This window comes from Isoptericola sp. F-RaC21 (assembly GCF_038593535.1).
Taxonomy (GTDB): Bacteria; Actinomycetota; Actinomycetes; order Actinomycetales; family Cellulomonadaceae; genus Isoptericola.
Genome location: NZ_JBCFYX010000002.1, coordinates 512694 through 569310 on the forward strand (window position 1 = coordinate 512694; position 56617 = coordinate 569310).

The window sequence follows — 56617 nt, forward strand, 5'->3', positions numbered from 1 at the left end:
GACCCGGTTCTCGTGGAGCCGTCGTTCGAGCTCACGGTGGGGCGGGCCCGCCTGCGCGGCAAGATCGACCGGGTCGAGGACGCGGGCGACGAGGGCGTGACCGTGGCCGACCTCAAGACCGGGCGCAGCGCGCCCGCCCGCGCGAAGGCCACCGAGCACCCGCAGCTCGGGGCGTACCAGCTCGCCGTGTCCGAGGGCGCGCTGGACCTGCCGCCGGGCACGCCGAGCGCGGGCGCGCGGCTGGTCTACGTCGGCACGCCGACCGTCGCGCCCACGCTGCGCGACCAGCCCGCGCTGCAGGTCGGGGAGGACGGGTCCAGCTGGGCGCGGGCGCTGGTCGAGAGCGCCGCCGACACGATGGCGGCGAGCCGCTTCACCGCGCACGAGAACGACCTGTGCCCGATGTGCCCCGTGCGCCGGTCGTGCCCCGTGCAGCCCGAGGGAAGGAACGTGATCGAGTGACCGGGGACGGCACCACGGGACCCGCCGTGCCCGAGCCGGGCCGCGACGGCCCCGACGGCCGGGGCGACCGTGAGGATCTCGCCGGGGCGTTCGCGGAGGAGACGTGGGCCGTGCTCGGCGACCCCGACCGCGAGGCCGAGCTCGGGTTTCCGGAGCTCGCCGGGTTCGCCGCGGCACCCGGCGTCGCGCCGGCGTCCCCGGACGCGGTGCTGTTCGACGACGCGGCCCTGTTCGACGACGCCGGGCTGCACGGCGACGGCGCCACGGCGAGGTCCGCCCCGCCGGAGCCGCGCCTGTCGGCGCGGGACATCGCCGAGCTGCTCGGCCGGCCGTCACCCACGGACGAGCAGGTGGCCGTCATCGAGGCGCCGCTGGAGCCCGTGCTCGTCGTGGCGGGCGCCGGGTCGGGCAAGACGGAGACGATGGCGGCGCGCGTGGTGTGGCTGATCGCCAACGAGCTCGTGGCGCCGGAGGAGGTGCTCGGGCTGACGTTCACGCGCAAGGCGGCGGCCGAGCTCACCCAGCGCGTGCAGTCCCGCCTCGCGCAGCTCGCCCGCGCCCAGGGGCGCGCGACGTCCGGCCTGGACCTGCTCGCGCGGCCCACGGTGGCGACGTACAACGCGTACGCCGCGTCGCTGGTGGCCGACCACGGGCTCCGGCTCGGCATCGAGCCCGGCTCCCGGCTGCTGGGCGAGGCGAACCAGTGGCAGCTCGCGGCGCAGGTCGTGGAGTCGTGGGCCGACGACCTCGGCACCGACCGCGCGGTGAGCACCGTCGTTGGCGCGGTCCTCGCGCTGTCGGGCGAGCTCGGTGAGCACCTGCTGCCCGTGGACGAGGCGCGCGACGCGCTGTCCGACGTCGTCGCGCGGCTGGAGGCGCTGCCGCTCGGCCCGCGGCAGAAGAAGCGGACCAAGGAGGTCCAGGGGCTGATCGACTCCGTGGCGGAGCGGGCCCGGCTGCTCGACCTCGTCGCGGAGTACCGCCGCCGCAAGCGTGTCGCGGACGCGCTCGACTTCGGGGACCAGATCGCGTTCGCGGCCGAGCTGGCGCGCTCGGTGCCGGCCGTCGGGGCCACCGAGCGCTCCCGCTTCCCGGTGGTGCTGCTCGACGAGTACCAGGACACCTCCTACGCGCAGGTCGAGCTGCTGGCCGGGCTGTTCGGCGGCGGGCACGCCGTGACGGCGGTGGGCGACCCGCACCAGTCGATCTACGGCTGGCGCGGCGCGTCGGCGTCGGGGCTCGCCCGGTTCGGCGAGCGGTTCCGTACGCGCGGCGGCGCCCCGGCGGCGGTGCGCTACCTGAGCACGTCGTGGCGCAACGACGCCGCCGTGCTGGCGGCGGCGAACGTCGCGGCCGCACCGCTGCGGGACCGCGCGCGGCAGACGGGCACGGGCGTCGACGTGCCGCCGCTGGACCTGCGCCCCGGCGCGGGCACGGGCGTCGTGCGCGCCCACGTCGCCGCCACGAGCGAGGAGGAGGCCGAGGCCGCCGCCGAGTTCGTCGCGGCGCGCTGGCGGCGCGCCACCCGGCGGGACGGCGCCGACCGCGTGACGGCCGCCGTGCTGTGCCGGGCGCGCTCGCAGTTCGCGGCGGTCGAGGTGGCGCTGCGGCGCCGGGGCCTGCCCGTGGAGGTCGTCGGCCTCGGCGGCCTGCTGTCCACGCCCGAGGTGGTGGACGTCGTCGCGCTCCTCGAGGCCGTGCACGACCCGTCGCGGGGCGACTCGCTGCTGCGGCTGCTGACCGGTCCGCGCGTCAACCTCGGCGCGTCCGACCTGCACGCGCTCGGGTCGTGGGCGTCCGACCTGGCGCGCGCCGACGGCGTGCGGCCGGGCAGCCACCCCGGCGAGCCGGAGGACGACGGCGACGCGGTCGTCGTCGAGGGCGACGTCGTCGACCACCGCTCGATCGTGGACGCGCTCGACGACCTGCCCGCGCCGGGCCGCCCGGCCCGGGACGGGCGCGTGCTGTCCCCGGCGGGCCACGGCCGCCTGTCGGCGCTGGCCCGGCTGCTGCGCGAGCTGCGCGGCCTGACGTACCTGTCCCTGCCGGAGCTGGTGGTGGCGGCCGAGCGCGCGCTGGGCCTCGACGTCGAGGTCGCCACGGCGCAGGTGCTCGCGGACACGCTCACGCCGGTGACCGGGGCCGGCGGCGGGGCGGCCGCGGGGGTGAGCCTGCGCGGGCGTGAGCACCTCGACGCGTTCCGCGACGTGGCGGCGAGCTTCGCGCAGTCGGCCGACGTCGCGACGCTGGGCGCGTTCCTCGCCTGGCTCGGCGTGGCGGGCGACCAGGAGCGCGGGCTCGACATGCCCGTCCGTGAGCCGGACCCCGACGCGGTACAGGTCATCACCGCGCACGCGGCCAAGGGGCTGGAGTGGGACGTCGTCGCGGTGCCCGGCCTGGTGGACGGGGTGTTCCCCAGCCAGGCCGAGTCGTCCCAGGGACGCCTGGACGGCGGCTGGCTCACCGACGTCTCCGCCCTGCCGTACCACCTGCGCGGCGACGCGCCCGACCTGCCGGAGTTCACCTGGGCGGAGGCCGCGGACACCAAGGACCTCGCCGCCCGGCGCGACCAGTTCCGCGCCGACAGCGGCGCCCACCGGCTCGCCGAGGAGCGCCGCCTCGCCTACGTCGCGTTCACCCGTGCCCGGCGCGAGCTGTTCCTCACGGCGCACTGGTGGGGCACGGGCAGCACGCCCCGGCGCGTCTCGCCGTTCCTCGCGGAGCTCGTCGAGGCGGGGGTCGTGGACGCGGGCGGCTGGGCCGACCAGCCCGACCCCGCGGCGGGCAACCCCCGCGACGCCGTGGAGAACGCCGCGCCGTGGCCCCCGCCCGAGCGGCCCACCGGGCCGGGGCCGGCGGACGACGCCGAGACCACCGGGGCAAGGCCCGGCGACGACGAGGGGCCGGCGCCGCGCGACGTCCTGCGGGCCGCGGCGTCCCTCGTCGAGGCCGCGCGCGTCGATCCGCGCGTCGGTCCGGCAGAGCCGGAGGGCGGGCGCGCGACGACCGGAGTCCTGCGCGACGCGTCGGGCCGCGACCTGGTCCTGCTCGCGCGCACGCTGCTCACCGAGCGCGGGGAGCGCGGCTCCCGCGAGGTGGAGATGCCGGCGCACGTGTCGGCGTCGGGGCTGGTGCGGCTGGCGGGGGACCGCGACGCCTTCGCCCTCCAGCTGCGCCGGCCGGTCCCGCAGGAGCCCACCGTGCACGCCCGCCGCGGCACGCACTTCCACGAGTGGGTGGAGCGGTTCTTCACGTCGTCGTCGCTTGTCGACGTGGACGACCTGCCGGGCGCGGAGGACGGGGAGATGGCCCCCGACGTCGACCTGGAGACCCTGCGCCAGCGGTTCGCGGAGTCGGAGTGGGCGTCCCGCACGCCGCTCGCGGTCGAGGTGGACGTCGAGACCCCGGTGGGCGGCGTGATGCTGCGCAGCCGGATCGACGCCGTCTTTCCCGACCCGGACGCGCCGACGGACGACGACGGCCCGCAGGCCGTCGTCGTCGTGGACTGGAAGACGGGGCGCGAGCCGCGCGACGCGGCCGCGCGGTCCGCCCGCGAGGTCCAGCTCGCCGTCTACCGGCTCGCGTGGTCGCGCTACACCGGGCTGCCGATCGAGAAGGTGTCCGCCGCGTTCGTGTACGTGGCGAGCGGCACGACCGTGCGCCCGCGGCGCCTGCTCGACGAGGCCGAGCTGGAGGCGCTGGTGAGCGGCACGCCCGAGGGGTAGCCGCCGGCCGGCTCACCAGCGGTAGTCGAGGAACTTCCCGTCGAAGGTCACCACGACGCGGTCGCCGTCCGGGTTGGGGCGGCGGGCGACGTCGACCTGGAAGTTGATCGCCGACATGATGCCGTCGCCGAACTCCTCGTGGATGAGCTCCTTGAGCGCCGGGCCGTAGACACTGAGGGCTTCGTGGAAGCGGTAGATCGTGGGGTCGGTCGCCACGGCCTCGTCGCGCACGCGGTACGGCTGCAGGCGCAGCGCCTCGGCGACGTCGTCGCCCAGGCCCAGCACCTCGCACGCGGCGGAGGCCTGGTCGGCCGTCATCGGGTGGTTGCCGAGCAGGGCGGCCGTCGTCCACACGACGGGGGCGCCGAGCCTGTCGGCGATCTCCTGCCACGTCAGGCCGGACCGCAGGCGGGCGGTGACGACCTGCTCGGCCGCGGCCGCCTTGGTCATGAGGGGGTCCACGGGTGTCCTTCGTTCGGGTGTTGCTCGGGCAGGGAACGTCCGGTCAGCCGACCGGCGCGGCGACGCGGTCGTCGGCGGCGGGCTCGACCGGCGCGGGACGGCGTCGCTCGGGCCGCGTGCGGTAGTGCGTGAGGTACAGCGGCAGGCCGACGAACGTCAGGCCGCCCACGAGGTTGCCGAGCACCGTGGGGAGCTCGTTCCACATCAGGTAGTCCATGACGGTGAAGTCGCCGCCGAGCAGCAGGCCGGAGGGGAACAGGAACATGTTCACCACCGAGTGCTCGAAGCCCATGTAGAAGAACAGGAACACGGGCATCCACATCACGACGGCCTTGCTGATCGTGTCCTTCGACATGAGGAACGCGACGACGCCGGTCGAGACCATCCAGTTGCACAGCACCCCGCGCACGAACAGCGTGAGCATGCCGGCGGCGCCGTGGTCGGCGTACCCGACGGTGCGGCCCTCGCCGATGTGCCCGATGGCCTGGCCCACCTCGTTGGGCGCGACGGAGAACCCGTACGTGAACGTGATCGCCATGAGCACGGCCACGGTGAACGCACCCGCGAAGTTGCCGCAGAACACGAGGCCCCAGTTGCGCCACATGCCGGCCCAGGTGGCGCCGGGGCGGCGGGCGATGACGGCGAACGGCACGAGCGTGAAGACGCCGGTGAGCAGGTCGAAGCCCATCAGGTACAGCATGATGAAGCCGATCGGGAAGAACGCCGCGCCCAGCAGCGGGTTCCCGGTGTTCGTCGAGATGGTGACGGCCATCGCGGCGGCCAGCGCGAGGATGGCCCCGCCCATGAACGAGCGGATGAGGGTGTCCCGGGTGGACATGAACAGCTTCTTCTCGCCCGTGGCGATCATCTGCGAGACGAAGTCCTGCGGCATCACGTACGACATGACGGACCCTTCGGCGAAGTGGTGGCGCTTGTGTGCCGCCGAGTCTCGTCGCCGCAGGTTGTGGCCACGTCGCCGTCGCGTTGAGGTCGTGTTTCGGTCCGGTCCGGGGCGATGAGCCCGCGGTTTCCGCGACCTCGCAGACGGAGGCGCGGACCTGTGAGCAGGGGTCAGGCCGGGGCGTCCTCGCGCGTGGCCTCGTCGAGGTCGGCGAGCATCGCCTCGGCGTCGGCGACGACGTCGTCGAGCCCGCGGCGGACGCCGTGCAGCAGCCACCGGGCGAGGGCCAGCTCGCCCACGAGCAGCGCGCGGTCGACGAGGCGCGCGTCGTGCAGCTCGGTGCGGCGCAGCTGGTACGCCTCCATGATCGAGTCCACCGCGTCCGGCGGGGCGGCGACGAGCAGCCAGGCGAGATCGTCGGCCGGGTCGGCCACCCGGGCGTCGGACCAGCCGCTGATCGAGGTGACCCGCCCGCCGGTGACGAGCATCTGGTCGGTCGCAAGGTCGCCGTGCACGACGACGGGCTGGAACCGCCAGAGGGCCACGTCCTCGAGGGCCGCCTCCCAGCGGCGCAGCAGCGTGGGCGGCACCTTGCCGGTCGCGGCGGCCTCGTCGAGCTCCACCAGCCGGCGCTCGCGGTACTCGGCGGCGGTGTACGACGGCAGCCCGCACGACTCCACGACGGACGCCGGCAGCTCGTGCACCGCGGCGAGGGTGCGGCCGAGGTCGGCGGCCAGGCCGGGGCCGGGGCGCAGCGCCTCGAGGTCGAGGGCCGTGCCCGTCACGTGCCGGTGCACGACGGCGCGCCCGCCCTCGGGGAGCAGCGCGAAGCCGGCCACCTGCGGCACGGTGAACGGCAGCACGCCCGCGTCGACGTACAGGTGCAGCGCCTCGAGCAGCTCGGTCTCCGCCTCGAGCGCGGCGCCGGCCATCGTGGTGCGGGGAGCGCGCACGAGCCACTCGACGCCGTCGTCGGCGGTGACGACGGCGACGTCGTAGTCGCCCGGCAGCTCCTCGGGGCGGACCGAGCGGGCGTCCAGGCCCGGGACGGCGGCCGTCGCGAGGGCGGCGAGGGCGAGCGGACTGCGTGGCACCCGCCCACCGTAGACGGTGCCGGGGCCCGCCCGGGAGCACCGCCGCGCGCGTGTCCGCCGTCGCGCGGCCGGCGCTCCGGCGACGCGGCCGCGGGTACGGTCGAGGAGTGACGGCACCCTTCGCGCTCCCGGACCTCTCCTACACCCGCGCCACCCACGACCGGGCGGCCGAGCGCCGCACCGAGCCCGGCCTGCTGGCGCGGCTCCTGGCCGACCCGACGACCCGCGTCGTGCTGGTGCTGCGCGGCCGCGTCGCCGTCGACCCCGCGGGCGACCTGCTGCTGCTCGACGCCGCGGCCGTCGACGGGCTCCCGGCGGAGCCCGAGCGGGCGGACCGGCCCGACGCGCACGTCCCCGGGCACCGCTGGCTGTTCCTCGGGGAGCGGGACGGCACGGGGCTGCTCGGCCTGGTCCTGCCGGACGAGGCGGACTCCGACGCGGTCGGGATCGAGGGCGTGTCGCCGGCGGCCCCCGCCCCGCGGCTGGCGCGCGAGCACACGTTCGCGGGGCTGCGGGAGGTGGGCGGCCGGCGCGACGACGCGCTCGCCGCGGAGGCCGTGGCCCTGGCCGCCTGGCACGCGTCGCACGAGCGCTGCCCGCGGTGCGGCGAGCCGACCGTCGTCGAGCAGGCGGGCTGGGTGCGGCGGTGCCCCGTGCAGGACGTCGAGATCTACCCGCGCACCGACCCGGCGGTGATCATGGCGGTCGTCGACGACGCCGACCGCCTGCTGCTCGGGCACGCCGCGCACTGGCCGGAGGGCCGGTTCTCCACCCTCGCCGGGTACGTGGAGTCGGGGGAGGGGCTGGAGCAGGCGGTGCGCCGGGAGGTCGCCGAGGAGACGTCGGTCGTGATCGGCGACGGGCCCGGCGACGTCGTATACCGCGGCAGCCAGCCGTGGCCGTTCCCGGCGTCGCTCATGCTCGGCTTTCGGGCGCGCGCCGTCGCCACCGACGTCGAGGTGGACGGCGTGGAGGTCACCGAGGCGCGCTGGTTCACGCGCGACGAGCTGGCGGCGGGGGTGCGCGCCGGGGAGGTCGGGCTGCCCGGGCGACCGTCCATCGCCCGCGCGCTCGTCGAGGAGTGGTACGGGGGAGAGCTGCCCGGCTGATCGACGCTCCGGCGCCTCAGGACGCCAGGCGCGCCTTCACGTCGTTCAGCGACGGGTTGGTCGCGGCGGTCCCGTCGGGGAAGACGACGGTGGGCACGGTCTGGTTGCCGCCGTTGACCTGCTCCACGAACTCGGCCGTCTCCGGCTGCTCCTCGATGTCGACCACCGTGTACCCGATGCCCTCGGAGTCGAGCTGGGTGCGCAGGCGTCGGCAGTACCCGCACCAGGCGGTCGAGTACATGGTGACGGTGCCCGGCTCCGGGAGCTGCGGCGTGACGGTGGTCATCGGTCCTCCTGATCAGGGAAGCCGCGGCGCCTGGGGACGACGGGCGCGGCGTGTCGGCGACGGCTGCGAGAATCGCAGACGATGTCGACCACCACCAACTCCCCGAGCGCCCCGCTTCATCCCGACGCGATCCTCGACGCCCTCGACCCGGAGCAGCGGGACGTGGCGCTGGCCCTCACCGGGCCGGTGTGCGTGCTCGCCGGTGCCGGCACCGGCAAGACGCGGGCGATCACGCACCGCATCGCCTACGGCGTGCGCACCGGCACCTACAAGCCGACGTCGGTGCTCGCCGTGACGTTCACCGCCCGCGCGGCGGGGGAGATGCGCACCCGGCTGCGCGACCTGGGCGTCGTCGGCGTGCAGGCGCGCACGTTCCACGCGGCCGCGCTGCGCCAGCTCGGCTACTTCTGGCCGCGGGTCGTGGGCGGCGCGCCGCCCCGGATCCTCGAGCACAAGGCCCCGGCCGTGGCCGAGGCCGCGCGCCGGGTCGGCGTGAGCGTCGACCGGGTCGCCGTGCGCGACCTGTCGTCCGAGGTGGAGTGGGCCAAGGTCTCGCTCGTCACGGCGGAGGACTACGTCAAGGCGGCGCTCGTCGACGACCGCCCCGCGCCGTCGGGCTACGACCACCAGACGGTGGCGCGGCTCATCACCGCGTACGAGGACGTGAAGACCGAGCGCGGCGTCATCGACTTCGAGGACGTCCTGCTCATGCTCGCGGACATGCTCAACTCGCACCGGCAGGTGGCCGACGAGGTGCGCTCGCAGTACCGCCACTTCGTCGTCGACGAGTACCAGGACGTCTCGCCGCTGCAGCAGTTCCTGCTCGACCAGTGGCTGGGGGACCGCAAGGAGCTGTGCGTCGTCGGCGACCCGTCGCAGACCATCTACTCCTTCACGGGCGCGACGCCGCACTACCTGCTCGACTTCACGCGCACGTACTCAGGCGCCCAGGTGGTGCGCCTGGTGCGCGACTACCGCTCGACGCCGCAGGTCGTGCACCTGGCGAACCAGGTGCTGCGCCGCGGGCGGGTGCCGGGCGCGCTGGAGCTGGTGGCGCAGCGGCCGGCAGGCCCACCCGCGAGCTTCACCACGTACGACGACGACGACGCGGAGGCCACGGGCATCGCCGCCCGCGCGGGTCGGCTGATCGCGTCGGGGGTGCGGCCCAGCGAGATCGCGGTGCTCTACCGCACCAACGCGCAGTCCGCGGCGTTCGAGTCGGCGCTCGCGGACGCGGGAATCAGCTACCTGGTGCGCGGCGGCGAGCGGTTCTTCCAGCGCAAGGAGGTGCGCGACGCGATCGTCCTGCTGCGCGGCGCCGCCCGGTCCGCCGACCCGGAGCAGCCGATGCCGGAGCAGGTGCGCGACGTGCTGACCAGCGCCGGGTGGACGGAGCAGCCGCCCGCCGCCCGTGGCGCCGCGCGGGAGCGGTGGGAGGCGATGCAGGCGCTGGTCGGCCTGGCCGACGACGTCGCGGCTGCCGCGCCCGACGACGCGCCCGCCACGATGGCCACCCTCGTCGCCGAGCTGGAGGAGCGCGCGTCGGCGCAGCACGCTCCCACCGTCGAGGGCGTCACCCTGGCCTCGTTGCACGCCGCGAAGGGCCTCGAGTGGGACGCCGTCTTCCTGGCGGGCGTGAGCGAGGGGCTCATGCCGATCTCGCTGGCGGAGACGGACGAGGCGGTGGCGGAGGAGCGCCGGCTCCTCTACGTGGGGATCACCCGTGCCCGGGAGCACCTGGAGCTGTCGTTCGCGCGGTCCCGCAACCCGGGCGGGCGGGCCACCCGCAAGCGGACCCGGTTCCTCGACGGCCTCTGGCCGGACGACCCGTCCGACCGCCGCGGTCGGGGGCGGGCGGTGCGGGGTCAGGCCCGGCAGCAGCTCACGGGGGAGCACGACGTGGCCCTGTTCGACGCGTTGCGCGAGTGGCGCCTGTCCGTGGCCCGGGAGACGGACAAGCCGGCGTTCACCGTGCTGGGCGACGCCACCCTGGCCGCGATCGCGGAGCTCAAGCCGACGTCGGTGGCGCAGCTCGCCCGCGTGAACGGCGTGGGCCCGGCGAAGATCGACCGGTACGGGCAGACGATCCTGGCCATCGTGGCCGACTCCGTGGGCTGACGCGGCCGCGAGTTCCCGCGCCCCGCGGGTCGTCGGGAGGGCGCTCGGCATTGCCCCGAGAAACTCGTCGAAGAAAAAGTCGAAAAAAGATGTGGCGGTCCCGGTGGGTCCGTCTATGCTCGGAGAGTCCCAGACGGAAGTGGCGTCTGCCGAGAGGCGGAGGTCCGAGAGCAGTGAGGAGGTGGGTGCACAAGATGGACACGATGACTCAGATCGTGATGGCGAACGCGTCTGCCGGCGCGCCCGGGTACATGTCTGCCCGTGGCGAGCTCAGCGCCGTCCGTCCGTTCCGCGCGCGCAAGCACGGAGCAGGCAACGCCGATCTCCACATCGCACCCGACTCCGCCCCCTGGAGCCATCCGGTCTAGAACCGGATCCAGGCCGCGGAGTCCACCCGGGACCCGCGGCCTTCGTCTTTCCGCTCAGGGAAGAAGACCTCACCAGGTTGCACGAGCCGGACCTCTGACTCCAGAGGTCCACCCGCAGGTCCTGAACACCGACGTTCACATCAACACCCAGGACCTGACGGAGGAACTCGTGCGTCTCGCACAGCTGTTGGACGAGCGGCTGCTCGACACGATCCCCCAGGGCGGATCCGGCCCCTGGACCCCGCATCAACCCCTCACCCAGAGCCCGGCCGAGGTGGCCGAGCTCGACCGCCAGTTCGCGGCGCTGCTGCCGTGCCGTACCAACGACCCGGAGCTCTGGTTCGCGGAGCACACCGCCCAGGTCGAGGAGGCCAAGGCGCTGTGCCGCAGCTGTCCGCTGCAGGCCGGCTGCCTCGCCGGCGCCCTCGAGCGGCAGGAGCCCTGGGGCGTGTGGGGCGGTGAGGTCTTCGTCGACGGCAAGGTCGTGGCCCGCAAGCGCGGTCGCGGCCGGCCCCGGAAGTCGGAGACCGCCGCAGCATGACCGCGGGAGCCGCGCGCAGCGGCTTCCGCGGCCCCGCTGAGGGAGTTCGAGACCACGCGAGGTCGTTCGAGCCCGGCCGAGGTAGTGCGCTACCTCGCCCGACGCGAACGACCTCGCGTGGTCTCGAACTACCTCGCGGGACCTTGAACTACCTCGCGGACTCTTGAACTACCTCGGCAGGGTGGTGCACCCGCAGGCCGGGTGCGGCGCGACGTCGCGCACGCGCGGCACCGCCTCGGGCAGCGCGACCTCGAGCCGCCGCCCCACGGTGGCTGGCGTGCCGCCGTCGAGCAGGGCGAGCACCTGGCCGGCGGCCAGCGCGGCGGCGGTGGCGGCGAGCGTGGTCTCGTGGGCGACCTCGTCGACCACGCGGCGCCCGAGGTCCGCCACGACGTACGGCCAGCCGCCGTCCGCGTCGGCGGCGTGCCGGTCGCCGCACCCCACGCAGGCCGACCGCCCCGGCAGCACGAGCGGGCCGATCACGACGTCGGCCTCCCGGACCACCACCGGAAGGTGCGGCACGCCGGTGCCGAGCAGCCGCTCGTAGCGTTCCGGGCGCGCGGCGTGCGACTCCACCACCACGACGACGTCCGGCAGCCGGGGCTCGCCCGACCCCGCGACCTCCAGCTCGCTGCCCACCCGCAGGCGCGGGTGCGCGGAGCCGAGCCGCGCGGCGGCCGCCTCCTCCCGCGGCCGCCCGACGTCGCCGGGAGCGAGGCCGCCGAGCCCGAGGTCGCCGACCTGGACGGGGTCACGGTCGTCGAGCAGCAGAGTGCCGACCCCGGCGCCGGCGAGGAGGCCGGCGAGGGCGGTGCCGATCCGGCCGAGGCCGTGCAGCCCGACGATCCGGGCGGCGCGTAGGGCGAGGGTGACCGTGCCCGCGCCGTCGGGGCGCAGGGCGCCCAGCACGGTGGAGTCCGGCGACCAGCCGGGCTCGTCGCCGCCGGTCCGGGACGCGCGGGCCGCGGGACGGACGAGGAACCCGCCGTCGGTCAGCGCGCGCACGATCTGCTCACGCCGTTCCGGGCTCACGCCCCAGTGCCGGGCGCTGCGGTCGAGGGAACGATGGCGCCGCGCCCCGGCCTCGCGCAGCCAGCGCGCCTCGTGGTCGGCCAGGCCGGACAGCACGAGGCTCCATCGCGGGTCCGTGCCGAGCTGGACCTCGCCGTCGCCGTGGTCGAGGACGGGGGTCGCCGGGCGCAGCACGAGGAGGGGGCCCGCCGCGGCGGACGGGCTGTCGGCGTCTGCCATGCGGCCACCCTGGCACGCGCGGCCAGGATACGTCGTCGGTCGTCCACAGGCCCTCGGGCGCGACGCCACGGCGCCGGTTTCGTGTGTTCTGACACACAAAGTTCACGATTCCCCGGTACGGTCGGTGTCGTGGCCCACGACACGATGACGTCGGTGGAGGTCCGGCGCAGCCGTCGGCGGACCGCCACGGTGAGCGCGTACCGCGACGGTGAGCGCACCGTCGTGGCCATCCCCGCGCGCTTCTCCCGCGCGCAGGAGCGCGAGTGGGTGGCGAAGATGCTGGCCCGGCTCGAGGACAAGGAGCGGCGCCGGCGTCCGTCCGACGCGGAGCTCGTGGAGCGCGCCAAGGAGCTGTCCGACCGGTACCTGGACGGCCGCGCGCACCCGACGAGCGTCTCGTGGTCGCCCCACCAGGGCCGGCGCTGGGGGTCGTGCACGCTCGTGGACGGCTCGATCCGGATCTCCACGCGCGTGCAGGGGATGCCCGAGTGGGTGCTCGACTACGTGCTGCTGCACGAGCTGGCGCACCTGCTGCACGCCGGGCACGGCCCCGCCTTCTGGCAGCTCCTGGAGACCTACCCCCGCACCGAGCGCGCGCGGGGGTTCCTCGAGGGCGTCTCGTTCGTCCAGGATGACGGCGGCGCGTCGCCCGCGCCCGACGGCGCCGCCGGCTGAGCCTGGAGCGACGCGTACCGGGTCTCGACAGGCTCGAGGGCCGGCGACACCCGGCCCGTGGACGGGCTCGACCGACGCAGGTCAGGAGGAGGGCGAGTCCCCGTTCTCGGTGCCCTCTGACGTGTCGGTGCCGGACCGGTCCGCGGCGTCGAGGATCTGCGCGAGCGCCGCGTCGACGTCGGACTGCTCGTCCGCCTGCTCCTGGCGGCGGGTGAAGTAGCCGGCCGGGTCGTCCAGGTCGGCCGTGCCGGGCAGCAGGTCCGGGTGGTCCCAGACCGCGTCGCGGGCCTGGGGGCCGCCCTCGGCCAGGACGTGCGCGAAGAGCGCGGTGGCGTCGCGCGAGCGGCGGGGGCGCAGCTCGAGCCCGACGAGCGTGGCGAACGTGTGCTCGGCGGGACCGCCCGCCGCGCGCCGGCGGCGGATCATCTCGCGCAACGGGTACGTGTGCGGCAGGTGGGGGAGCGCGGCGGTGGCCGCGACCTCCGTGACCCAGCCCTCGACGAGCGCCAGGGCGGTCTCGAGGCGCAGCAGGGTGGCCTCCTGCTCGGGCGTGTGCTGCAGCCCGAAGACGCCGCCGGTCAGCGCCCCGCGCAGCGCCTCGGGGTCGCTGGGGTCGATGTCGCGCACCTGCTGCTCGAGCACGTCGAGGTCGATGGTGATGCCGCGCGCGTACTGCTCGACCAGGCCGTGCAGGTGGGCGGCGAGCCAGGGGACGTGCGTGAACAGCCGGGCGTGCGCGGCCTCGCGCAGTGCGAGGAAGTGGCGCACCTCCTCCAGCGGCGCGTCCAGCCCGTCGGCGAACGCGGCGACGTTGCTCGGCAGCAGCACCGTGGCGGGCTCGGTCAGCAACGGGACCCCGACGTCGGTGGCCCCGAAGACCTCCCGCGACAGCGTGCCCGCGGCCTGCCCGATCTGCATGCCGAACACGGCCGACCCCAGGCGTCGCATCATCTGGGCGGGGTCGAGCATGCCGCCGCCCAGGGCGCCGGCGGGCAGGCCGGGGAGCCCGGGCATGCCCAGCGCCTCGCCGTCGCCGAGGTCCTCGGGGAGCTGGTCGCGCAGCACGGTGGCGAGGGCGTCGGCGACGGACGTCGCGACCGGGGCCACCAGCCGGTTCCAGGCGGGAAGGGTGGCCTCGACCCACTCCGAGCGGCTCCAGGCGTGCGCGGGGCCGCCGGCGGGCGGGAGGTCCGTCACGGCGTCGAGCCACAGCTCCGCGACCCCGAGCGCGTCGGTCGCGGCCTTGGCCTGGCCGCCGGTGAGCGACGGGTCGCCCTCGGCGACGGCCACCTGACGGGCGATGTCGTGCGCGACGTCGGTGTTCACCGGGCCGTCGCCCGACGCCGAGAGCAGCCGCTGCACCTGGGCGAGGACGTGCTGCATCGTCGCCGGGTCGGGGGTCCCGGCGCCCGGCATGCCCGCGAGCGCGGCGGGGTCGATGCCCTGGGCGCGCATCTGCGCGAGGACCTCGTCGGTGCGGTCGCCGAAGAAGCCCTCCAGCATCGAGCGCAGCATGCGCTCGCGCTCCTCGGCACCCTCGGGGTCGTCGGGAAGGTTGCTCATGCGCGGGGCTCCTCGGCTGTGCGGTGGAGGGACGTCTCAGGACGGCGGCCCGTCGGTCGACTGGTTCACCGTAACCACCGACGACGTCCGGTCGGGCCGTGCGGTTCCGGCAGTTCGCTCTGGGCGCAGATCCCCCGGAGACCCTGAGCGGCCCCTGAGCGGACGGCCCGCGACCGGGCGCACCGTCCAGGAACGTCGGCGATGATGTGGCGGTGACCTTCGACCGCGACATCCTCGCGCCCGACGACCCGTCGTCGCCCGACGAGGAGACGCTCCCCGCTGCGCGCGCGTCGCGACGCAGCGTGACCCTGGGCGTCTCGCTGCTGGTGACGGCGCTCCTCGCCGCCGTGCTCCTGGTGCTTCCCACGCCGTACGCGATCCGCGCCCCGGGGCCCACGGAGGACACGCTCGGCCTGCAGGGTGCCGACGTGCAGGGCGGCGCGGGCGAGACGTCGAGCGGGGGCAAGAGCGCCACGGCGCAGCCGGTGGTCGAGATCGAGGGCGCGAAGACCTACGACGTCACCGGCGAGCTGCGCCTGACCACCGTGTCGGTCTACGGCGGGCCCGGCGGCGACGTCCTGCTGGGCGACGTGCTGTGGGGCTGGGGCTCGCGGGAACGCTCGGTGCAGCCGGTCGAGGCGATCTTCCCGGAGCAGACGACGCAGGAGCAGCAGCAGGAGGTCGGCCAGGCGCAGATGGCGGGCTCGGAGTCGGCCGCGACCGTGGCGGCGCTCACGGAGCTCGGCTACGAGGTGCCGGCCACGCTGACGGTCGCGGGCGCCGCGCCCGGTTCCGGCGCCGACGGCGTGGTCGAGGCGGGCGACGTCGTGCGCAGCATCGACGGGCACGAGGTCACCACCCATCAGGACCTGCTCGCGTACCTGGACGACGTGCAGCCCGGCGACGACGTCGTGCTCGGCGTCGAGCGCGACGGCGCGCCGAAGGACCTCACGGTGACGACGGCGGAGGGTGACGGCCGCGCGGCCCTGGGCGTCTACCTGGACCCGAAGTACGCGTGGCCGGTGCACGTGACGATCCGGCCCGGCGACATCGGCGGGCCCAGCGCCGGCACGATGTTCGCGCTGGCGATCATCACCAAGATGACGCCCGAGGACGAGCTCGACGGGGCGCACGTCGCGGGCACGGGCACGATGAGCGTCGACGGGCGGGTCGGTCCGATCGGCGGCATCCAGCAGAAGCTCTTCGGCGCGGTCGACGACGGCGCCGACTGGTTCCTGGCCCCGGCCGACAACTGCGACGAGGTCGTCGGGCACGTCCCCGACGGGCTGCGGGTGGTCCGGGTGGCCACCCTCGACGACGCGCGCGCGGCAATCGAGGCGATCGGCGCAGGAGACGGGACGGACCTGCCGACCTGCTCGTGACGAGCCCGTGAAGGGCCGGTCACCCACGTGGGGGCGAAGCGTGGGAACCTGAGGGATGACAGGGACGTTCCACTCCAGAACGTCCGTCCGTCCCGAGCACGAGTGAGGTGCCCGCACCGTGTCCTTCGCTGCCCCACCCCGTCGACGACCAGGCGGCCCGCCCGCCAAGCGCCGCCGCAGCCCCCTGGCCATCACGCTGGTCGTGATCGCCGTGGTCGTCGTCGCGCTGCTGCTCCTCGCGCAGTTCTGGACCGAGATCATGTGGTTCGACGCGCTCGGCTTCGGCAACGTGATCTGGACGGAGTGGATCTCGCGCGGCGTCCTGTTCGTCCTGGGCTTCCTCGTGATGGCGGCCGCCGTCTTCTCGTCGTTCGCCGTCGCGTACCGCGTCCGTCCGGTCTACGCGCCGTCGACCCCCGAGCAGGCGACGCTGGACCAGTACCGGGAGGCCATCGAGCCGCTGCGGCGCGTCGTGACGATCGCCGGGCCGATCGTGGTCGGGTTCTTCGCCGGCGTCGCGGCGTCCGCGCAGTGGCGCAGCGTGCTGCTGGCGATCAACCCCGCGCCGTTCGGGAAGAAGGACCCGCAGTTCGGCATCGACCTGGGGTTCTTCGTCTTCTCCCTGCCGGCGCTGCGGTTCCTGGTCAGCTTCCTCATGGCGGTCGTCATCATCGCGGGCATCGCTGCGCTGGTGACGCACTACCTGTACGGCGGGCTGCGCCTCGGCCCGGTGCCTGACGGCACGCCGCGCACCACCCGCGCCTCGCGCGTGCACCTCGCGGTGCTCGGCGCCGTGCTCATGGTGACGATCGCCGCGAACTACTGGCTGGACCGGTACTCGCTGCTCACGTCGACCAACGCCAAGTTCGACGGCGCGTCCTACTCGGACGTGCACGCCGTCATCCCCTCCAAGGAGATCCTCACCGGCGTGGCGGTGCTGGTCGCGCTGCTGTTCGTCGTGGCGGCAGTGCGCGGCACGTGGCGGCTGCCCGCCATCGGCGTCGGCCTGATGGTCGTGTCGGCGATCGCGATCGGCGGCATCTACCCGGCCGTCGTGCAGCGGTTCCAGGTGAACCCGAACGCGCAGGAGCTCGAGGCCGACTACATCCAGCGCAACATCGACGCCACGCACTCGGCGTACGGGCTGGACGACATCGAGACGCAGCCGTACGACGCCACCACGGAGGCGGAGCAGGGCGCGCTGCGCGAGGACGCCGACACCACGGCGTCGGTGCGTCTGCTCGACCCGCAGATCGTCAGCCCGTCGTTCCGCCAGCTGCAGCAGAACAAGCAGTACTACAACTTCGCGGACAACCTGTCGGTGGACCGGTACGAGATCGACGGCGAGTCCCGCGACACCGTGATCGCGGTGCGCGAGCTGAACCTCGGCGGTCTCGGCGAGGGCCAGCGCAACTGGGTGAACGACCACACGGTGTTCACCCACGGGTACGGCGTCGTCGCCGCGTACGGCAACCAGCCGGGCCCCGACGGCCAGCCCGCCTTCTACGAGGGCGGGATCCCCACGCAGGGCGCGCTCACCGACAAGGGGTACGAGCCCCGCATCTACTTCAGCCCGTCCACCACGGAGTACTCCATCGTGGGCGCGCCGGAGGACAAGGAGCCGTGGGAGCTCGACTACCAGGCCGACGACGAGCAGGGCGGCCAGCAGGTCAACACCACGTTCCCCACGGACGAGGTGACCGCCGGCCCGTCCGTCGGGTCGTTCGGCAGCAAGCTGCTGTACGCGCTGAAGTTCGGCTCGCAGGAGATGCTGTTCTCCGACCGCGTGACCAGCGAGTCGCAGATCCTGTACGACCGGGACCCGATGACCCGCGTGCAGAAGGTCGCGCCGTGGCTGACCCTCGACCAGGGCATGTACCCGGCGGTCGTCGACGGGCGCGTCCAGTGGATCATCGACGGATACACCACGTCGGACGCGTACCCCTACTCGACCAGCGCCCCGATGCAGGAGGCCACGGCGGACTCGCTGACCCTCGCGGCGCAGGGCGTGCCGGTGGAGATGCCGCCGGAGGTCAACTACATCCGGAACTCGGTGAAGGCCACCGTCGACGCCTACGACGGTTCGGTGACCCTGTACGCCTGGGACACCGAGGACCCGGTCCTCAAGGCGTGGTCCAACGTGTTCCCGACGTCGGTCGAGCCGATGTCGAAGATCTCCGGCGACCTCATGAGCCACGTGCGCTACCCCGAGGACATGTTCAAGGTGCAGCGCACGCTGCTGACGCAGTACCACGTGGACGACGCGGGCCAGTTCTTCTCCGGCCAGGACTTCTGGGCGAACCCGGCTGACCCGGTGTCCTCCGGCGGTGCGGCCGGCCCGAACGCGGCGAAGCAGCCCCCGTACTACCTGTCGCTGCAGATGCCGGGACAGGACTCCTCGGCGTTCTCCTTGACCAGCACCTTCATCCCGGGCGGTAACACCGACCGGGAGATCCTCACGGGATACCTGGCCGCCGACGGCGACGCAGGGGCCACCGCGGGCAAGGTGGCCGAGGGCTACGGGAAGCTACGGATGCTGGAGCTGCCCCGCGACTCGACCGTGCCAGGACCCGGTCAGGTGCAGAACAACTTCGACTCCAACCCGACGATCTCCGAGCAGCTCAACATCCTGGAGCGCGGCTCGTCGAACGTCGTGCGCGGCAACCAGCTGACGCTGCCCGTGGGCGGCGGCCTGCTGTACGTGCAGCCGGTGTACATCCAGTCCGCCGGGGGTACGGCCTACCCGCTGCTGCGTCGTGTCCTGGTCGCCTTCGGTGACCAGACCGGGTACGCCGAGACGTTGGACGAGGCGCTGGACCAGGTGTTCGGCGGCGACTCCGGCGCGAAGGCGGGCGACGCCGACGGTGAGGCGGAGACCGACGTGCCCACCGCGCCCGTCGAGGGTGGCGACGGGTCGACCGAACCGTCAGCCGAGCCCAGCACGGAGCCGAGCACGGAGCCGAGCACCGAACCGTCGACCGAGCCGTCAGGCGGGTCCACGCCGTCCGGCGACGCCCAGACGCGGCTCAACTCCGCTCTCCAGGAGGCGAACGACGCCATGACCGACAGCGACAAGGCGCTGAAGGACGGCGACTTCACCGCGTACGGGAAGGCGCAGGACCGCCTGCAGCAGGCGATCGAGGACGCCGTCGCCGCGGAGAAGGAGATCGAGTCCGCCGGCTGACCGGTCGGGGTGCGAGACGCGGGGTCGTCGGTCCGTCGGACCGGCGGCCCCGCCGTCGTTCCGGAGCCGTCAGGCCTGGTCGGAGCGCCCCGCAGTGTGACGTCCGTCCCATCCGTCCGATGCGACTTGATTCATGCCAGGAGAGCCCGTAATGTTCAGGGAGTCGACGCGGGGTGGAGCAGTTCGGTAGCTCGCTGGGCTCATAACCCAGAGGTCGCAGGTTCAAATCCTGCCCCCGCTACCATATGATGTCTCAGGACATCGGAAAGGCCCGGACCTACGAAAGTAGGTCCGGGCCTTTTGTTTTGCCCGGGGGCGGCCGGGTGGTCTGCCGGTGGGTTGGTAGCTCCTGGCGGGGCGCGAGGGTGAGCTCGCGCAGGATCTCGCCGGTGGCGGCGTTGATGATCCGGATGTCGCGTTCTTCGATCAGGAGCAGGACGTAGGTTCCGGCGTAGGTTTGGCCGATTCCGATGTGGTGCAGGCGTCCGTCGTGGCGCAGGGTGACGGTGGCGCGTGTGGTGAGGTGCGGGGGCGGCGTGAGCGGGGCTCGAAGGCGGCATCGCCGTCGGTGCGGTAGCGGGTCATCAGCTTGGAGACCCAGCCGGGGCTGACGTCGTAGTTGCGGGCGGCGTCGGCCTGCGAAAGGCCCTGGACGGTGACGGCGGTGATGACCAGGCTGGCCTTGGACACGTGCCCTGATCTTGCTCATGGGATGTTTCCGATGTCCTGAGACTGGACACTGTCACCCCGACCAACAGAAAGGCCCTCTGGCCAGCGGAAACGCTGACCAGGGGTTTTCTCTTGCTCAGGCAGGGCGCCTAGGGCACACCAGGTCCCCCGCTCGAGAGCGGCGAAGATGGTGCTGCGGGAGCCGCCGGGCGATTGCGGGCAGCCGTTCGTAATTCAAGGATCAGCTGCGAGGGATGGCGGCGTCGTTCTTCCTCCATCCGTGGGGCTCATCGTGCAGTCGATCCTCGACATCCGGTCCGCGTCGACGACGGTCCCACCGACTGGCCTCAAGCGAACGAGAGCGCCGCACGCATGCCTCATGCGTACCGAGAACGGGCGCGATCACGGGCGGTCGCTGGACTGCGGCGCGCGAAACTACCAGGGGTGATTCCTTCGGTCGAGGGCGTCATTGACCGCATCGTAGATTCCAGTCGTGATCCCGATGAGCCCGACGACGATGCACACGATCACGGCAGGCCCGATGACGTCCGCAATCACTCGTCGTCTGGACTTGCGGCGGGAACCACCGACCCAAGAATCCGAGCATCGCGACAGTTGCAACAGGGCTGAACTATCTCAGCATGTCCTCGTCATGTCGGGCTCATCCTTGCTGATTCGCCAGGGCCCATCGACGCCCTGATGCTGCATCGTGTACACGTTGACATACCGGTCTACGCCGCCCTCGGACCGGCTGCCGTCCTTGTTGAACGCCGTAGTGCCAGTGGTGTCGACACACGCTCGGATGCTCACCTTTTCAGCGCCGGAGTCGGTCGGGTCGTCGACGTAGTCGGTAACATTCATCGAGATGACCTTTGTTGCCCCCTTGGTGTAGTTGCCTGCCTGCTTCTCGCTCTCGTAGAGCGAGGCGAGGGGTGTCGCGACGTCAGGATTCCCCCAGTACTCCTGCAGCCGATCCCAGTCCTCGTAACTATTGTTGGCGACTTCAGAACCGGTCTCGTAGTAGTCGATCAGTGTCGCTTTGGCATCGTCGATGTTGTCCTGCTTGAGTTGCTCTGCCGGGTCAACGCTCTTCGCTGGTGATGGCGACGAACTCTCGTTCGCTGACGCAGCGGGGGTTACCGACCGCTGCGGATCGCCATGACTACAAGCGGTGAGCGCACCCATCAGGAGGGCAGCGGCTACCACCGGCAGAACACGTCGAGTTCGGTGAAACACAGGCGTTCCTTCCGCAGGGGGTAGTCCTCGAGGAGTTTGACGCCGCTCGCAGGAGGTGCCGAGGCGCACGTCGACACTCTGAGCAGCTTTCTGGCCCGCGAGAGTAGCCGAGAAGCCTCACGACGCGGCGATCGCGTCTCAGGAACCGAACAACAGGGCCTACGAAGGCGCGACAAGCCGTGTAACGCCACCGGCGTCGTCGGCTGGTCCACCTGGTGGGTGCCTCGCACATCGGCCGCCACGTTCGCCTACCCTCCAAGGCTGTCGGATCCGCGGGGTTGGCGAGTGGCGTCGTCCTCGCGGGGCTCGCCCGACGGGCGCGTGAGGAAGCCAAGGGCGAGGCTGATCCGTGCGGCGAATGGGACGGGGAATCGGATGGCGGACCTGCTTGTCACCGTGTTGAAAGGGCCGGCTCGCTTCAGCCCCGACGTGATCGTGGAAGCAGCGCGGGCGACGTGGCCGGACTCGCCGCAGTCACCACCGGCTGAATCGCTCGGGGCGAACAGCCTGGCGATGCTCGAGGTCCACGACGGCCGCCAGATCATCCTCGTCGACTTTCTCGGGGTCCATGAGGGCTTGGGTGTGGACGGCGACGACGACCTTGCGGGGAGGTTTCTCGCCTGGCTGACGAACCACATCGACATGTCGAGGAGCCAGGTCGTCGTGTCCGACTGGGCGGACGATCTGATCGCGCTTGCCCCAGGGATGAGACCTGACGACGTCGCGCGCCTTCGTGGGGGCGGGCATCGTTGAGGTCCCTCGGGGCTGCGCGGATGGGTCCATGAGGACGGACGGCGACGTGGCGCGGCCCCAGGCGGACGGGAGATCGCATGACCGAGTACACCATCGAGCCCGAGGTCGTGGGCGGAGTCGGGCCGAGCAGCGTCGTCGACTGGTCGGCTCATCCGCCGTGATTCGGCGCCTCGAGCACGAGCTCGCCGGCTGGCTCGGCGACGACCTCGTGGAGTCGTTCCCCTCTTTGGTGATCACCGACCGGCGCGACCATCATCTCCGTCAGTCAGGGATCACCGGGTTCAAGCTTGATGCGGTGACCGTGACTATGACGGATGAGTTCCGCGAGCACTTCGATGGAGAACTCGCGACCTTCAGGTGACTCAAGATCATCGGAAGGCCGGGTCAGGACGACTTGTGGGTGGGTGACGACCTCCTGCTCCACGCGAATGACGCAGGCCTTGCCGCACTCAGGACAGGACAACTGGAGAACGCGGTCATCGCGCCAAGATGAGCCGCCGACAGAAGAGGCTGCGGACCTCGAGGGACACCGTCGCGCTGCCTCCGAGCAGTGGGCTCGCGTCCAGGCCGAGGCCGAAGCGTGTGCCCAGCAGGGACGTGATCCGGGATGCGACCACGACGCGACCGTGATGGCGTGGAGGGACTGCGTGGAGCCGACGCGCGGGAATCCATGACGGACGGGAGGGCCTCGACCATGCCGCGACGGGATGCGGGACCGAGCGTGAAGGACAAGGAGCTCTATGAGGAGCTGCGCGACGAGGGCAACAGCAAGGAGAAGTCCGCGCGTATCGCGAACGCTGCTGCGGCGCGCGGGCGCGGCAAGGTCGGGAAGAAGGGCGGGAAGTCCGGCTCCTACGACGACTGGACGGTCGCCGACCTCCGCAAGCGGGCGTCCGAGATCGGCATCGAGGGGCGTTCGTCGATGCGCAAGAGCGAGCTGATCGACGCGCTGCGCTCCCACTGACGGTGCGTCCGTCCCGTGCGTCCTCGGGCCGTGCCTGGCGGGCCGTACCGGCGCATGATGGAAGGAGTCACCGCCGCCGGGACGGCGGGCACCCACGACGCGAGGAGGCGGCGATGAGAGCGACGGTGGGCGACCGGATCGTGGTGGCGTCCGGGGTGGTCGGCGGGGCGGTGCGCGACGGCGTCGTGATCGGCTGCCCGCACGTGGACGGATCGCCGCCGTACCAGGTGCGCTGGTCCGACACGGGGGAGGAGACGCTCGTCTTCCCCGGTGCTGACACGCTCGTGCAGCACGACGGCGGGGCGGCCGAGCCCGCGCGACCGCCGCAGGCGGCACCCGCCCGGGCGCTCACGTGGGACGTGCGGGTCTCGCTCGTCGAGTCGGCCGGCAGCACGACCGCGGAGGCGATGCTGACGCCGGGGCCGGACGTCGGCTCCTTGCGGGCTGTCGGGCACTCGCGCAAGGACCCGGACGACCTCCAGATCCCGGTGATCGGGGACGAGGTCGCGGCGGCGCGGGCGTTGCGCCGGCTGGCGGACGCGCTGCTCGAGCAGGCGGAGCAGGACATCTCCGCGCAGACGGGGCACCAGGCGCACGTGCACCCGTGAGCCCCGGTCGCGAGGCTCAGGCGAGCTCGTCCCGCCGCCGGCGCAGGTGGTCGTGCTCGGCGCCGTGGTCGCACAGCGCCAGCGCCGCGTCGTAGGAGCGTCGTGCCCCGTCGGCGTCGCCGGCCCGCCTCAGGAGCTCGGCCCGCAGCGCGGGCAGCCGGTGGCCGCGCAGGGCCACCCCCGCGAGGGCGTCGAGGCCGGCGCGCGGGCCGGAGACCTCCGCGACGGCGACGGCCCGGTTGAGGCGCACCACCGGCGTGTCGGTCAGCGCCAGCAGCTCGTCGTAGCGGGCGAGGATGCGGTCCCAGGCGGTGGCCCCCGGCGTGGGCGCGATCGCGTGCTCCGCAGCCACGAGCGCCTGCAGCAGGTACGGCGTCGGGGGAGCCGAGGCGAGCGGCGTGAGCAGGTCGAGGGCCTCCGCGATCTCGTCGTGGTGCCACCGGGAGCGGTCCTGGTCGGGCAGCAGCACCAGGACGCCGTCGCGCACGCGGGCGTCGCGGCGCGAGTGCTGGAGCAGCACGAGCGCGAGGAGGGCGTCGAGGTCGGACGGGTCCGCGGCGTCGCCGCCCGGGGACACGTCCCGCAGCACGCGGACCAGCCGTACCGCCTCGCCGGCGAGGTCGGCCCGCACGACGTCGTCGCCGGTCGCGGGTGCGTAACCCGCGGTGAACGCCAGGTAGGCGACGTCGGTCGCGACGCCGAGGCGCTCCGCGAGCTCGGGGCCGCGCGGCAGCGCGAACCGCTCGCCGGCGAGCTTCTTGCGTGCCCGGGTGAGCCGGGCCGCCATCGTCGACGTGGTCTGCAGGAACAGCCGCGCGACGTCGGCGGTCGGCACGCCGAGCACCAGACGCAGCGTGAGCGCCGCGGCCGCCTCGCGCGACAGCCTCGGGTGGGCGCACAGGAGCACCAGCCGGAGCCGCTCGTCGGTCAGGGGCTCGCCGGCGTCTGCCATCACCCGCCGGGCCCGGGCCGCGAGGTCCGCCTCGACCTCCAGCAGCGGCATCGACCGCGCCAGCACCTGCTCCGACCGCAGCCTGTCCAGCACCCGGCGTCGGGCCGCCGTGAGGAGCCAGGCCGGGCCGTTCGCCGGCACGCCGTCGCGCGGCCAGGTGCGGGCCGCGGCCTCGAACGCGTCCGCCAGGCCGTCCTCGGCCAGGTCGAGGCGGCGGAACCGCGCGACGAGCAGGGCCAGGAGCCGGCCCCACTCGTCGCGCATGAGGTCCTCGAGGGCCGTCACGGACGTCCTTCCACGGTGGCCCTACCCGGCCACGGCCGGCCGCAGCTCGACCGTGAGCTCGTCCGGCAGCAGCCGTGCCAGCTCGACGGCGTCGTCGAGGTCGGGCACGTCGATCACGTAGAAGCCGCCGAGCTGCTCCGCCGCCTCGGCGTACGGGCCGTCGGTGACCGTCCGGTCGCCGTGCGTCCCCGGCCCGAGCGTGCGCGCCGTGCCGGGATCGGCGAGCCCTTCGCCCGCGACGACGGAGCCTCGTGCCGCGACCGCGGCGTCGAACGCCTCCAGGCGGGCGTAGAAACGCTCGCGGTGCGCGTCGTCGGCCGCGCCCCAGATCTCGTAGTGGTTCGGCTGCGTGAGCAGGACGACGACCTTCATGCCTCTCCCTCCCCGTGGTCGACGGCGGCACGCACCTCGACGACGCCGTCCGCGTCGCCGCCCCCGGTCGAGCCGACGAGCGTCGCGCTGACCTGGAGCAGGTCGTCGAGGTCGTCCGACTCGACCAGGTAGAACCCGGACAGCTGCTCCGCCGTCTCGGCGAACGGGCCGTCGGTGACCACGACCCGGCCCGCGGCGTCGCGGGAGACCTGCTTGGTGGTGCGGGAGTGCGTGAGCTCGGCGCCCCCGGTGATGCGGTGCCCGCGCGCGGCGAGCAGCCGGGCGAACTCCTCGTGCTTCGCGTAGACGGCGGCGCGCTCCTCGGCGCTCGCCCGTGCCCAGACGTCCTCGACGCCGGGCAGCAGTACGACGTACGTGGTCATGGTCCTATCGTCCTTCCTCGTGGTGGGATGCACTGCTCGTACACCTGGATGACGCGCGAGCACGGCACGGATCGACGGCCGAGGGAAGATCGACAACCGCGCCGAGGTTTCCCTGTGACGGCCGCCATGCCGCCGCGACCCGCGGTCGGCATAGGCTCGTCGGCGGCGTGACCCCGCCGCGTCCACCTCGTCGGAAAGGCTCCACCCGTGCGCACCTCCCGTCCTGTCCTCGCGGTCGCCCTCGCGTCGGCCGCCACGCTCGCGTTCGCCGGGTGCTCGTCGTCCGACGACGGCGGCGACGGGGCGCCCGCGGCGTCCGGCAGCGCCACCGACTGCACGCCCGAGGGGATGCAGACCCTCACCGACGGCACCCTGACCGTGGGCGCGAGCGACCCGTTCGAGCCCTGGTACGTGGGCGAGCCGAGCAGCGGGGAGGGCTTCGAGTCCGCGCTGGTGTACGCCGTCGCGGACGAGCTCGGCTTCGCGAAGGACAACGTCGAGTGGACGTCCGTCACCTTCGAGCAGATCATCAGCCCGGCCGTGAAGACCTTCGACGTCGCCGCCTACCAGACGACGATCACCGACGAGCGCAAGAACGCCGTCGACTTCTCCAGCCCGTACCTGACCAGCCGGCAGGGCGTCATCGTGGCCGACGAGGGCGAGTTCTCCGACGCCGCGAGCCTGGCGGACCTCAAGGGCGCGAAGATCGGCGTCACGGCCTCCCAGACGTCGCTCGCGGTCGCCGACGCCGCGTGGGGCGACGACGTCGAGGTCACCCCGTTCAACGCCGCGGGCGACGGGATGACGGCGCTGAGCTCGGGCACGATCGACGCCATGGTGATGGACGTCGACCAGGGCGTGGCCGCGACCACCGTGTACTTCCCGGACACGCACGTCGTCGGCACGCTGCCGCCCGTCGGCGAGCCCGAGCAGCTCGGGCTGGTGCTGGACAAGGGCTCGTCGCTCACCGCGTGCGTCTCGGCCGCCGTCGACACGCTCGAGGAGAACGGCACGCTCGCCGACCTGCGCACCACCTGGCTCAAGTCCGACGACGTCCCCGAGCTGTCCTGAGCGTTCGCGGATGAGTGCCGACGGGGTCTCGACGGGCTCGACCGCCGAGACGGACTGGATCCCCTCCGACCGGGCGCGCGCCCGCGCGGCGTACCGGCGGGCGCAGCACCGCCGGGCGCTGCTGGTGGCGGCGGTCGCGACGGCCCTGGTGGTGGCCGCCGTCGTGTACGTCGTGACGACGGCGCCCGGCTGGGAGCGGGCGCGCGAGGCGTTCTTCTCCCCCGAACGCGCGTGGGAGGTGCTGCCCGAGGTCGCGGCGGGGCTGTGGCTCAACCTGCGCGTGTGGGTCGTGGCGAGCGTGGTGGGCCTCGTGCTGGGGCTGCTGCTGGCCGTCGTGCGGACGTCGCGGGTGCCGGCGCTGTTCCCCCTACGGGTCCTCGCGATCGGGTACGTGGACGTGTTCCGCGGCGTGCCGCTGCTGCTCGTGCTGCTGCTCGTCGGGTTCGGCCTGCCCGCGCTGCGGCTGCCGTGGCTGCCGGTGAGCGCCGCGTTCCTCGGCGGCCTGTCGATCGTCGTCTGCTATACGGCGTACCTCGCGGAGATCTTCCGGGCCGGCATCGAGGCGGTGCACCCCTCGCAGGTCGCGGCCGCCCGGTCGCTCGGGCTGAGCCGGGGCCAGGCCGTGCGCCGCGTCGTGCTGCCGCAGGCGGTCCGCAACGTCACGGCGCCCGTGGCCAGCATGCTCGTGTCGCTGCAGAAGGACTCCGGCCTGATCTCCATCCTCGGCGCCGTCGACGCGATCCGCGCCGCCCAGATCGCCACCACGGGCGACTACAACTTCACGCCGTACGTGGTGGCGGGCCTGCTGTTCCTGGTGATCTCGATCCCGCTCACGCGGCTGGTCGACGCCTGGTCCGCACGCCAGGGCTGGCGCGGCGAGCTGCGCGGCGTCGCCGGCGCGGGGGCGGTCCGATGACCGCCGTCGAGCCCGGGTCGCCGCTGCTGTCCCTGCGCGCCGTGCGTAAGTCCTTCGGCACCGGCGCCGACCGCAAGGTGGTGCTCGACGGTGTCGACCTGGACGTGGCCGAGGGGTCGTGCGTCGTCGTGGTCGGGTCGTCCGGCTCCGGCAAGTCCACGCTGCTGCGCGTCGTCGACCTGCTCGAGGAGGTCGACGACGGCCAGGTGCTGCTGGACGGCGAGGACGTCGCGGACCCGTGGGTGGACGCCGACGCCGTGCGCGCCCGCCTCGCGATGGTCTTCCAGCAGTACAACCTGTTCCCGCACCTGCGGGTGCTCGACAACGTGACCCTGGCGCCGCGCGTCGTGCACCGGGTGCCGCGCGCCGAGGCGGAGGCCGCGGCGATGGCGATGCTGGAACGCGTCGGCCTGGCCGACAAGGCGCGCGCGTACCCCGACCAGCTCTCGGGCGGGCAGCAGCAGCGCGCGGCGATCGCCCGCGCGCTCGTGAACGGGCCGGAGCTGCTCCTGCTCGACGAGGTGACCTCAGCCCTCGACCCCGAGCTCGTGGGGGAGGTGCTCGACCTGCTGCTGTCCCTGCGCAGCGAAGGCGTCGCCGGGCGGCCGACGACGATGCTCGTCGCCACGCACGAGATGGGCTTCGCCCGCGAGGTCGCCGACGAGGTCGTGTTCCTGCACGCCGGGCGCGTGCACGAGCGCGGCACGCCGGAGCAGGTGCTCGGGGACCCGCAGGAGCAGCGCACGCGGGAGTTCCTGCGGCGCCTGCGCTGACGCCCGGCGCCCTGAGCGGCCTGCCCCGACCCGCGTCAGGAGCCGGCGTGCGGGGCCGTCGCGCCGGCCCGGTCGACGAGGACCGCGAGCTGCTCGCGGGCAGTGAGGCCGAGCTTCGCCATCGCCCGCCCCAGATGGGCCTTCACCGTCGACTCGGACAGGAACAGCTGGCGGCCGATCTCCCGGTTCGACAGGCCGTGCGGCAGGAAGGACGCGATCTCCCGCTCGCGGGTGGTGAGGGTGCCGAGGGCGCGCTGGGCCTCGGTGCGGCGGGTATCGAGGCGGCGGCCGCCGCTCAGGTGACGGATGACCGCGCCGGCCGAGGAGTGGTCGAGCGCCCCGGCCCCGGTCGCGACGTCGCGCACGTGGGTGGCGATGTGCTGGGGGTCGTCGTCCTTGCCGAGGAAGCCCTGGGCGCCGGCCGCGAGAGCCTCGACCACCGTCTCGTCCGTCCCGAACGACGTGAGGGCGATGACGGCGGGCGGCTGCGGCTGGCGGCGGAGCTCGCGGATGGCGTCCAGCCCGCCGGTACGGCGCATGTGCAGGTCCATGAGCACCACGTCGGGGCGGTGCTTCGCGACGGCCGGCACGACCTCGTCGCCGTCGGTCGCCTCGCCGACGACGGCGATGCCCTGCGCGGTCAGCACCGTGGTCAGGAGTCGCCGCACCATCGGGTCGTCGTCGACGACGAGGACGCGGACCTCCATGGACGCGAACGATAGCCCGAGGCTCCAGCATTCGCTGGGTGAACGCCCAGGTCACGTCTCGCGGACGACCCACGGCAGGTGGGCCCGGACCACGAACTCGCCGTCCTCCGGGCCGGCCGACAGGACGCCGCCGACGGCGTCCGCCCGCTCGTGCATCCCGAGCAGACCGGACCCGGTGCCGGGCACCGCCGGCTCGACGGCGTCGTCCCTCGAAAGACGTCCGGACAGCGGGTTGCGCACCACGATGTCCACCCCGTGCTCAGGACCGGCGTCGACCCGGACGTCCACCGGTTGCCCGTGCGCGTGCTTGCGGGCGTTGGTCACGGCCTCCTGCACCACGCGGAACGTGGCGCGCACCAGGGTGGGCGCCGCGCCCCGGCCCCCCGTGACGGACACCGTGGCGGTCGTGTGCGGGTCGTCGGCCGTCATCCGGTCGACGAGGGGGCGGAGGTCGTCCAGCGTGGCGCCCGGGAACCCGGTCACCGTGTCGCCCGAGCGCAGCGTGGTGACCAGCGAGCGCAGCTCGCCGATGGCGCGCTGGGCCGCGACGCGCATCTCGCGCGCCGCCTGCGCGGCCTGGGGGTCGGCCGCGCTCGTGACCTCGAGAGCCGAGGCCTGCAGGGAGATCTCTGCGACGTGGTGGGCGACCGTGTCGTGCACCTCGCGCGCGATGAGTCGTCGTTCGTCCTGGCGTCGCACCTGGTCGCGCAGGACGGCGGTGGCGGCAGCCTGGGCCTGCTGCTCGTCGCGCGCGTGCTCGGCCGCCCGCTGCGCGCGTCGGACCAGCCCGGCGGCGACGGAGACGCCCAGCAGCCCGAGGCCGACGACGACGTAGGCCGCCGCCGTCGGGTCGGTGGACAGCACGCGGGTCTGCTCGTCGATCGTCACCAGGACCTGGGCCTCGTGGTCGCGCAGCGCGTCGCGCAGAAGCGAGGCCGCGGTGGCCGCCGTCGTCGCGCCGGCCGCCGTCAGGCACGTCCGCACCGCGCCCGTTGCCAGCACCCAGGGCAGGGCGAGCAGCGCCGCCGACGCGTCCAGGGGGAGCAGCACCGAGCAGGCCGAGGCGCTGAGGCACACAGCCAGCGCGTGGCGACGGCGCAGCACCAGAAGCCCGGCCAGGGCGAGCCCCACGAGCGCGCTCGCCAGGTAGAGCGTCGGGTGCAGACCGCTCGTCGGTGCCGCGTTCGAGGCGAACGTGACCGCCACCAGCGAGCTGGTCGCGGACACGACGACGGCGACCACGGTGCCCGCGACCGACGCCCACGCCGGCACGGCGGCCAGCCCCGGGGCGGCGTCCTCGGGGCCCGGAGCAGCAGTCGCTCGAGCGAACATGCGTCGAGGTTACGGCGAACGCGCTTCGGTGCGCTGCCGAAGGTGCCCGATCGGGTACCCGATCGTGCCTTGTCGGGTGATGTGGCCAGACCACACGTGGGCGCAATCTGGACGCAGACCGAAAGAGCGGCGCAAACGGCGCCGTGACGGATCCAGCGCAGGAGCAGCGATGACCGACCAGATTCCTTCCGCCCCGCAGCCGACCGGCCCCACGTCCGAGGAGCCTGCCTCGAAGACCGAGCTCAAGCGGCAGGTCCGTGAGGCGAAGGCAGTCGCCAAGGCGAACCGGAGCTGGCCCGCGCGACACAAGTTCCTCACCGGAGTCGGCGTCGCCGGCGTCCTGGCGGGAGGAATTGCCGTGGCGAACAGTGGTGGGGAGGAGCCGGCGGTCGCGGAACAGCCCGCCGCCGTCGCCGAGGTGGGGACCGCCGTGGATGTCACGGACAGCGCGGCTGCCGGCTCCGAGCAGAACACCGACTCCACGAAGGGGGCCGAATCCGAAGAAGCCGCGGCGAAGGACACGTCGACTTCGGAGGAGCCCGCCGAGGAAGCGAACGAGCCCACCGAGACGACGTCGCAGGCGAACGCCCACGAGAGCGCCGAGACCTACCTCAACACCTTGGCGTTCTCGAAGTCGGGGCTCGAGAAGCAGCTCAAGTTCGACGGCTACTCGGGCAAGGACGCGGCGTATGCGGTCGATGCGGTGGACGCGGACTGGAACGAGCAGGCCGCGAAGAGCGCGGAGACCTACCTGGACACGATGGCGTTCTCGAAGTCGGGCCTTGAGAAGCAGCTGGAGCACGACGGATTCACCGCCAAGCAGGCCTCGCATGGTGTCGACGCCGTGGACGCGGACTGGAACGAGCAGGCCGCGAAGAGCGCGCAGAACTACCTCGACACGATGTCGTTCTCGCGTTCGGGCCTCATCGACCAGCTGACCTTCGACGGATACACGGCGGACCAGGCCGCGCACGGCGCGGACGCCGTGGGTCTCTGAGCGTGGGGGAGAGATGAGCACGCTCGGACATCCGGCACGATCGACCCGCTGGACCACCAGTCGGAAGGTCGCCGTGGGTGCAGGAGGCGGCGCCGTCGTCTTGCTCGCCGTCGTGGCCGGGCTCGCGATCGGTGGCGACGACGAGGCCGTGGCTTCGTCAACGTCCGAGTCCTCGGCCACCGAGGTGGCGGTGACCGACACGACAGCGCTCGCCGCCGCCTACGACGCCTGGGTCGACGACACCACGACGGGCGTCACCCTCGCCGACGACGACCACACCCTCGTGATCGACACCCAGGGCGACGACGACTACGAGGGGGCCGACATCGAGACTCTCGCTGGGATTCTCTACCAGCTCGACGTGCCTACGCGGGTGGTCACGTTGATCGAGTCGACGCGTGCGCTCGATGGCATGCAGTCCGACACTTGGGACGAATTCACCGCCACGTGGAGCTACCACCCCGACGACGGCCTCGAGATTGTCATCGTCGAGGACTGACGCGGACACCAACCACTGCCCGATCGGCCACGCCGACCTCGAATGCTCTACCCGATCGGGCAGGGCGGCCCTGCCCGATCGGGCGATGTGCGCGGTGTGAGCGACGGGGCAGGGTCGGGGGCGCCGTGCCGCGTGCGCGCCGGTAGCGACATTCGACAGGAGAACCACCGTGACCGACCAGCCCAACAGCTCGGGACACCCGGGTCCCGCCGCCGACGTGGATTCCCAGTCCCCGGCACAGCAGCCGTACCCGGGGGGTCCCGGGTATCCCCAGCAGCCGATGTATGCGCAGCCGGGCATGATGCCCCAGCCCATTCCGCGCCGCGGGAACGCCATGGCGATCACGGGCTTCGTCATCGCCGTCGTGGCCCTCCTGCTCTGCTTCATCCCGATCATCAACAACTTCGCTTTCTTCCTCGCGCTCGTCGGGCTGGTGTTCGGAATCATCGGGCTCGTCAAGACACGCAAGGGTGCCGCGCACAAAGGCATCGCGATCGCGGGAGTGATCCTCTCCGTGCTGTCGGGCGCAGGAGTCCTGGTCTCTCAGACGATCTACGGCAACGCTCTGGACTCTCTCTCGGACGACCTTGAGGCCTCGGCGTCGGACCCGCTTGCCGGGGCTGACAGCGCGTCAGATTCAGACGGCTCGGCCGACTCTGTCGACGACGCCGAGGCCGGCACCCGTGCCAACCCCTACGCGTTCAGCCAGAAGGTCAGCAACGACGACTGGACGGTGAAGCTGGGCAAGCCGCACGAGGCGACCGACAAGGTCCTTGCGGAGAACCCGTACAACGAGAAGCCCGGCAAGGGCATGGAGTACTGGATGGTCCCGGTGAGCGCCACGTATACCGGCAGCGAGACAGGCCTTCCGATGATGGACATCACTGTCCGGTTCGTCGGTGACGATGCGAAGACCTACAGCGATCGTTGCGGCGTGATCCCGAACGACCTCGCCGACGAGGGCGAGCTCTACGAGGGTGGACATGTTGACGGCAACGTCTGCGTCGCCGTCCCGCAGGGAGCCGATGGTGAGTGGACGCTGACGGCAGGCATCTTCAACGACCCCGTCTTCTTCCGCACCGAGGGCTGACCTCGACGAGGATCATCGATCCGGTCGGCCCGGGTCGTGTAGACACGGCCCGGGTTTGTCCTACGTCACTCTTGTCGAGTGTCACGCACCGATACCTCCTGGCTAGCCTGGGCCGGCAGCGGCCGATGCACCCGGACCGCAAGGACTCAGCGCGGAGGTCGCGGCATTGAAGATCGGATTCGTCGGCACGGGGCCGATGGGAGCGCCGATGGCGCGGAACCTGCTGGCGGCGGGGTACGACGTCGCGCTGTGGAACCGCACGTCCGCGAAGGCGGAGGCCGTCGCGGACGGGCAGGAGTGCGCGACGGTCGCGGCGACGCCGGCGGACGCGGCACGACCGGTCGTCGTCGCGATGCTCCCGGACCTGCCGCAGGTGCGCGACGTCGTCGACCGGTCGGACGGGCTGCGCGCGGGATGGCGCGAGGCCGGGGTGACCGACCCGGTGCTCGTCGTGATGAGCACGGTCAGCCCGGTCGCCGTCACCGAGTGGGCGACCGAGCTCGCGGCCGACGGGATCCGGCTGGTCGACGCCCCGGTGAGCGGCGGCGTCGAGGGCGCGACGGCGGGCACCCTGAGCATCATGGCGGGCGGCGCAGACTCCGACGTCGTCGCCGTCCGGCCGGTGCTGGAGGCGATGGGCACGACGGTGCGCCACCTCGGGCCGGCAGGGGCGGGGTCGCTCACCAAGACGTGCAACCAGATCGTCGTGGGCGGCACGCTCAACGCGCTCGCGGAGGCGGTCGCGATCGCGCGGGCCGGCGGGCTGGACCTCGCCACCGTCCTGGAGGTGCTGGGCGCCGGGCTGGCCGGCTCGCAGCTGCTCACGGACAAGTCGCGGCGCTACCTCAGCGGCGACTACGCGCACGGCGGCGCGTGCCGCACCCAGCTCAAGGACCTCGAGTTCGGCATCGCCGCCGGGCGACAGCTCGGCGTCGACACGGCGCTGACGGAGGTCGCGCGCGACCGCTACCAGCAGATGGTCGACCGCGGTGACGCAGAGCTGGACCACAGCGCCGTCATCCGCGTCGTCGTCTGAGCCCCGCGGGTCTCGACAGCCTCGACCACTCAGGCGCCGTATCAGCCGGGCGCCGTCGCCCTCCAGGATAACTGGAGGGGACGACGATGAAGCGACTGGTGCTGTGCTGCGACGGGACGTGGAGCCACGCGGTGAACCCGCAGGTCTCCAACATCGAGAAGCTTGCGCGCTCCGTGCTGCGCTCCGGCGGTGACCGGGAGCCGGACGTCGAGCAGATCGTCGGGTACGTGGCGGGTGTGGGCGCCCGCGGATACCTGGTGGACCAGCTGCTGGGCGGCGCGTTCGGGTACGGGTTCACCCGCAACGTGGTCGACGGCTACCGGTTCCTGGCGATGAACTACGAGCCCGGCGACGAGATCGTCGTGCTGGGTTACTCCCGCGGGGCGTACACGGCGCGCAGCGTCGTGGGGATGCTCTCGCAGGTGGGCCTGCTGACGACGGAGGCCCAGGACTATGGGCTGCTGTGCGAGGCGGAGCGCGTCTACCGCCTCAAGCCGCCGACGCCGCGCCGCGTCGCGCGGGCCGAGCGCACCGTGGCCCGCACCCGGCCGGGATCCTGGCGACGTCGCCGGGCCGAGGCCGTGCTGCGGCAGGGCGACGAGGTCCGCGAGGAGAAGGAGCGGTTCCGGGCGGCGCACGGGATCGAGGTGCCCGTCCGGTTCCTCGGGGTCTTCGACACCGTCGGTGCGCTGGGCGTGCCGGGGCCGTCGCGGCGCAAGAACCGCTTCCACGACGTGTCCCTGTCGCCCGCCGTGCTCACGGCCCGGCAGGCGCTCGCGATCGACGAGCGACGGCTGACGTTCGCGCCGTGCCTGTGGACCGTGCCCGACGGCGACCCGCCCGACCGCGTGCAGCAGGTGTGGTTCCCGGGCACGCACGGGGACGTCGGCGGCGGGGGAGCGCGCTGCGGCCTGTCCGACGTCGCGCTGCAGTGGATGGCCGCCGAGATGCGGGCGGTCGGCGTCCAGTTCGACGAGCACCGGCTCGCGCGCCAGCTCACCCCGCGCGCCACCCTGGTCCTGGACCAGGCGCCACCGTGGCCGTTCCGCATCCTCAACGCGATCACCCGCGTCCGTCCGCGGTACGGGGTGGTCGACGGCCGCGTCGTCTTCCGCCGGGGCCTGCGGGTCCTCGCGCTGCCCGCCACGCCGTCGTCCGCGCCGTCGTCCCCGGCGGAGCTCACCACCGGCATCCCGCCGCACGACGGCGTGTCCGCGCAGGTGGTCGGCGCGTGGCGCGACGGTGTGCGCCTCGCCGACACCGTGCTGCGGCACGTGCTGCGGGACGGCTACGCGGCGCTCGCCCCCAACCTCGGCTGGTGGATCTCCGAGGCCGGGGGCGTGGAGCGCGTGCCGGTGGAGCAGGTGGACGCCGCCCGGGGCGACCTGCGCCCGTTCGTCGTCCCGGGGGCTGAGGTCATCGAGCCGGTGCGAAGTCCTCGAGCGCTGCCGGCGGGTCGGTGAGGTCGGGGTCCTTCGCCAGGTAGGCCTTCGTCTCCCGCACGATGAGCCCGGACAGCAGGAGCAGGCCGACGAGGTTCGGCAGGGCCATCAGCCCGTTGAGGACGTCGGCCACGCCCCACACCAGGTCGAGCTCCCAGACGGCGCCGACGAGGCACACGAGCGTGAAGATCGCGCGGTACGGCAGCGAGACCTTGATCCCGAACAGGGACGTGGCGCACCGCTCGCCGTAGTACGCCCACCCGATCACCGTCGAGAGGGCGAAGAAGACGACGGCGATCGCGACGACGGCGCTGCCGAACTGGGCGAGCGGGCCGGACGCCATCGCCGTCGACGTCATCGCGGCGCCCTCCTCGCCGGACGTCCACGCCCCCGAGGTGATGATGACGAGACCGGTGAACGACACCACGACGATCGTGTCGATGAACGTCTGCGTCATCGACACCAGACCCTGGCGCACCGGGTGGTGCGTCTTCGCCGCCGCGGCGACGATGGCGGCCGAGCCCAGCCCGGACTCGTTGGAGAACAGGCCCCGGGCGACGCCGTACTGCAGGGCCAGCGCCACGGTGGAGCCGACGAAGCCGCCCGTGGCGGCCGTGCCGGTGAAGGCGTCCGTGAAGACCAGGGCGAGGGCCTCGGGGATCGCGGTGACGTTCGCGCCGAGCACCAGGAGCCCGGCCACGATGTAGAAGACGATCATCATCGGCACGAAGGACGCCGTGACCGCGCCGATCCGCTTGATGCCGCCGAGGAGCACCACGCCCACGAACAGCACGATGACGATGCCGGTGGCCAGCGGCGGGACGCCGAACGTGTCGTCGAGAGACTGGGCGATCGTGTTGGTCTGGGTCATGTTGCCGATGCCGAACGCGGCCAGCGCGGCGAAGATCGCGAACGCGACGGCGAGGACCTTGCCGAGCGGGCCGCGGATGCCCCGCTTGAGGTACTCCTGCGGCCCGCCGCGCTGCTCGCCCTTCTCGTCGACGACGCGGAACTTGGACCCGAGGAACGCCTCCGAGTACTTGGACGCCATGCCCAGCAGGCCCGTGACCCACATCCAGAACAGGGCGCCGGGGCCGCCGATCCCGATGGCGGTGGCGACGCCGGCGATGTTGCCGACGCCGACCGTGGCGGCCAGGGCGGTCGTCAGCGCCTGGTAGTGCGAGATGTCGCCCTCGCCGCCCGAGGACGCTTCCTTGCGTTGCAGCAGGCCGAGCCGCAGGGCGGGCCCGAGCTTGCGGAACTGCAGGCCCTTGAGCCGGATCGTGAGGTACAGCCCCGTGCCCAGCAGCAACGGGATCAGCAGGAACGGGCCCCAGACGAAGGAGCTGGCTGCGGCGATGAAGTCAGCGAAGGAATCCACGCCGCGCACCGTAACCCGGTGACCGGGTCACCCGTCGAGGGATCTCGGCGCGTGTCGAGAGGTCGTGCCGGCTGCCGGCGCGATCAGGAGTCGTAAGCGTCCTTGACGACGAGCACCGGCACGGGGGAGTCGAGCAGCACCCGCTGCGTCGTCGTCCCGATGAGGAAGGTGCCCGCGCTGGACCGCTTGCGCGACCCGAGGACGACGAGCGTCGCGCCGGCCGCCTCGGCGGCGTCGAGGATCGCGTCCGCGGGCTCGGTGCCGGAGGTGCGGCGGGTGACGGGCTGGACCTCGACGCTCCCCGCGGCCTCGGAGAGCAGGCCGTCGAGCGGGTCGCCGTCGGCGGGGTCGTCCGACCGGGCGAGGTGGACCACGTGCAGGGGGAGCCCCCGCCGGGCCGCCTCCGCGATCGCCGTCCGGACGGCCGCCTCACCGTGGGGCGACGGGTTGTAGGCCACGAGCACCGTCATGCGCACACTCTCGCACACCGGGGGAACCTCGCGCCGGTCCGGGCCGTTGTCACCACCAGCCGACGAAGGAGCAGCGCACCATGCAGTGTCCGCACGACCAGTCCGTCCTCGTGATGACCGAGCGCAAGGGCGTCGAGATCGACTACTGCCCGCAGTGCCGCGGAGTGTGGCTCGACCGGGGCGAGCTCGACAAGATCATCGACCGATCCATGGAGGCCGAGATCGCCGCCGAGGCGAGGGTCGCCGGAGCCGCGCCTGTCGGGCCTCCGCAGGCGGCGCACGGGGCCCCGGCTCCGGCTGGCTACCCGCCTGAGCTGCGTGGCGACGAGCGCCGGTACGACGAGCGGGGCTACGACGGGTACGACCGGGGTCGCGACCAGCGCTACGACGGCCGCGGGTACGACCCGCGCCGCGACCAGTACCGCCGCAAGAAGAAGAAGGAGTCGTTCTTGGGCGACCTCTTCGATTTCTGACCGAGTCCCTGTGCTCGGCCAAAAGTCGAGGTCGACGACGCCGCACCGACCCAGGTGGAGCGGTCCGGTACCTCGTCCCACCGGTGCGACGCGAGTAGCGCACGGTCGACGTGCCTGAAGACGGGCGCACCGCGGATGCACAGCCCCCAGAAGAGCAGGCGGTCGCAGTCCACGCAGTCCAGGTAGCTGACGATCGTGTACTTCGAGTCGGTGGCGAACAGGTCGACCATGTCGGTCAGCGGCACGTCGCCGGCTACCTCGCGCATCCGACCGACGGCGACGCGCTCGTGCAGGGCCGCCGTGGTGGCGGCGATGTCGATGTCGTGGGGCGGCGCACCGTCCGAGCGGACCAGTGCCGAGTCACAGGTCGGGCACCTCATCGCGGTCGCCACCCTCACGAGTCCGTCGGTGGGCCGGTTCTCCCGGCCGTGCTGTCGGACCGGGTCGTGGCGGGTGCCATCCGTCGCCCTTCGTCGAGACGTGTCGCGCCGGCGCCGTCGATCCTTGTCGGCCCGGTCCTACTTCGCGAGCTGTTCGCGCACCTGCCGCTTGGCGCGCGTGAGCATGCCCGCCATGCCGTTGAGGCGCAGCGGGCTGACGGCGCGGGTGAGCCCGATCATCAGCGGGAAGTCGTCCGGGACGTCGAGCACCTGCTGCGCCGAGAGCCCGGACAGGCCCTGGGCGAGGATCGACGCGAACCCGCGGGTGGTGGGCGCCTCCTGCGGCGCGGTGGCGTAGAAGTGCACGACGTCGCCGTCCACCTCCGCGAACGCGCGCACGGGGGACTGGCACTCCTCGACGGCCTCGAGCAACCCGGGGGCGCTCTCGTACCGGGGCGGCAGGCCCGGGAGCTCGCGGGAGAACTCGAGCAGGAGCTGCAGCCGGTCGCGCTCGGGCAGCGCGAGGAACTCCTCGCGGATCTCGGCGAGCGGCTCGGGCAGGGTGACGGCGTCGGTCATGGCTCCAGTGTCGCTCAGGGTGGGAAAGGTCGAGCTCGCGCGAGGTAGTTCGAGACGGCGCGAGGTAGTTCAGATCCCGCCGAGGCCGTGGACCGGACCACTACCTCGGCAGGAGCTGAACTACCTCGGCAGCTTCGGAACTACCTCGCGCAGAGGGCTCGGAGGGTCAGGCGGCCTGCTGCTGCTTGACGCTCGCGGGCACGTCGCCGGGCTCGGAGCCGGCGACGATCGGCACGCGGACGGCGTTGCCCCACTCGGTCCAGGAACCGTCGTAGTTGCGGACGTCGTCGATGCCGAGCAGGTAGCGCAGCGCGAACCAGGTGTGGCTGGAGCGCTCGCCGATGCGGCAGTAGGTGATCACCGAGTCGCCGGCGGTGAGGCCGAGGCCGCCCTCCTGGTAGATCGCCTCGAGCTCGGCGCGGGTCTTGTAGGTGCCGTCCTCGGCGACCGCGGTGGCCCAGGGGACGTTGCGGGCCGAGGGGATGTGGCCGCCGCGCAGCACGCCCTCCTCCGGGTAGTCCGGGATGTGCAGGCGCTCGCCCGAGAACTCCTGCGGGGAGCGGATGTCCACCAGCGGGCCGTTGCCGAGGTGGGCCAGCACGTCCTCCTTGAAGGCGCGGAACGTGGTGTCGTCGCGCTCGACGACGGGGTAGTCGCCGCGGGCGGGGGAGGGCACGTCGGTGGTGAGCTCGCGGCCCTCGGCCACCCACAGGTTGCGGCCGCCGTCGAGCAGGCGGACGTCCTCGTGGCCGAACAGGGTGAAGACCCAGGCCGTGTACGCGGCCCACCAGTTGTTCTTGTCGCCGTACAGCACGATCGTCGTGTCGCGGGAGATGCCGCGGCTCGCGAGCAGGTCGGCGAAGCCGGCGCCGTCGAGGTAGTCGCGCTCGACCGGCTGCAGCAGGTCCGTGTGCCAGTCGATCTTCACGGAGCCGGGGATGTGCCCCGTCTCGTAGAGCAGCACGTCCTCGTCGGACTCCACGACCACCAGGCCCGGGGTGTCGAGGTTCTCGGCGAGCCACGACGTCGTCACGAGGCGCTCGGGGTGCGCGTACTCGGCGAGGCGCGGCGTCGGGTCGGTGGGTGCGGGCATGAGGTTCCTCCATCGGTGCGGCGTGGAGCGCCGGGTGCAGTAGTCGTAGCCACTCTAGGAACTGGATCACCTGCGGCGACAGTCCGCGTCCAGAATGTGGGACCACGATGCGAGACGTGCGACATCTGCCGGAAACGCCCGCGATACGGAAGTGTGATTCCAAAATGGTTGTGGTGTCCGTCACCGGGTGCTAGCGTCGCGAATGCCAACGGCGGGCCCGGGCCGAGCTGAGGTCGACGACGACGTCAGCCCGGTGGTCGACGAGATCGATCCGACACCGGCAGCTATCTACCAGGCGGCATGAAGGACAACTCGCCTGCAGCGACCCGCCGAGCGCCCGGTCTCCACCGGGACCTCGAGGGGCCGACGGACCCGAGCACCCGGGGGCCGCTGCCCGAACCGTGGAGACTCACCATGGACCGCAATGCCGTGATCAACCCGCAAGCACCCCGCACGGCCGTCGCCCCGGCCATCCCTCCGGCCGCAGCACACCTCGAGAAGGCCGTCTCCCTGGCCGTCGACAGCGTGGCGAACGCGGGCGGCCCCTTCGGCGCCGTCGTCGTGACCCGCGACGGCCGCGTCGTCGAGGGGAACAACCGCGTCACCCAGGACAACGACCCCACCGCGCACGCCGAGGTCACCGCCATCCGGCGGGCCTGCGCCGAGCTCGGCACGTTCGACCTGTCGGGGGCCGTCCTCTACTCGAGCTGCGAGCCGTGCCCCATGTGCCTCGCCTCCGCCCTGTGGGCGCGCGTGGACGCCGTCGTCTTCGCCGCCGACCGCCACGACGCGGCCGCTGCCGGGTTCGACGACGCCGCGTTCTACGACTTCTTCGCCTCCCGGCTCCAGGACCTGCCCGAGACCCGGGCCGGCGCGGGGCTCATGACGGTGCGCCACGAGCGCACGCCGTCCGCCGTCGCGCCGTTCGACGCGTGGCGCGTCCTCGAGACCCGTGTCGACTACTGACGCGCGGGCCGGAAAGGACACAAGGACGTGACCATCCTGGGAACGCGGCGGGACACCGCCGAGAACGACAAGACGCCCTCCGCGAGCGCCCGCCGCGGCGTGCTGGAGCGGCTGTTCAAGATCACCGAGCGCGGCTCGACCACCGGACGCGAGATCCGTGGCGGGCTGGTGACCTTCTTCGCGATGGCGTACATCGTCATCCTCAACCCCCTCATCCTCGGCGGCACCAGCGCCGAGAACGCCCCGACCGACGTCGCGGGCGGCTGGCTCGCGACGGCCCAGGTGGGCGCCGTCACCGGGCTCGCGGCGGGCGTGCTGACCATCCTGTTCGGCCTCGTCGCGAACCTGCCGTTCGCGCTCGCGGCCGGGCTGGGGATCAACTCGTTCCTCGCCGTGGCCGTCGTCGGCGACGTGACCTGGCCCGAGGCGATGGGCCTCGTGCTCATCAACGGCGTGCTCATCGTGCTGCTCGCCGCGACCGGCGCGCGGTCGGCGATCTTCAACGCCGTCCCGCGCCAGCTCAAGGCCGCGATCACCGTGGGCATCGGGCTGTTCATCGCCTTCATCGGCTTCGTCGACGCCGGCTTCGTCACCCCCACCGAGGGCGGCCCGCCGGTGCAGCTCGGCGACGGGGGGTCGATCACCACCGTCCCGACGATGATCTTCGTCTTCGGGCTGCTGCTCATGGGGATCCTCGTGTCCCGCGGGGTGAAGGGCGGGCTGCTCATCGGCCTGGTCGGCACCACCGTCGTGGCGATCGTCGTGGAGGCCGTGCTCCAGCTCGGGCCCGCGAGCGAGGACAACCCGGGCGGCTGGAGCCTGTCCGTGCCGGCGCTGCCCGACACGCTGGTGTCGGTGCCCGACCTGTCGCTGCTGGGGCAGTTCAGCTTCGGCGCCTTCGACCGCATCGGGGCGCTCGCGGCCACGATGCTCGTGTTCACCCTGTTCTTCACGAACTTCTTCGACGCGATGGGCACGATGACGGGCCTCGCCAAGCAGGGCGGGCTCGCCGACGCCGACGGGAACTTCCCCCGCATCAAGTCGGCGCTGGTCGTCGAGGGCGTGGGCGCCGTCGTGGGCGGCGGGACGTCGTCGTCGTCGAACACGGTGTTCGTGGACTCGGCGGCGGGCGTCGGGGAAGGGGCGCGCACCGGCCTGGCGTCGGTCGTGACCGGCGGCCTGTTCCTGGCCGCGATGTTCCTCACGCCGCTCACCGCCGTCGTGCCGATCGAGGTCGCCAGCGGCGCCCTCGTGGTGGTCGGCGCGATGATGATGCGGGAGATCAAGGAGATCGACCTGGGCGACTTCTCCGTCGCCCTGCCGGTGTTCCTCACGGTCGTGACCATGCCGTTGACGTACTCCATCGCCAACGGCATCGGGATCGGCTTCATCACGTGGGTGCTGCTGCGGTTCGCCTGCGGCCGGGCGCGCGAGGTGCACCCGCTGCTGTGGGTGGTCGCGGCCGGCTTCCTCGTGTACTTCGTGCGCGGCCCGCTCTCGGCGGCGCTGGGCGCCTGACCCCTCGCCGGTCGAGCCTGTCGAGACCCGAGGGCCTCGACAGGCTCGACCGACAGGGACGGAGGAACCTGATGCTTACCCTGGTCGACCAGCTGGCCGAGTGGCTCGCACCCGGCGCGCCGCCGTTCGCCGTCGCGACGGTGGTCGGCGCGTCCGGCTCGGTGCCGCGGCCCGTCGGCACCGCGATGGCGGTACGCGCCGACGGTGCCGTGATCGGCAGCCTCTCCGGCGGCTGCGTGGAGGGGGCCGTGCACGCGGCCGCGCTCGACGCGATCGCGGTCGGCGAGTGCCACCGCGAGTCCTTCGGCTGGTCCGACGACGACGCGTTCGCCGTCGGGCTCACCTGCGGCGGCAGCCTCGAGGTGCACGTGCAACCCGTGCGGCCCGGCGACGACGGCGACCCTGCCGCCGTCGCCCTCGCCCGACTGGCCGCGGGCGGCGGCGCCCCCGCCGCGCTCGTGCGCCGCCTCGACGTCGCGCGGCCCACCGCCGTCGTCCTGGGGGACTTGTCAGGGCCAGGAGCGCCAGAACCTGCGTGTGGTCCTGACAACTCTGACCGCCGTGAGCTGTCAGGGCCAGGAGCATCAGAACCTGCGCGTGGTCCTGACAACTCGTTGCGGGGGCTCGTGGACGACGGCGCGCTGCCGGCGGTCTCCGCCCAGGTCGCGGCGGTGCTGCGCGCGGGCGGCGCCGCCACCGTGCACGCGGCGCCCGGGGTGGCCGACGGCGCGTGCGACGACGGCGCCCCGGAGGAGCCCGTGACGCTCCTCGTCGAGACCCGGCTGGCCCCGCCGCGCTTCGTCGTCGTGGGCGCCAACGACTTCGCCGGCGCGCTCGTACGCGCCGTGCACCTGCTCGGGTACCACGTGACGCTCGTCGACGCCCGGGAGGTGTTCGCCGCGCCGCGGCGGTTCCCGCAGGCGGACGAGGTGGTCGTGGACTGGCCCGACCGGTACCTCGCCGGCGAGGCGGCCGCCGGGCGCCTCGACTCCCGCACCGCCGTCGCCGTCCTCACCCACGACGTGAAGTTCGACGTCCCGACCCTGCGGCTCGCGCTCGGGCTGCCCTTGGCGTACGTGGGCGCGATGGGCTCGCGCCGCTCGCACGCGCAGCGCCTGCAGGCGCTGCGCGACGAGGGGGTGCCCCCCGACCGGCTGGCGCGGCTGCGCTCGCCGATCGGCCTGGACCTCGGCGCCGTGACGCCGGAGGAGGTGGCGGTGTCCGTCGTCGCCGAGCTCGTCGCGGTGCGCTACGGCCGCGACGCCGCCGTCCCGCTGAGCCGCACGGACGGGCCGCTGCACGCGGCACCCGACCCCACCCTCGGCACGGCCCCCAGCGCCACCCCCAGCACGACCCCGAGCAAGGAGCGATCCCGGTGGACATGAACACCGTCACCGACCTGGTCCCCACCGCCGACCCCGCCGACTGGCGCGAGGGCGACGCGTGGCTGGCCGGCGGCACCGTCCTGTTCTCGTACGGCAGCCAGACACTGCGCCGGCTGCTCGACCTCACCAGCGCCGGCTGGCCCGCGCTCACGGTGACCGACGAGGGGCTGGAGATCGCCGCGACCTGCACGGTCGCCGAGCTCTACGCCTTCCCGGACGCCGCGGCGTCGGCGCCCGTGCGGGACGCCTGGCGCGCGCTCGACCTCGTGCGCCCGTGCTGCGACGCGTTCGTCGCGTCGTTCAAGATCTGGAACACCTCGACCGTGGGCGGCAACGTCGCGACGTCCCTGCCGGCGGGCCCGATGACGTCGCTCACCGCGGCGCTGGACGGCGTCGCCGAGGTCTGGGGGCCGGGCGGCGCCCGGCGGACGCAGCCCGTGGCCGAGCTGGTGACGGGGGAGATGCGCAACACCCTCGCGCCGGGCGAGCTGCTGCGCGCGATCCGGGTCCCGGCGGCCGCGCTGCGCGCCCGCACCGCGTTCCGGCGGCTGTCGCTGTCGAACCTCGGCCGGTCCGGGGTGCTGCTGATCGGCCGTCTCGACGCGCCCGCGGACGGCGGCGAGCTCGTGATCACCGTGACCGCGTCGACGCGCCGGCCCGTGCAGCTGCGGTTCGCCGCCGGCGCGCACCCCGACGCCGCGGGCCTGGTGGCCGCGATCGACGACGCGATCGGCTTCGGCCTCTACCACGACGACATCCACGGCCTGCCCGAGTGGCGCCGGGACATGACTTACCGGCTCGCGGAGGAGATCCGCCGCGAGCTGCTCGACAGCACCACCGACGGAGGCCGGCGATGACCGACGCGACCACCCGCCCCACGACCCCGCCGGCCACGTCGTCGCCCAGGCTGCGCGTGGACGGCCGCGACGTGGACGCCGAGCCGCGCGCCGGGCAGTGCCTGCGCACGTTCCTGCGCGAGCAGGGCGCGCTGGGCGTGAAGAAGGGCTGCGACGGTGGCGACTGCGGCGCGTGCACGGTGCACGTCGACGGGGTGCCGGTGCACAGCTGCGTGTACCCCGCGCGGCGCGCGGCCGGGCGCGACGTCACGACGATCGCGGGCCTCGCGGCCACGGCCGAGGAGCCCACGACGGACGGGCTGCACCCCGTGCAGCAGCGCTTCCACGACGCGCAGGGCTTCCAGTGCGGGTTCTGCACGGCGGGCATGATCATGACGGCGGCCACGTTCGACGACGACCAGCGCGGGAACCTGCCCCGCACCCTCAAGGGCAACCTGTGCCGCTGCACGGGCTACCGGGCGGTCGCCGACGCGGTGCTCGGCGACGACGCCTGCGGCACGGCGCACCCGGCCGGGGCCGCGCCCTGCGACCACGCGCACGACGAGTGGACGCCGCGGCGCTCCCGTGGCGCCGGGGACCGGACGACGGACGCCGCCGCGGCCGGCGCGACGCCGGGCACCGCGTTCGGCACGTCGGAGCCGGCGCCCGCGAGCCGGGGGGTGGTGACCGGGCAGGTGCGCTACACGCTCGACGTCGACCCGGGGGACTACCCGGGGCTGCTGCACCTCAAGCTGGCGCGGTCGCCGCACGCGCACGCGCGGATCCTGTCGATCGACGCCTCGGACGCGCTCGCCGTCCCCGGGGTGGAGGCGGTGCTCACGCACGAGGACGCGCCCGCCGCACGGTTCAGCACGGCCCAGCACGAGCTGTGGACGGACGACCCCGACGACACCCGCATCCTCGACGACGTGGTCCGGTACGTCGGGCAGCGCGTGGCCGCCGTCGTCGCCGGCTCGGTGGCCGCCGCGGAGGAGGGGGTGCGCCGGCTGCGCGTCGAGTACGAGGTGCTGCCGGCCCTGATCGACCCCGAGCGGGCGATGGCGCCCGGGGCCCCGCTCGTGCACCCGGACCTGGACGCCGCGACGGCGCGGGTCTCGCGGCCGGGGGCGAACGTCGTCGCCGAGCTGCACAGCGAGCTGGGCGACGTCGAGGCGGGCCTCGCGGAGGCCGACGTCGTGCACGAGGCGACGTACCGCACGCAGCGCGTGCAGAACGCGGCGCTCGAGACGCACGCCGCGATCGCGTCGTTCGACGACGACGGGCGGCTCGTGGTGCGCTCGTCCACGCAGGTGCCGTTCCTGGCCCGCCGCCACCTGGCGCGCGTGCTCGACCTGCCGATGGATCGCGTGCGCGTGTACTGCGAGCGCGTGGGCGGCGGCTTCGGCGGCAAGCAGGAGGTGCTGGTCGAGGACGTCGCGGCGCTCGCGGCCTTGCGGCTCGGCCGGCCGGTGCAGCTCGAGCTCACCCGCACCGACACGTTCGTCGGCACGACGACGCGCCACCCGTTCCGCATCCGGGTCCGGGCGGGCGCCCGCCGCGACGGCACCCTCACCGCGCTGCACCTCGACGTGCTGAGCAACACCGGCGCGTACGGCAACCACGGGCCGGGCGTGATGTTCCACGGCTGCGGGGAGTCGATCGCCGTCTACACGTGCGCGAACAAGAAGGTCGACGCGCACGCCGTGTACACGCACACGCTGCCGTCGGGCGCGTTCCGTGGCTACGGGCTGAGCCAGATGATCTTCGCCGTCGAGTCCGCGATGGACGAGCTCGCCCGGCAGCTCGGCCTGGACCCGCTCGAGCTGCGGCGCCGCAACGTCGTGCACCCGGGCGTGCCGATGCTGTCCACGGCGGCCGAGCCCGAGGAGGACGTGCTGTACGGCAGCTACGGGCTCGACCAGTGCATCGAGCTGGCCGACGACGCGCTGGCCCGCGGCCGGGCGCGCGACGTCGCCGCGTACGGTGCGGACCCCGACGACCCGACGCGCCCGTGGCTCGGGGAGGAGTGGGGCGTCGGCGAGGGCACCGCGGTGTCGATGATCGACACCGTGCCGCCGCGCGGCCACGTGTCGCACGCCCGCGCCCGGCTGCGCCCGGACGGGGTGGTCGAGGCCGAGGTGGGCACGGCCGAGTTCGGCAACGGCACCACGACCGTGCACGCGCAGCTCGTGGCCAGCGCTCTGGGCCAGCGGGCTGCCGACGTCGTGGTGCGGCAGTCGGACACCGACCTGGTCGAGCACGACACCGGCGCCTTCGGGTCCACCGGGACCGTCGTGGCGGGCAAGGCGTCGCTGGCGGCGGCCACGGAGCTCGCCGAGCGGGTGCGGGTGGTCGCGTCGTCGCTCACCGGGACCGCGCCGGCGGACTGCCGGCTGGTGCCGGGCGGCGTCGCGTACGAGGGCGGCGTCGTGCCCCTGGCCGAGGTGGCCCGGCATGCCCACGACGCGGGCGTGCGGCTCGAGGCCGAGGGCCGGTGGGGCGGCACGCCGCGGTCGGTGGCCTTCAACGTGCACGGCTTCCGCGTGGCCGTGCACCGCGGCACGGGCGAGATCCGCATCCTGCAGAGCGTGCAGGCGGCCGACGCGGGCGAGGTCGTCAACCCCCGCCAGTGCCGCGGGCAGGTGGAGGGCGGCATCGCGCAGGCCCTCGGCGCGGCGCTGTACGAGGACGTGGTGATCGACGACGCCGGCCGCGTCACGACCGACATCTTCCGCCAGTACCACCTGCCCACGTTCGCGGACGTCCCGCGCAGCGAGGTGTATTTCGCGCAGACCTCGGACTCCACCGGGCCGATGGGGGCGAAGTCGATGAGCGAGAGCCCGTTCAACCCCGTCGCCCCGGCGCTCGCCAACGCGCTGCGCGCCGCCACGGGCGTGCGGTTCACGGAGCTCCCGCTCTCCCGCGACCGGGTGTACCTGGGGATGAAGGCCGCCGCGACGCCCTGACCGAACGTTGTGGGTGGGCGTTTGGCCCTGTTTCGCGCCTGAAGCAGGGCCAAACGCCCGCCCACAACGATCAGGCGAGCAGGTCGAGGTCGGCCTCGGTGTCGACGTCGCGGCCGTCGCCCGGGTGCGTGACGACGTCGATGAGATCGGCATGCGCGCGCAGGAAGGCCCGCGCCCCCGCGTCGCCGACGGCGCTCGCGGCCGCCGGGCGGGCGAGCGCGGCGTCCAGCACGAGGGGGTGCGACCAGCGTGGTCCCTGCGGGCCGGGGGCCGGGCCGTCCGCCCAGCGGGAGGCCGTGACGCGGCCGGGCCGGTGCGCCGCGACGAGACGCGCGACGTCGGCGGGCTCGACGCCGGGCTGGTCGACGTGCGCGACGACGACGCGCGCGGGTGCCTCGCCGTCGCGCGGAGCCAGCGCGGCCGCGACGCCCGACCGGAGCGACGACGCCATGCCGGTGGACCAGTCCGGGTTGAGCACGACGCGCAGGCCGGGGGCGTCGAGCGCGCACGCGGCGCGCACGCGGTCCGCCTCGGCCCCGAGCACGACGACGACCTCGTCGCAGCCGCCGTCGAGCAGGACGGCGCCGACGTGCTCGACCAGGGGCCGGCCGCCGTCGTGGCCCAGCGGCAGGAGCGCCTTCGGGCCGCGACCGAGGCGGGTGCCCGCGCCGGCGGCGAGCAGGACGGCGACGGTGGCTCCCGTCACGAGGCCTGGCCGCGCCGGGCGTCGTAGCGCTGCTGCGCGGCGCTGACCTCGTCGACGGCGCCCTCGAGCACGTCGATGAGGCCGACGAGCCGGTCGGCGACCTGCCGGCCGAGGTCGGTCAGCGAGTACTCGACGTGCGGGGGGATGGTGGTGCGCACCTCGCGGGCGACCATCCCGTCGCGCTCGAGCGCCTGGAGGGTCTGGGCGAGCATCTTCTCGCTCACCCCGTCGATCCGGCGGCGGAGCGCGTTGAAGCGCACCGCGCCGTCGCGCAGCCCGGTGACGGTGAGGACGCCCCATCGCCCGGTGACGGCCTCGAGCGCCTGGCGCGACGTGCAGCCGCGGGAGAAGACGTCGGCGATCATCGCGTCGGTAGGGCCCGGGTCGGCCTGCTCGACGGCGGGGGAGTCGGTGGTCACCGGCCCAGGATACGGCGCAAACCTCTGGCGAGCACTGTGACGAAGGATGCACCGTCCAACAGTTGGCACTGTCGAAAAGTAAGCGCATGCTGTCGGGGTGGCCCTGACGGGTCACGTCCAGACGTCTTCGAAGGGGAGCACCACCATGACCATCGCCGTCACCGGAACCAGCGGCCACCTCGGCCGCCTCGTCGTCGAGTCCCTCCTGGCCCAGGGCGCCGCGCCCGCCGACGTCGTCGCCCTCGCGCGCAGCACGGACAAGGTCTCCGACCTCGCCGGGCGCGGCGTCGTCGTCCGCGAGGCCGACTACGACCGCCCCGAGACCCTCGCACCGGCGCTGGACGGCGTGGACGTCCTCGTGCTCGTCTCCGGCTCCGCCGTCGGCGAGCGGGTGCGCCAGCACGGCGCCGTCATCGACGCGGCGAAGGGCGCCGGGGTCCGCCGGGTCGTCTACACCAGCGCCCCGCACGCCGACTCCTCGCCGCTGGTCCTCGCTCCCGAGCACAAGGCGACCGAGGAGCTCCTCGCCGCGTCCGGCCTGTCCACCACGCTGCTGCGCAACGGCTGGTACACGGAGAACTACGTCGGCGACGTGCAGCAGGCGCGCGAGACCGGCGAGATCGCGCACAGCGTCGGCGACGGCCGCGTGGCCAGCGCGAGCCGCGCGGACTTCGCCGAGGCGGCGGCGGTCGTCGCCCTGGACGCGCAGCGCGACGGCGCCCACGACGGCGCCGTGTACGAGCTGTCCGGCGACGTGGCGTGGGACTTCGACGAGCTCGCCGCCACCGCCGCCGAGATCCTGGGCCGCCCGGTGACCTACCGCCGGCTCACCCCGGACGAGCACCGCGAGCAGCTGCTCGCGGCCGGCCTCGACGAGGGCACCGCCGGGTTCGTCGTCGCGCTCGACGGCAACACGCGCGACGGCCTGCTCGGCGAGACCTCGGGCGACCTGTCCCGCCTGATCGGCCGTCCGACCACGCCGCTGGCGGACGGGCTGCGCCAGGCCCTCACGGCCTGAGGCCCGGCCGGCCCGTCGGGGCCCGCACCCCGGACGGGCCGGTGCCCGCGACCCGCGACTCCCTACACTCGCCCGGTGCGTCGTGTGCTGAGCCGGTGGGTGGATCCGTTCGTCGTCACGCTCGTCGTGGTGATGCTGCTGGGGCTGGTGGTGCCCGTCGGCCCGGGCGCGCAGCGGGTCGTCGACGTCGCGGCCGACGTCGCGGTGACCCTCCTGTTCCTCGTCTACGGCGCGCGCCTGTCGACCCGCGAGGTGTGGGCGGGGCTGCGCAACTGGCGCCTGCAGGGCGGCATCCTCGTCGCCACCTACGTGGTGTTCCCGGTGCTCGGGCTCGTCGTCGCGTGGGCGATCACGCCGCTGGTCGGCGCGCCGCTGGCCGCCGGGATGCTGTACCTGTCGCTGCTGCCGTCCACGGTGCAGTCGTCGGTGGCGTTCACGTCCGTGGCGCGCGGCAACGTCGCGGGCGCGATCTGCGGCGCCACCGTGTCCAACGTGCTCGGCATGGTGCTCACCCCGCTGCTGGTGCTGTGGCTCATGACCGACGCCGAGGGATCCGGCGCCGCCACGGCGGGCCACGGCCTCGACGGGTTGCAGACCGTGCTGCTGCAGCTGCTGCTCCCGTTCGTCGTGGGGCAGCTGCTGCAGCCCTGGGTGGGCGACGCGGTCCGCGCCCGCCGCTGGCTCACCCTGTCCGTCGACCGCGGCACCATCCTGATCGTCGTGTTCTCGGCCGTGGCGGCCGCGAGCTCGGCCGGCGTGTGGGCGGGCACGTCCGGGTGGTCGATCGTGGCGCTGCTGGTGGTGAGCGGGGTCTTCCTGGCGATCATGCTCGGGCTCACGTGGTGGGGCGGGGCCGCGCTCAGGCTGCCGGTCGAGGACCGGATCGCGCTGCTCATGTGCGGGTCCAAGAAGTCGCTCGCCACCGGCCTGCCCATGGCGAGCGTGCTGTTCCCGGTCGCCGCGGCCGGCGTCATCGCCGTCCCGGTGATCATCTTCCACCAGCTCCAGCTCGTGGTCTGCGCGGTGCTCGCGCGCCGTCTCGCGCTGCGCGACTGAGCCGGCGGGCCGCGGACCACCGGCGCAAGGGCAGCCCGTACCGGTCGGCGATGTCGATGCTGACCTTCTACCTCAACCCGGCCGGGACGAACCTCCCCGCGTCGCAGAGCGACGTCCTCGAGCGGGCGAAGGACGAGCTGCGCAAGGCGTTCGGCCGGGACCGACGCTCAGGACCGACGCCTGAGACCGAACGCCGGTCGTCAGGCGAACGCGACCCCGGTGAGCTCCTCGGACAGCGACCACAGGCGCGCGGCGTCGTCGTCGCGCCGGAGCGGGGCCCAGAGCCGCTGGGGCCCGGGCGGGCCGCCGAGGTGCCCCGGCCACCCCGGACCGTAGAAGCCGCCGTCCTGCGCCTCGGGCGAGGCCGCCGCCAGCAACGCGGGCAGGGCGGCGCTCTCGACGGTCCCGACCACGAGACCGTGCGCCGAGAGCCAGCGGATGACGCGCACGGCCCGCGTGTCCCCGGCGCGGCCGACCTCGGGACGGGCGGCGAGCAGGCTCGTGGGCGCCACCCCGGGGTGCGAGACGGTGCTCGTGATGCCCCAGCCCCCGGCGCTGCTGCGGCGGGCGAGCTCGAGGCCGAACAGCCCGCAGGCGAGCTTCGACTGCGCGTAGGAGCGCCGGCCGTCGTACCGGCGCTCCGCGTTCGGGTCGTCCCACAGGATCGTCCCGCGGCGGGCGGCGACGCTCGACTGCGTCGTGACCCGCGCGCGGCCTGCCCGCAGCAGCGGCAGCAGGCGGGCGGTCAGCGCGAAGTGGCCCAGGTGGTTGGTCCCCAGCTGCAGCTCGAAGCCGTCGACGGTGACCTGCCGCTCGGGCGGCGTCATGACGCCCGCGTTGTTGACCAGCAGGTGGATCGGCGCACCCTCGGCCTGCAGGCGCTCGCCGAGCGCCGCGACCGAGGCCAGGGAGGCCAGGTCCAGCTCGTGCAGGACGAGCCGCGCCGACGGGTGCTCGGCGCGGATCCGGTCGACGGCGGCCTCGCCCTTGCGCGGGTTGCGGACGGGCAGGAGCACCTCCGCGCCGGCGCCGGCGAGCCGTGCCGCGATCCGCAGGCCGACGCCGTCGCTCGCGCCGGTGACCAGTGCTCGTCTCCCGGAGAGGTCGGGCAGGGCGATGTCGTGCTCGGTGCGTGTCATGTGAGCCACCGTGCCCGACGGCGAGGGGGTGATCCAGGGTCTGACGATCCGTGGCTGCGCGGTCCGGCCCTAGACTGGCCCGCACGCACCGGACGACGACGTCGGGAGGTCGCGGTGGGACGCTCGGTCACCTCGGTGGCGCGCGGGGACGCGGCCCGCGCGGCAGGTGTGCGCCGTGACCCGCGGACCGTGCGCGCCGCGTACGAGCGGTTCCTCGGCACGGGCGAGCCCCCCGGCGGGATCGACCCTGTCGTCGCCGACTCGTGGCGCCGCTCGCTGCGCAGCGGCGTCGACCCGGACACCCCGCACCCGCAGGTCGCGCTCGCCGACACCGAGCTCGCCGCGTACCGCGCCGCCCACCCGCTCGCCGCCGTCATGCCCGTCGTGCGCGAGCTCGTCGTCGACGGCGCGGCGGACGACGGCCTGGTCGTCGCCGTCTCCGACGAGATCGGCCGCCTGCTGTGGGTCGAGGGGAACCGGCGGCTGCGCGGCACGGTCGACCGGGTCGGCTTCGTCGAGGGCGCGGTGTGGGGCGAGGAGAGCGTCGGGACCAACGCGCCGGGCACGGCGATCGCCACCCGCCGGGCCGTCCAGGTGATCGGCGCCGAGCACTTCTCCCGTCCCGTCCAGGAGCTGAGCTGTGCCGCGGCGCCCATCCGCGACCCGGCCACGGGGCAGGTGCTCGGCGTCCTCGACGTCACCGGCCGGCGTGCCGCGGCGACGCACGTCGTGCTGTCGCTCGTGCGGGCCACCGTCGCCACGGTGGAGCGCGAGCTCGCCACCCGCGCCGCCGCTGTCCGCCCGGCCGGGGCGGCCGACATTGACCTCCGGGTGCTCGGCCGCCCCGCGCTGCGCGGTGCCGCGGGCGACCGCCCGCTGTCGCTGCGGCACGCCGAGATCCTGCTGCTGCTCGCCGAGCACCCGCGCGGCCTGGCCGCCGACGAGCTCGCCGTGCTGCTGCACCCCGGGGAGCTGTCCGACGTCACGGTGCGGGCCGAGGTGTCCCGGCTGCGGCACGTGGTCGGCGCGCTGCTCGCGGGGTCGCGGCCGTACCGGCTCGCCCACCCTCTGCGCACCGACGCGGACGTCGTGCGCGCGGCCCTCGCCGCGGGCGACGTGCGCGCCGCCGCCGACCGGTACGCCCCGCTGCTGCCGCGGTCCGTCGCGCCCGGCGTCGAACAGCTGCGCGCGGAGCTGTCGGCCGAGGTGCGCGCCGCCGTCCTGGCCGCCGGCGACCCCGACGCCCTGGACGCGTGGGTGCGCGGGCCCGACGGGAGCGACGACCACGCCGCCTGGACCCGGCTGCTCGCCGCCGCCCCTGCCGGCAGCCCGCAGGCCGTGCGTGCGCGCGCCCGGGTCACGCTGCTCGATGCCGAGCTCTCCTGACCGCGCCCGGTCAGCAGCTCGCGAGCGCGTCCTCGAGGTCATGTCCGGGGCACAGCTCGCGTGTCCAGCGGCCGGCGCCGTAGGGGTCGCCCGTGGTGTCGTGGTAGATCTCCAGGCCGCCCCCGCCGACGCGGTAGTACGTGTACGTCGGGTCGCCCTCCGTCGTCGGTGTCATCACCGAGAGCTCCGCCCCGGACTCCCAGGCGGCGTCGAGGCATTCCCGCGCGTCGTTCGGGACGCCACCGCCCTGCACACCGTGCTCGACCTGCCCGCACGACGCGAGCCGGTCGCGCAGCGCGAACCGGGCATGGGTGGTGCCACCCGGCGTGAGGGCGACGAGCCCGGCCCCGACCGCGGCGGCCACCCCGACGCCGACGAGCCACCGCGTCCCGTTCCTCACGATCGTCTCCCCTCCCGACCGGCCTCCCGAAGGTCCACGCCCTGATCCTGCTGGCGGGGCGGGTCGATGTCCACGGCGACGACGTCCTCGAACGGTCCTGCAACGGAGCTGCAACCCTCGCCGCCGTACGGTCGCCGCAACGCGGCGCGACGAGGCGCCGCACGTGCGAGGAGGCAGCATGACCGTCTACGCAGCCCCCGGTCAGCCCGGGGCGATCGCCGAGTACCGAGCCCGGTACGACCACTGGATCGGCGGCGAGTACGTGCCGCCGGCGAGCGGGCAGTACTTCGAGAACCCCAGCCCGGTCACCGGGCAGACCTTCACCGAGGTGGCCCGCGGCACCGCCGACGACATCGAGCGCGCCCTCGACGCCGCCCACGGCGCGGCCCCCGCGTGGGGGCGCACGTCCGTCACCGAGCGCGCGAACGTCCTCAACAAGATCGCCGACCGGATGGAGGCGCACCTCGAGGAGATCGCGGTCGCCGAGACGTGGGAGAACGGCAAGCCGGTGCGCGAGACGCTCGCCGCCGACATCCCGCTCGCCATCGACCACTTCCGCTACTTCGCGGGAGCCATCCGGGCGCAGGAGGGGTCGATCTCGGAGATCGACGAGGACACGATCGCCTACCACTTCCACGAGCCGCTCGGCGTCGTCGGGCAGATCATCCCGTGGAACTTCCCGATCCTCATGGCCACGTGGAAGCTCGCCCCGGCGCTCGCGGCGGGCAACGCCGTCGTGCTCAAGCCGGCCGAGCAGACGCCCGCGTCGATCCTGTTCCTCATGGATCTCATCGGCGACCTGCTGCCGCCCGGCGTGGTCAACGTCGTCAACGGCTTCGGCGTCGAGGCGGGCAAGCCGCTCGCGTCGAGCTCCCGCATCCGCAAGATCGCCTTCACCGGCGAGACGACGACCGGCCGCCTGATCATGCAGTACGCGTCGCAGAACATCATCCCCGTGACGCTGGAGCTGGGCGGCAAGAGCCCGAACATCTTCTTCTCGGACGTCGCGTCGGCCAGGGACGACTACTACGACAAGGCGCTCGAGGGGTTCACGATGTTCGCCCTCAACCAGGGCGAGGTGTGCACCTGCCCGTCGCGCGCGCTGATCCAGGCCGACATCTACGACCAGTTCCTCGGCGACGCCCTCGAGCGCACCAAGGCCGTGAAGCAGGGCAACCCGCTGGACACCGACACGATGATCGGCGCGCAGGCCAGCAACGACCAGCTCGAGAAGATCCTGTCGTACATCGACATCGGCAAGGCCGAGGGGGCGAAGGTCCTCACCGGCGGTGGCCGCGCCGAGATGGAGGGGGACCTCGCGGGCGGCTACTACGTGACCCCCACCGTCTTCGAGGGCAAGAACTCCATGCGGATCTTCCAGGAGGAGATCTTCGGGCCGGTCGTGTCGGTGACGGAGTTCGCGGACTTCGACGACGCCATGAAGATTGCCAACGACACGCTCTACGGGCTCGGCGCCGGCGTCTGGTCCCGCCAGGGCGAGACGGCGTACCGGGCCGGCCGCACCATCGAGGCCGGGCGCGTGTGGACGAACTGCTACCACGCGTACCCCGCGGCGGCCGCGTTCGGCGGGTACAAGGGCTCCGGCGTCGGGCGCGAGAACCACAAGATGATGCTCGACCACTACCAGCAGACCAAGAACCTGCTGGTCAGCTACTCGGGCCAGAAGCTCGGGTTCTTCTAGGCCGGCGACGAAACCTGCGAGGGAGGGGTCGATGACCGACGACACGATCTCCCGTGTCGCCGTGACCGACGCCGCGGCCGGGCTCCTCGCCCGGCTGCGGCGCCAGCACGGCGAGCTGATGTTCCACCAGTCCGGCGGCTGCTGCGACGGGTCCAGCCCCATGTGCTACCCGGACGGCGACTTCCTGCTCGGCGACGCCGATGTGCACCTCGGCGACCTCGTCGTGACGGACGGCCCGGACGACGCCCCCGGCGCGACGGGCGAGGAGTTCACCGTGCCGGTCTGGATGAGCCGCGCCCAGTTCGAGTACTGGCGGCACACACACCTGACGATCGACGTCGTGCCGGGACGCGGCTCCGGGTTCAGCGTCGAGGCGCCCGAGGGCGTGCGGTTCCTCATTCGCTCGCGGCTGCTCACCGACGCGGAGTGGGGGGCGCTGGACTGACCCTCGGTCCCACGATATGGGACGTGGCGGCTCGGGCATAGAGATCGACGGCGGGCCGGGGGTACGGTCCGCTCGTCCGCACCCCCGTCCCGAGGAAGCCGTCGTGACCACCGTCGCCCCCGTCCGTCCGAAGCGTTCCCTGCGCGCGCCCGCCCCGACGAGCGCGCCCGCCCCGGCCGCGCCTCCGGCGCCCCCGGTGTCGCGGGTCCCGCTGACCGTGAGCGGCGTCGTCGGAGTCGCGCTCGTGGCCTGGACCGCGGCGCAGCACGGAGCCAAGCCCGCCGCGCTGCTCCTGCTCGGCATCGGCCTGGGAGTGGCGCTCTTCCACTCGCGCTTCGGCTTCACGTCCGCGTGGCGGCGCCTCGTGGCCGTCGGGAACGGCGTCGGGCTGCGCGCGCACACCGTGCTGCTCGGCGCCACGGCGGTGCTGTTCGCGCTGATCATCGGCTCCGGCGCCGGGCTGTTCGGCTCCGTGCCCGCCCCCAGCGCTGGCACCATCGGCGTGGGCCTGCTGCTCGGGTCGTTCCTCTTCGCGATCGGCATGCAGGTGGGCGGCGCGTGCGCGTCCGGCACGTTGTTCGCCGTCGGCTCGGGCCAGACGTCGATCGTGCTCACGCTCGGCGGGTTCGTCGTGGGGTCGACGCTCGCCGCGTGGCAGGCACCGCTCTGGCAGGACCTGCCCGCGTTCGAGCCGGTGCTGTTCGCCGACTGGTTCGGCGGCAGCGGCTGGGCGTGGGCCGGGTCCCTCGCCGTCACGCTCGCGCTGCTGACGCTGGTGTGGATCGCCTCGCGCGTCGTCCAGGCGCGTCGCACCCCGCCGCCAGAGGGTGCCGTCCCGTCCGCCCGCACGCCGTGGGCGCGCGTCGTGCGCGGGTCGTGGCCCCTGGTGGTGGGCGCCCTCGTGCTCGCGGTGCTCGGCGGTCTGGTGATGCTCGTCTCCGGGGGTGCCTGGGGGATCACCAGCGCCTTCGCGCTGTGGGGCTCGAAGCTCGTCGGGCTGCTCGGCGGAAACCCCGAGGCCTGGGCGTACTTCCAGCCGGAGCCACAGGCCACGGCGCTCGCCGGACCGGTGCTCACCGACAAGACGAGCCTC

Annotated in this window: 53 protein-coding genes, 1 tRNA gene and 1 pseudogene (2 of these 55 only partly in view); 34 read left to right on the forward strand and 21 right to left on the reverse strand. The window is 73.5% G+C overall.

The features are described from left to right. Both AAG589_RS07730 and AAG589_RS07735 read left to right on the forward strand, forming a co-directional pair. Positions 1–462, forward strand: the end of a protein-coding gene (locus tag AAG589_RS07730) for a PD-(D/E)XK nuclease family protein (RefSeq protein WP_430566665.1). Its footprint begins 2946 nt before the window's first position; 462 of the gene's 3408 nt are visible here — the last part of the coding sequence; the start codon falls outside the window, past its left edge; the stop codon is at positions 460–462. Positions 463–707: 245 nt separating this feature from the next. Next, on the forward strand, positions 708–4187 hold the full coding sequence (locus AAG589_RS07735) for a UvrD-helicase domain-containing protein (RefSeq protein WP_446719715.1): 3480 nt from the start codon (positions 708–710) through the stop codon (positions 4185–4187). Between the two features lie 12 nt (positions 4188–4199). On the opposite strand, the gene cynS is transcribed toward AAG589_RS07735, so the two are convergent. From cynS to AAG589_RS07750, 3 genes are all read right to left on the reverse strand, one after another. Continuing rightward, positions 4200–4649, reverse strand: a complete 450-nt coding sequence (gene cynS / locus AAG589_RS07740; protein ID WP_430566666.1) for a cyanase — start codon at positions 4647–4649, stop codon at positions 4200–4202. Between the two features lie 43 nt (positions 4650–4692). After that, entirely contained in the window at positions 4693–5553 is an 861-nt protein-coding gene (locus tag AAG589_RS07745; protein WP_430566667.1) for a formate/nitrite transporter family protein, read from the reverse strand. Between the two features lie 167 nt (positions 5554–5720). After that, complete coding sequence (locus tag AAG589_RS07750; protein ID WP_430566668.1) at positions 5721–6644, reverse strand: macrolide 2'-phosphotransferase; 924 nt, start codon at positions 6642–6644, stop codon at positions 5721–5723. A gap of 107 nt (positions 6645–6751) precedes the next feature. Between AAG589_RS07750 and nudC the strand changes: the two genes are divergently transcribed. Beyond that, positions 6752–7753: an NAD(+) diphosphatase gene (nudC, locus tag AAG589_RS07755; protein WP_430566669.1), complete on the forward strand. Its 1002-nt coding sequence runs from the start codon at positions 6752–6754 to the stop codon at positions 7751–7753. Positions 7754–7769: 16 nt separating this feature from the next. Here the strand turns inward: nudC and AAG589_RS07760 are convergent, their stop codons facing one another. Continuing rightward, complete coding sequence (locus AAG589_RS07760; protein WP_430566670.1) at positions 7770–8039, reverse strand: mycoredoxin; 270 nt, start codon at positions 8037–8039, stop codon at positions 7770–7772. A gap of 81 nt (positions 8040–8120) precedes the next feature. Between AAG589_RS07760 and AAG589_RS07765 the strand changes: the two genes are divergently transcribed. Further along, on the forward strand, positions 8121–10157 hold the full coding sequence (locus AAG589_RS07765; protein ID WP_430566671.1) for an ATP-dependent DNA helicase UvrD2: 2037 nt from the start codon (positions 8121–8123) through the stop codon (positions 10155–10157). Positions 10158–10694: 537 nt separating this feature from the next. Then, a complete protein-coding gene (locus tag AAG589_RS07770; protein WP_430566672.1) occupies positions 10695–11066 on the forward strand; it encodes a WhiB family transcriptional regulator in 372 nt (123 codons plus the stop codon). A 168-nt stretch (positions 11067–11234) separates the two neighbouring features. On the opposite strand, the gene AAG589_RS07775 is transcribed toward AAG589_RS07770, so the two are convergent. Then, the gene (locus AAG589_RS07775) at positions 11235–12317 is read right to left on the reverse strand and encodes a ThiF family adenylyltransferase (RefSeq protein ID WP_430566673.1); all 1083 of its coding nucleotides are present in this window, start codon (positions 12315–12317) and stop codon (positions 11235–11237) included. A gap of 144 nt (positions 12318–12461) precedes the next feature. On the opposite strand from AAG589_RS07775, the gene AAG589_RS07780 reads away from it, so the two are divergent. After that, a complete protein-coding gene (locus AAG589_RS07780; RefSeq protein ID WP_430567167.1) occupies positions 12462–12992 on the forward strand; it encodes a M48 metallopeptidase family protein in 531 nt (176 codons plus the stop codon). Between the two features lie 81 nt (positions 12993–13073). Here the strand turns inward: AAG589_RS07780 and AAG589_RS07785 are convergent, their stop codons facing one another. Continuing rightward, positions 13074–14555: a zinc-dependent metalloprotease gene (locus AAG589_RS07785; RefSeq protein ID WP_430566674.1), complete on the reverse strand. Its 1482-nt coding sequence runs from the start codon at positions 14553–14555 to the stop codon at positions 13074–13076. A gap of 212 nt (positions 14556–14767) precedes the next feature. Between AAG589_RS07785 and AAG589_RS07790 the strand changes: the two genes are divergently transcribed. The 3 genes from AAG589_RS07790 (at position 14768) to AAG589_RS07800 (ending at position 19365) form a co-directional block, all read left to right on the forward strand. Next, positions 14768–15937 (forward strand): YlbL family protein, encoded by a 1170-nt coding sequence (locus AAG589_RS07790; RefSeq protein ID WP_430566675.1) that lies wholly within the window; start codon positions 14768–14770, stop codon positions 15935–15937. Positions 15938–16055: 118 nt separating this feature from the next. Beyond that, complete coding sequence (locus tag AAG589_RS07795; protein WP_430566676.1) at positions 16056–19121, forward strand: UPF0182 family membrane protein; 3066 nt, start codon at positions 16056–16058, stop codon at positions 19119–19121. Positions 19122–19288: 167 nt separating this feature from the next. Continuing rightward, positions 19289–19365, forward strand: a tRNA-Met gene (locus AAG589_RS07800). A gap of 182 nt (positions 19366–19547) precedes the next feature. Here the strand turns inward: AAG589_RS07800 and AAG589_RS07805 are convergent. Continuing rightward, complete coding sequence (locus tag AAG589_RS07805; RefSeq protein ID WP_430566677.1) at positions 19548–19811, reverse strand: helix-turn-helix domain-containing protein; 264 nt, start codon at positions 19809–19811, stop codon at positions 19548–19550. Between the two features lie 615 nt (positions 19812–20426). Beyond that, on the reverse strand, positions 20427–20975 hold the full coding sequence (locus AAG589_RS07810; protein ID WP_430566678.1) for a hypothetical protein: 549 nt from the start codon (positions 20973–20975) through the stop codon (positions 20427–20429). Between the two features lie 426 nt (positions 20976–21401). Here AAG589_RS07810 and AAG589_RS07815 point away from each other — a divergent pair, with 426 nt between their 5' ends. The 4 genes from AAG589_RS07815 to AAG589_RS07830 all read left to right on the forward strand — a co-directional run bounded on the left by AAG589_RS07815 (position 21402) and on the right by AAG589_RS07830 (position 23351). Continuing rightward, complete coding sequence (locus AAG589_RS07815; protein ID WP_430566679.1) at positions 21402–21779, forward strand: hypothetical protein; 378 nt, start codon at positions 21402–21404, stop codon at positions 21777–21779. Between the two features lie 157 nt (positions 21780–21936). Next, positions 21937–22140 (forward strand): hypothetical protein, encoded by a 204-nt coding sequence (locus AAG589_RS07820; RefSeq protein WP_430566680.1) that lies wholly within the window; start codon positions 21937–21939, stop codon positions 22138–22140. Positions 22141–22473: 333 nt separating this feature from the next. Next, positions 22474–22743, forward strand: coding sequence for a DUF7218 family protein (locus AAG589_RS07825; RefSeq protein ID WP_430566681.1), 270 nt, complete (start codon positions 22474–22476; stop codon positions 22741–22743). A gap of 113 nt (positions 22744–22856) precedes the next feature. Further along, positions 22857–23351 carry a dsRBD fold-containing protein gene (locus AAG589_RS07830; protein WP_430566682.1) on the forward strand — a complete coding sequence of 165 codons (495 nt, stop codon included), beginning with the start codon at positions 22857–22859 and terminating at the stop codon, positions 23349–23351. 16 nt (positions 23352–23367) lie between these two features. On the opposite strand, the gene AAG589_RS07835 is transcribed toward AAG589_RS07830, so the two are convergent. From AAG589_RS07835 to AAG589_RS07845, 3 genes are read right to left on the reverse strand one after another with little or no spacing between them, the layout of a single operon-like run. Then, positions 23368–24588 (reverse strand): RNA polymerase sigma factor, encoded by a 1221-nt coding sequence (locus tag AAG589_RS07835; protein WP_430566683.1) that lies wholly within the window; start codon positions 24586–24588, stop codon positions 23368–23370. A 21-nt stretch (positions 24589–24609) separates the two neighbouring features. Beyond that, complete coding sequence (locus tag AAG589_RS07840; protein WP_430566684.1) at positions 24610–24960, reverse strand: YciI family protein; 351 nt, start codon at positions 24958–24960, stop codon at positions 24610–24612. Beyond that, complete coding sequence (locus tag AAG589_RS07845) at positions 24957–25343, reverse strand: YciI family protein (RefSeq protein ID WP_430566685.1); 387 nt, start codon at positions 25341–25343, stop codon at positions 24957–24959. The genes AAG589_RS07840 and AAG589_RS07845 overlap by 4 nt, the downstream gene beginning before the upstream one ends. A gap of 207 nt (positions 25344–25550) precedes the next feature. Between AAG589_RS07845 and AAG589_RS07850 the strand changes: the two genes are divergently transcribed. The 3 genes from AAG589_RS07850 to AAG589_RS07860 are packed head-to-tail and all read left to right on the forward strand — an operon-like array spanning position 25551 to position 28103. Then, positions 25551–26414, forward strand: coding sequence for an ABC transporter substrate-binding protein (locus AAG589_RS07850; protein WP_430566686.1), 864 nt, complete (start codon positions 25551–25553; stop codon positions 26412–26414). 10 nt (positions 26415–26424) lie between these two features. Then, positions 26425–27330: an amino acid ABC transporter permease gene (locus AAG589_RS07855; RefSeq protein ID WP_430566687.1), complete on the forward strand. Its 906-nt coding sequence runs from the start codon at positions 26425–26427 to the stop codon at positions 27328–27330. Beyond that, the gene (locus tag AAG589_RS07860) at positions 27327–28103 is read left to right on the forward strand and encodes an amino acid ABC transporter ATP-binding protein (protein WP_430566688.1); all 777 of its coding nucleotides are present in this window, start codon (positions 27327–27329) and stop codon (positions 28101–28103) included. The genes AAG589_RS07855 and AAG589_RS07860 overlap by 4 nt, the downstream gene beginning before the upstream one ends. Positions 28104–28138: 35 nt before the next feature. Here the strand turns inward: AAG589_RS07860 and AAG589_RS07865 are convergent, their stop codons facing one another. Both AAG589_RS07865 and AAG589_RS07870 read right to left on the reverse strand, forming a co-directional pair. Next, positions 28139–28810 carry a response regulator transcription factor gene (locus tag AAG589_RS07865; RefSeq protein ID WP_430566689.1) on the reverse strand — a complete coding sequence of 224 codons (672 nt, stop codon included), beginning with the start codon at positions 28808–28810 and terminating at the stop codon, positions 28139–28141. 51 nt (positions 28811–28861) lie between these two features. Next, a complete protein-coding gene (locus tag AAG589_RS07870) occupies positions 28862–30142 on the reverse strand; it encodes a sensor histidine kinase (protein WP_430566690.1) in 1281 nt (426 codons plus the stop codon). A 169-nt stretch (positions 30143–30311) separates the two neighbouring features. On the opposite strand from AAG589_RS07870, the gene AAG589_RS07875 reads away from it, so the two are divergent. From AAG589_RS07875 to AAG589_RS07895, 5 genes are all read left to right on the forward strand, one after another. Further along, a complete protein-coding gene (locus tag AAG589_RS07875; protein ID WP_430566691.1) occupies positions 30312–31139 on the forward strand; it encodes an Ltp family lipoprotein in 828 nt (275 codons plus the stop codon). Between the two features lie 13 nt (positions 31140–31152). Next, entirely contained in the window at positions 31153–31638 is a 486-nt protein-coding gene (locus tag AAG589_RS07880; protein WP_430566692.1) for a hypothetical protein, read from the forward strand. A 169-nt stretch (positions 31639–31807) separates the two neighbouring features. Then, positions 31808–32728: a DUF4190 domain-containing protein gene (locus AAG589_RS07885; RefSeq protein WP_430566693.1), complete on the forward strand. Its 921-nt coding sequence runs from the start codon at positions 31808–31810 to the stop codon at positions 32726–32728. Between the two features lie 166 nt (positions 32729–32894). Then, positions 32895–33764 (forward strand): NAD(P)-dependent oxidoreductase, encoded by an 870-nt coding sequence (locus AAG589_RS07890; protein WP_430566694.1) that lies wholly within the window; start codon positions 32895–32897, stop codon positions 33762–33764. A gap of 86 nt (positions 33765–33850) precedes the next feature. Continuing rightward, on the forward strand, positions 33851–35227 hold the full coding sequence (locus tag AAG589_RS07895; RefSeq protein WP_430566695.1) for a DUF2235 domain-containing protein: 1377 nt from the start codon (positions 33851–33853) through the stop codon (positions 35225–35227). Here the strand turns inward: AAG589_RS07895 and AAG589_RS07900 are convergent. Beyond that, a complete protein-coding gene (locus AAG589_RS07900) occupies positions 35181–36587 on the reverse strand; it encodes an alanine/glycine:cation symporter family protein (RefSeq protein WP_430566696.1) in 1407 nt (468 codons plus the stop codon). The two genes, AAG589_RS07895 and AAG589_RS07900, sit on opposite strands and share 47 nt — an antisense overlap. An 83-nt stretch (positions 36588–36670) precedes the next feature. Beyond that, a complete protein-coding gene (locus AAG589_RS07905; RefSeq protein ID WP_430566697.1) occupies positions 36671–37057 on the reverse strand; it encodes a universal stress protein in 387 nt (128 codons plus the stop codon). 80 nt (positions 37058–37137) lie between these two features. On the opposite strand from AAG589_RS07905, the gene AAG589_RS07910 reads away from it, so the two are divergent. Further along, positions 37138–37530: a TFIIB-type zinc ribbon-containing protein gene (locus AAG589_RS07910; protein ID WP_430566698.1), complete on the forward strand. Its 393-nt coding sequence runs from the start codon at positions 37138–37140 to the stop codon at positions 37528–37530. Between the two features lie 518 nt (positions 37531–38048). Here the strand turns inward: AAG589_RS07910 and AAG589_RS07915 are convergent. Both AAG589_RS07915 and AAG589_RS07920 read right to left on the reverse strand, forming a co-directional pair. Next, entirely contained in the window at positions 38049–38489 is a 441-nt protein-coding gene (locus AAG589_RS07915) for a SufE family protein (protein ID WP_430566699.1), read from the reverse strand. A gap of 166 nt (positions 38490–38655) precedes the next feature. Further along, complete coding sequence (locus AAG589_RS07920; RefSeq protein WP_430566700.1) at positions 38656–39582, reverse strand: sulfurtransferase; 927 nt, start codon at positions 39580–39582, stop codon at positions 38656–38658. Between the two features lie 414 nt (positions 39583–39996). On the opposite strand from AAG589_RS07920, the gene AAG589_RS07925 reads away from it, so the two are divergent. The 5 genes from AAG589_RS07925 (at position 39997) to AAG589_RS07945 (ending at position 47253) form a co-directional block, all read left to right on the forward strand. Beyond that, positions 39997–40548, forward strand: coding sequence for a nucleoside deaminase (locus tag AAG589_RS07925; RefSeq protein WP_430566701.1), 552 nt, complete (start codon positions 39997–39999; stop codon positions 40546–40548). A gap of 27 nt (positions 40549–40575) precedes the next feature. Next, the gene (locus AAG589_RS07930) at positions 40576–42066 is read left to right on the forward strand and encodes an NCS2 family permease (RefSeq protein WP_446719687.1); all 1491 of its coding nucleotides are present in this window, start codon (positions 40576–40578) and stop codon (positions 42064–42066) included. A 71-nt stretch (positions 42067–42137) separates the two neighbouring features. After that, a complete protein-coding gene (locus tag AAG589_RS07935) occupies positions 42138–43451 on the forward strand; it encodes an XdhC family protein (protein WP_430566702.1) in 1314 nt (437 codons plus the stop codon). After that, entirely contained in the window at positions 43442–44308 is an 867-nt protein-coding gene (locus tag AAG589_RS07940; RefSeq protein ID WP_430566703.1) for an FAD binding domain-containing protein, read from the forward strand. Before AAG589_RS07935 ends, AAG589_RS07940 begins: the two co-directional genes overlap by 10 nt. Further along, positions 44305–47253 carry a molybdopterin-dependent oxidoreductase gene (locus AAG589_RS07945; protein ID WP_430566704.1) on the forward strand — a complete coding sequence of 983 codons (2949 nt, stop codon included), beginning with the start codon at positions 44305–44307 and terminating at the stop codon, positions 47251–47253. Before AAG589_RS07940 ends, AAG589_RS07945 begins: the two co-directional genes overlap by 4 nt. Positions 47254–47323: 70 nt before the next feature. On the opposite strand, the gene AAG589_RS07950 is transcribed toward AAG589_RS07945, so the two are convergent. Both AAG589_RS07950 and AAG589_RS07955 read right to left on the reverse strand, forming a co-directional pair. Continuing rightward, on the reverse strand, positions 47324–47959 hold the full coding sequence (locus tag AAG589_RS07950; protein WP_430566705.1) for a nucleotidyltransferase family protein: 636 nt from the start codon (positions 47957–47959) through the stop codon (positions 47324–47326). After that, complete coding sequence (locus tag AAG589_RS07955) at positions 47956–48378, reverse strand: winged helix-turn-helix transcriptional regulator (RefSeq protein WP_430566706.1); 423 nt, start codon at positions 48376–48378, stop codon at positions 47956–47958. The genes AAG589_RS07950 and AAG589_RS07955 overlap by 4 nt, the downstream gene beginning before the upstream one ends. Before the next feature lie 145 nt (positions 48379–48523). Here AAG589_RS07955 and AAG589_RS07960 point away from each other — a divergent pair, with 145 nt between their 5' ends. The 3 genes and pseudogenes from AAG589_RS07960 to AAG589_RS21235 form a co-directional block, all read left to right on the forward strand. Beyond that, positions 48524–49396, forward strand: a complete 873-nt coding sequence (locus tag AAG589_RS07960; RefSeq protein ID WP_430566707.1) for an SDR family oxidoreductase — start codon at positions 48524–48526, stop codon at positions 49394–49396. Between the two features lie 75 nt (positions 49397–49471). Next, positions 49472–50452 (forward strand): bile acid:sodium symporter family protein, encoded by a 981-nt coding sequence (locus AAG589_RS07965; RefSeq protein WP_430566708.1) that lies wholly within the window; start codon positions 49472–49474, stop codon positions 50450–50452. Next, positions 50449–50550, forward strand: a pseudogene (locus tag AAG589_RS21235) (DUF3175 domain-containing protein); the annotation flags it as partial. The gene AAG589_RS07965 and the pseudogene AAG589_RS21235, both read left to right, overlap by 4 nt. Before the next feature lie 102 nt (positions 50551–50652). On the opposite strand, the gene AAG589_RS07970 reads toward AAG589_RS21235, so the two are convergent. Beyond that, positions 50653–51591, reverse strand: coding sequence for an SDR family oxidoreductase (locus AAG589_RS07970; protein ID WP_430566709.1), 939 nt, complete (start codon positions 51589–51591; stop codon positions 50653–50655). 114 nt (positions 51592–51705) lie between these two features. Between AAG589_RS07970 and AAG589_RS07975 the strand changes: the two genes are divergently transcribed. Next, positions 51706–52977 (forward strand): GAF domain-containing protein, encoded by a 1272-nt coding sequence (locus tag AAG589_RS07975; RefSeq protein ID WP_430566710.1) that lies wholly within the window; start codon positions 51706–51708, stop codon positions 52975–52977. Between the two features lie 10 nt (positions 52978–52987). On the opposite strand, the gene AAG589_RS07980 is transcribed toward AAG589_RS07975, so the two are convergent. Next, positions 52988–53377: a hypothetical protein gene (locus AAG589_RS07980; RefSeq protein ID WP_430566711.1), complete on the reverse strand. Its 390-nt coding sequence runs from the start codon at positions 53375–53377 to the stop codon at positions 52988–52990. 178 nt (positions 53378–53555) lie between these two features. On the opposite strand from AAG589_RS07980, the gene exaC reads away from it, so the two are divergent. From exaC to AAG589_RS07995, 3 genes are all read left to right on the forward strand, one after another. Further along, complete coding sequence (exaC, locus tag AAG589_RS07985) at positions 53556–55079, forward strand: acetaldehyde dehydrogenase ExaC (RefSeq protein WP_430566712.1); 1524 nt, start codon at positions 53556–53558, stop codon at positions 55077–55079. Between the two features lie 31 nt (positions 55080–55110). Then, a complete protein-coding gene (locus tag AAG589_RS07990) occupies positions 55111–55524 on the forward strand; it encodes a DUF779 domain-containing protein (RefSeq protein WP_430566713.1) in 414 nt (137 codons plus the stop codon). 103 nt (positions 55525–55627) lie between these two features. After that, on the forward strand, positions 55628–56617 hold the 5' portion of the coding sequence (locus tag AAG589_RS07995) for a YeeE/YedE family protein (RefSeq protein WP_430566714.1). 300 nt of this gene lie beyond the right edge of the window; the window shows 990 of its 1290 coding nt (coding positions 1–990); its start codon is at positions 55628–55630; the stop codon falls past the right edge of the window.

Coding starts and splice junctions, on each gene's coding strand:
- AAG589_RS07745 (WP_430566667.1), bottom strand. CDS start 5,553: ATGTCGTACGTGATGCCGCAGGACTTCGTCTCGCAGATGATCGCCACG.
- AAG589_RS07760 (WP_430566670.1), bottom strand. CDS start 8,039: ATGACCACCGTCACGCCGCAGCTCCCGGAGCCGGGCACCGTCACCATG.
- AAG589_RS07765 (WP_430566671.1), top strand. CDS start 8,121: ATGTCGACCACCACCAACTCCCCGAGCGCCCCGCTTCATCCCGACGCG.
- AAG589_RS07775 (WP_430566673.1), bottom strand. CDS start 12,317: ATGGCAGACGCCGACAGCCCGTCCGCCGCGGCGGGCCCCCTCCTCGTG.
- AAG589_RS07780 (WP_430567167.1), top strand. CDS start 12,462: ATGACGTCGGTGGAGGTCCGGCGCAGCCGTCGGCGGACCGCCACGGTG.
- AAG589_RS07785 (WP_430566674.1), bottom strand. CDS start 14,555: ATGAGCAACCTTCCCGACGACCCCGAGGGTGCCGAGGAGCGCGAGCGC.
- AAG589_RS07810 (WP_430566678.1), bottom strand. CDS start 20,975: ATGGGTGCGCTCACCGCTTGTAGTCATGGCGATCCGCAGCGGTCGGTA.
- AAG589_RS07815 (WP_430566679.1), top strand. CDS start 21,402: ATGGCGGACCTGCTTGTCACCGTGTTGAAAGGGCCGGCTCGCTTCAGC.
- AAG589_RS07825 (WP_430566681.1), top strand. CDS start 22,474: ATGCCGCGACGGGATGCGGGACCGAGCGTGAAGGACAAGGAGCTCTAT.
- AAG589_RS07830 (WP_430566682.1), top strand. CDS start 22,857: ATGAGAGCGACGGTGGGCGACCGGATCGTGGTGGCGTCCGGGGTGGTC.
- AAG589_RS07840 (WP_430566684.1), bottom strand. CDS start 24,960: ATGAAGGTCGTCGTCCTGCTCACGCAGCCGAACCACTACGAGATCTGG.
- AAG589_RS07845 (WP_430566685.1), bottom strand. CDS start 25,343: ATGACCACGTACGTCGTACTGCTGCCCGGCGTCGAGGACGTCTGGGCA.
- AAG589_RS07855 (WP_430566687.1), top strand. CDS start 26,425: ATGAGTGCCGACGGGGTCTCGACGGGCTCGACCGCCGAGACGGACTGG.
- AAG589_RS07860 (WP_430566688.1), top strand. CDS start 27,327: ATGACCGCCGTCGAGCCCGGGTCGCCGCTGCTGTCCCTGCGCGCCGTG.
- AAG589_RS07865 (WP_430566689.1), bottom strand. CDS start 28,810: ATGGAGGTCCGCGTCCTCGTCGTCGACGACGACCCGATGGTGCGGCGA.
- AAG589_RS07870 (WP_430566690.1), bottom strand. CDS start 30,142: ATGTTCGCTCGAGCGACTGCTGCTCCGGGCCCCGAGGACGCCGCCCCG.
- AAG589_RS07875 (WP_430566691.1), top strand. CDS start 30,312: ATGACCGACCAGATTCCTTCCGCCCCGCAGCCGACCGGCCCCACGTCC.
- AAG589_RS07880 (WP_430566692.1), top strand. CDS start 31,153: ATGAGCACGCTCGGACATCCGGCACGATCGACCCGCTGGACCACCAGT.
- AAG589_RS07895 (WP_430566695.1), top strand. CDS start 33,851: ATGAAGCGACTGGTGCTGTGCTGCGACGGGACGTGGAGCCACGCGGTG.
- AAG589_RS07905 (WP_430566697.1), bottom strand. CDS start 37,057: ATGACGGTGCTCGTGGCCTACAACCCGTCGCCCCACGGTGAGGCGGCC.
- AAG589_RS07910 (WP_430566698.1), top strand. CDS start 37,138: ATGCAGTGTCCGCACGACCAGTCCGTCCTCGTGATGACCGAGCGCAAG.
- AAG589_RS07915 (WP_430566699.1), bottom strand. CDS start 38,489: ATGACCGACGCCGTCACCCTGCCCGAGCCGCTCGCCGAGATCCGCGAG.
- AAG589_RS07920 (WP_430566700.1), bottom strand. CDS start 39,582: ATGCCCGCACCCACCGACCCGACGCCGCGCCTCGCCGAGTACGCGCAC.
- AAG589_RS07925 (WP_430566701.1), top strand. CDS start 39,997: ATGGACCGCAATGCCGTGATCAACCCGCAAGCACCCCGCACGGCCGTC.
- AAG589_RS07935 (WP_430566702.1), top strand. CDS start 42,138: ATGCTTACCCTGGTCGACCAGCTGGCCGAGTGGCTCGCACCCGGCGCG.
- AAG589_RS07945 (WP_430566704.1), top strand. CDS start 44,305: ATGACCGACGCGACCACCCGCCCCACGACCCCGCCGGCCACGTCGTCG.
- AAG589_RS07960 (WP_430566707.1), top strand. CDS start 48,524: ATGACCATCGCCGTCACCGGAACCAGCGGCCACCTCGGCCGCCTCGTC.
- AAG589_RS07970 (WP_430566709.1), bottom strand. CDS start 51,591: ATGACACGCACCGAGCACGACATCGCCCTGCCCGACCTCTCCGGGAGA.
- exaC (WP_430566712.1), top strand. CDS start 53,556: ATGACCGTCTACGCAGCCCCCGGTCAGCCCGGGGCGATCGCCGAGTAC.
- AAG589_RS07990 (WP_430566713.1), top strand. CDS start 55,111: ATGACCGACGACACGATCTCCCGTGTCGCCGTGACCGACGCCGCGGCC.